Genomic DNA, 57327 nt, shown 5'->3' with positions numbered 1-57327 from the left:
CCGTGTTCGTGAATCAGCCGGCCGCGAATCCAGCCGCGGGCGGTGAGGATGTTGTCTTCGGACATGATCGGTTCTCGGTTCTTTAGCGGCGAAGCGGGTTATCGACGAAGTTCTGCGACAAAGTCGTAGTAGTCGTTGCGGCAATAGGTGTCGGTGACTTCGATCGGCGTGTTGTCTTCCAGGTAACCGACCCGGGTCATCAGCAGCATGGCGGTGCCGGGGGCGATGCCCACCAGGGCGGCGAATTCGTCCGAGGCGTTGATTGCCTGAATGTGCTGCAGGGCGCGGACGATCGGCTTGCCGATTCCGTCGAGGTATTCATACAGGGAGTCGCCCACGGCTTGCGGCTTGGGAATGATCGAGGCGGGCAGGGTGCTCATCTCGATCGCCATGACCGTGTCGTCGGCTTTACGCAAACGCTTGAGCCGCGCGACCTTGTCGTTCGGCGAGAGGCCCAGGCGGATCAGTTCTTCGTGGGTCGGCGGAGTGATTTCACGCTCCAGCCATTGCGAACCGGGGACGAAGCCTTTCAGGCGCAGCATCTCGCTGAATCCCGAGAGGCGCGACAGCGGTTGTTCCAGGCGCGGGGTGATGAAAGTGCCGGAACCCTGGTTGCGGCGGATCAGGCCCTGCTCGAACAGAACTTCCAGCGCCTTGCGGGCGGTGACACGGGAGATGCCCAGCATTTCGCTGAGGTTGCGCTCCGACGGCATGGCCTGTTCGGCTTTCCACTGGCCGGCATGGATCGCCGCTTCCAGATTGCGCGCCAGTTGCAGGTACAACGGCGTGGGCTGGGTGTCGTCAGGGCGTAGGGCCTGGAGGTCATTCATGTAGGTTTGGTCCGATGCGGATATAGGATTGTTGTCGCCCGGTGGTGGGGTGAAACCTAATACCACTTAAATACCATGTCAATGAGACCACTTTGCTTTTGGCACGGGAAATCCTGCCCTGATTGATGGGTGATAGGGTTGCTGGTTTGAAGTGGTATTAGCGGTGGGGGTTTTGAAAGCAAAGATCGCAGCCTGCGACAGCTCCTGCCGATGGGAGTGGTATCTACCCGGTAGGCGCTGCCGCAGAATGCGATCTTTTGAATTTATTTTTTGATGCGCGACCGAAGGTAGCGCTCGGAAGAGGGAGATCAGAAGCTACTCGGTGTTTTTGTGGCGAGGGAGCTTGCTCCCGCTGGGTCGCGAAGCGGCCCCAAAAAAATGATATGACACCGCATTCGCTGATTTCAGGGCTGCTTCGCAGCCCAGCGGGAGCAAGCTCCCTCGCCACAGGGTTACGGACGGATTTCGATCATCGTGCCGTCCGGCACCAAACCCCAGACCTCGCGCATGTCCATGTTGCGCATGGCAATGCAGCCGTCAGTCCAGTCCAGTGTGTGGAACAGGTCTTCGGGGTTTTCTTCAGTGTCCGGGGTGCCATGGATCATGATCATGCCACCGGGTTCGACGCCTTCACGCCGGGAGCGCGCGGAGTCACTGATGTTCGGGTAGGAGATGTGCATCGCCAGATTGAAACGGTCACTGACCTTGCGCCAGTCCAGCCAGTAAAAACCTTCAGGCGTGCGTCTGTCGCCTTCCATGAGTTTCGGGCCGATGGGTCTTTTTCCCAATGAGATGCGATAGGTCTTGATCGGCTTGCCGTCATTGATCAATTGCAATTGGTGGGCGGACTTGAGCACGAGAACTTTTTCGATGACTTTGCCGTCCAGCGTTTCCGCAACGGAAGCCTGGGAGACAGCGACGAACGACAAGCAAAACAGGGCAAGCAACCAGCGCATTGAAACGATATCCCTAAGAGGTGTCGCGACTATTTAATAGTTATAGGTGTTTTTGCAGGAGCTGCCGCAGCTTCGGGTCGCGTCAGGACGATCTTTCAGCGGCTTGCAGAGGTTCCGAATTCAAATCAAGTAATGGCAGGCTGAGCAAGCGGCGGGATCGACTCGGACCGCACGGGGTAGACCTCGGTCCGCCGGTCAGCGAAGAAGCATTCTAAAGTACGGCCCACCGTGCGGAAAGCCAGCTCGGACCAAGGGATGTCGGCTTCTTCGAAAAGCGCCACTTCCAGGCTCTCGGGACCGGCGCAAAAGTCCAGGTCCACCAGCTCGGCGCGGAAGAACACATGCACCTGGCTGATGTGCGGCACGTCGATCAACGTATAGATGCTCAGGTTGCGCACCCGCGCGCAGGCTTCTTCGGCTGTCTCGCGAATGGCCGCCTGCTCGATGGTTTCACCGTTTTCCATGAAACCGGCGGGCAGGGTCCAATAACCGAGCCGAGGCTCGATGGCGCGGCGGCACAACAAGACTTTGGAGCCCCAGGTCGCCACGCAACCGGCGACGATATTGGGGTTCTGGTAGTGAATTGCCTGACAGCTGTCACAGACAAAACGCAGGCGCGAATCGCCCTCTGGAATGCGTTGGGTCACCGGGTTGCCGCACTGACTGCAAAATTTCATGCTTGGGTTCCTGAATGCTGCGCCTATCTTGGCGTGCGGCGGTGTCTGTCGGCAAGTTGTCGTTTAGCGACATGCAGTGGTTATGGGGTTGGGCGGTCGGTTCGATTGGTGCATGATGCGAGGTAGCGAATAGATCGAGAAGTCTCATGCTGGACGAGCTACTGCATCGAGTAAGCAACCACACACCTCGCACACTGGAAACCGACAAACGTTTCCCTGAAGCCGCGGTACTGGTGCCCATCACTCGCAGTGACGAACCGGAACTGGTTCTGACCCTGCGCGCCAGCGGGCTCTCGACCCATGGCGGCGAAGTCGCCTTCCCCGGCGGGCGACGCGATCCCGAAGACCCGGACCTTATTTTCACCGCCCTGCGCGAAGCCGAAGAAGAAATCGGCCTGCCGCCGGGGCTGGTCGAAGTGATCGGCCCGCTGAGCCCGTTGATCTCCCTGCACGGCATCAAGGTCACACCCTATGTCGGTGTGATTCCGGATTTTGTCGAATACCTGGCCAACGATGCCGAGATTGCCGCGGTGTTCAGCGTACCGCTGGAATTCTTCCGCACGGATCCGCGCGAACACACCCATCGCATCGATTACCAGGGTCGCAGTTGGTACGTGCCGAGCTATCGCTATGGCGAGTACAAAATCTGGGGCCTGACGGCGATTATGATCGTCGAGTTGATCAACCTGCTCTATGACGCCAAAATCAGCCTGCACCAGCCACCCAAGTCATTTATCAATACCTGAAACCATCGCCCGTATGGCGTGAACCCCGCTTTTTGCAAGTGAGCCAGCCTGGCCTTGAGGACAATAAGATGAAATATCGCCTGGGCGACGCCCGCGTCGAAACCCATCCGCAAAGCTGGGTCGCACCCAATGCCGTGCTGGTGGGCAAGGTCAAACTGGAAGAGGGCGCCAACGTCTGGTTCAACGCTGTGCTGCGCGGCGACAACGAACTGATCCTGATCGGCAAGAACAGCAACGTCCAGGACGGCACGGTGATGCACACCGACATGGGTTACCCGCTGACCATCGGCACCGGCGTGACCATCGGCCATAACGCCATGCTTCATGGCTGCACGGTGGGCGATTACAGCTTGATCGGGATTAACGCGGTGATTCTCAATGGCGCGAAAATCGGCAAGAACTGCATCATCGGCGCCAACTCACTGATTGGTGAGGGCAAGGAGATTCCAGACGGTTCGCTGGTCATGGGCTCCCCCGGCAAAGTGGTGCGCGAGCTGACCGAGCCGCAGAAAAAAATGCTGGAGGCCAGTGCTGCTCACTATGTGCATAACTCGCAACGTTATGCCCGCGATCTGGTTGAGCAGGAAGAATGAGCGCCACTGAACGGCCGGTGCTATCGCCCTGCGTGAATATCTGTGCGCTGGACGAGGACGATATTTGCACCGGGTGTCAGCGCACAGTGGAAGAGATCACGCGCTGGAGCCGGATGGATAACGAAGAGCGCCGCAAAGTGTTGGGGTTGTGCCATGAGCGGGCCAAGTCGAGTGGCATTCTCTGGATGATCGGCAAAACGCCAGACCTGTAGGAGCTGTCGAGTGCAACGAGGCTGCGATCTTTTGATCTTGATCTTAAAAATCAAAGTCAAAAGATCGCAGCCTCGTTGCACTCGTCAGCTCCTACGGTACCCTGTGCACCAAATTGACAGGTTCCCCCTTCGCCCATGCTCTTCCTGATCGCTTACATCAGCAGCGTCGTGCTGATCAACTACGCCTTTTCCACCGCTCCGCACCTGGACATCATCTGGTCGGCCTGGGGTGGTTTGGTGTTCGTCTTGCGCGACATGGTGCAAATACGTTTTGGCCATGGTGCGATCGCGGCGATGCTGGCAGCGCTGGTGTTGTCCTACGTGACGTCCGATCCGTCCATCGCGCTGGCCAGCGCCACGGCGTTCGCGGTGTCCGAATGCATCGATTGGCTAGTGTTCAGCATCACCAAGCGCCCCTTGCACGACCGCCTGTGGATAAGTTCGGCCCTGAGCATTCCCCTCGATACCTTCATCTTTTTCGGCATGATCGACGCGTTCACTCCGGGCGTGATCCTCACCGCCATGGGCTCGAAGTTCGCGGGCGTGACCATTGTCTGGATCGCAATGGCCTGGCGTCTGCGCAAGAACGCGATTCCCGGTTAAAGCCAAACCTCTCGGTTCATGTAAAATGCCGCGCTTTCTCCCCATGGGAAGCGCGCCACGCGTTGCGACCCTCGATGATCCGCTTCTTGAGGACCTGAGATGACCCGTATCGGAACTCCATTGTCGCCAACCGCGACCCGCGTATTGCTGTGTGGCTGTGGCGAGTTGGGCAAGGAAGTGGTGATCGAGCTGCAACGCCTGGGCGTTGAAGTGATTGCCGTGGACCGCTACGCCAATGCGCCTGCCATGCAGGTTGCCCATCGCAGCCATGTGATCAACATGCTCGACGGCGCCGCCCTGCGTGCGGTGATCGAAGCCGAAAAGCCGCATTTCATCGTGCCGGAAATCGAAGCCATTGCCACCGCGACCCTCGTGGAACTGGAAGCCGAAGGCTTCACCGTGATCCCGACCGCTCGCGCCGCGCAGTTGACCATGAACCGCGAAGGCATCCGTCGCCTGGCCGCTGAAGAGCTGGACCTGCCGACCTCGCCTTACCACTTCGCCGACACCTTCGAGGATTACAGCAAGGCTGTCGAAGACCTCGGCTTCCCATGTGTGGTTAAACCGGTGATGAGCTCGTCGGGTAAAGGCCAGAGCCTGCTGCGTAGCGTCGATGACGTGCGGAAAGCCTGGGATTACGCTCAAGAAGGCGGTCGCGCCGGTAAAGGTCGCGTGATCGTCGAAGGCTTTATCGATTTCGACTACGAAATCACCCTGTTGACCGTGCGTCACGTCGGCGGCACTACGTTCTGTGCGCCAGTCGGTCACCGCCAGGAGAAGGGCGACTATCAGGAATCCTGGCAGCCACAAGCCATGAGCCCGATTGCCCTGGCCGAATCCGAGCGCGTTGCCAAAGCCGTCACTGAAGCCTTGGGTGGCCGTGGTCTGTTTGGTGTTGAGCTGTTCATCAAAGGCGATCAAGTCTGGTTCAGCGAAGTCTCGCCGCGTCCACATGACACCGGTCTGGTGACGTTGATTTCCCAGGACCTGTCGCAGTTTGCGCTGCACGCACGGGCGATACTGGGCCTGCCGATTCCGTTGATCCGTCAGTTCGGTCCATCGGCTTCGGCGGTAATTCTGGTGGAAGGGCAGTCGACTCAGACGGCTTTCGCCAATCTTGGTGCGGCGTTGAGCGAGCCGGATACGGCGTTGCGTCTGTTCGGCAAGCCTGAGGTCAATGGTCAGCGTCGGATGGGTGTTGCGTTGGCGCGCGATGAGTCGATTGACGCTGCTCGCGCTAAAGCGGCCCGCGCATCCCAGGCCGTCGTAGTAGAGCTTTAACCGAGGCGCGGCCTACGCGGGCAAGCCTCCTACAGAATCACGCGGTTCCTGTAGGAGCGAGGCTTGCCCGCGAAGCTTTTTCTTCAGGCAACCCGATTCAGATCGTTATTGCGCGTTTCCTTCAGGCACAGCACAGCAATCAAACTCAGCACCGCTGCCCCCGACACATACCCGCCGACATAACTCAAACCGCCCATCGCCACCAGCTTCTGTGCGAAGAACGGCGCCGCCGAGGCCCCGATAATGCCACCCAGGTTGTAGGCCGCCGACGCACCGGTATAACGCACGTGAGTGGGGAACAGCTCCGGCAGCAGCGCGCCCATCGGCGCAAACGTCACGCCCATCAGAAACAGCTCGATGCACAGGAACAGCGCCACGCCCCAGGTCGAACCTTGGGTCAGCAGCGGCTCCATCAGGAAACCGGACAGAATCGCCAGCACACCGCCGATGATCAGCACCGGTTTGCGCCCGTAACGATCACTGGCCCAGGCCGACAGCGGCGTAGCGGCGGCCATGAACAGCACGGCGAAGCACAGCAGCGCGAGGAAGGTTTCGCGGGTGTAGCCGAGCGTCGACACGCCATAGCTCAGCGAAAACACCGTCGAGATATAGAACAGCGCGTAGCACACCACCATCGACCCGGCACCCAGCAACATCGGCGCCCAATATTGGCCGAGCAGCTCGACCAGCGGGATTTTCACCCGCTCCTGGCGAGCCATTGCGTTGGCAAACACCGGGGTTTCGTGAAGCTTGAGGCGCACATAGAGGCCGACCATCACCAGCGCCGCACTGAGCAGGAACGGAATCCGCCAGCCCCACGAGCGGAACTGCTCGTCGTTCAGGGTCATTGCCAGTGTAAGAAACAGCCCATTGGCCGCGAGGAAACCGATCGAGGGGCCAAGCTGCGGGAACATGCCGAACCAGGCGCGTTTTCCCTTGGGTGCATTCTCGGTGGCCAGCAACGCCGCGCCACCCCATTCGCCGCCGAGTCCCAGGCCCTGGCCGAAGCGCAGCACGCAGAGCAGGATCGGCGCCCAGGCCCCGATGCTGTCGTAACCCGGAAGTACGCCGATCAGCGTGGTGCATACGCCCATCAGCAGCAGCGAGGCAACCAGTGTCGATTTGCGCCCGATGCGGTCACCGAAGTGGCCGAAAAGCGCCGATCCCAGCGGTCGAGCAAGGAAGGCGATGCCGAAGGTGAGGAACGCCGACAGCATCTGGGCCGTGCCGGAGGTCTGCGGAAAGAATACCGGACCGATCACCAGTGCAGCGGCCGTGGCATAGACGTAGAAGTCGTAGAACTCGATGGCGGTGCCGATGAAGCTTGCAGTCGCCACGCGGGTGGCTGAGTTCGTCGGTTGCGCCGGCGCGGTGTCGTTATAAGTCGTGCTGGTCGTCATGCAGTTATCCCTGACAGTCATGTGCCCCAGTGGAGCGAATTATTATGGTCGAACACCCAGGGATGTGGGAGTGAGGCGCGGCCGATGTTCAAGGTAGGAACAGTCGTCGGTGTGGTGCGGATATTGTCGATGATCTGGCCGGAACCTTCTGCGTGCGGGGTAAGCACGTGGTTCGGCGGGGCTTGGGTAAGCGGCTTGATTATAGGAAGGCTGCTAACGATCGGACAAGGCATAGATGTTGAAAAAGATCGCAGCCTCGCTTCGCTCGACAGCGGCTACAAGGGAACGCATTCCAAACGGTAGGAGCTGTCGAGCGAAGCGAGGCTGCGATCTTTTAACTATCTAACGGATAGAGGCAATCGCAGGCGTCGAACTGGTATGCCAGATCAAAACCCGGGTAACACGATTATCTTCGGTCTCCAGAATCTCCAGCCGATAACGCCCGATCTTCAGGCATACCGCACTTTCCGGAATCGTCTCCAGTGCCTCAGTCACCAACCCGTTGAGGGTTTTCGGACCGTCGCTCGGCAAGTGCCAGCCCAGGCTCTTGTTCAGTTCGCGAATCGACGCCGCACCTTCGATCACCAGGCGGCCATCGGCCTGTGGGTGGATGTGCGGGTTATCCAGGCTGTGCTGGCTTTCGAACTCGCCGACGATTTCTTCGAGAATGTCTTCCAGGGTCACGACACCGAGCACTTCGCCGTACTCGTCGACCACCATGCCCAGGCGTCGCTGTTGTTTGTGGAAATTCAACAGCTGCAGTTGCAACGGGGTGCTTTCCGGTACGAAGTAGGGGTCGTGACAGGCTGCCAGCAATGCCTCTCGGGTCAGACTGGCGTCGGGCAGCAGATGGCGGATCTGCCGGGTATTGAGTACCGCCTCGACCTGATTGATGTCGCTGTGGAAAACCGGCAAGCGCGTGCGTTTATTGGCGCGAAGCTGCTCGATGATTTCCTCGAGGGAGTCGTCCAGATTGACCCCGTCGACGTCACTGCGTGGCACCAGAATGTCGTTGACCGTGATGTTGTCCAGCGCATGGATGCCTGACAGCGGGTGAGGGCGGCAGACGGCGTGTTCGTGATCGTCGTGCCGATCGTTCGGGGCCTCGTCTTCGCTCTGCTGCACCACTTTGACTTTGCGGGCGAACGGTCGCATCAGCAGCTGGCTTATGCCATTGAGCAACCAGGCGGCGGGATAGATGATTTTCAGTGGCGCGCCCAGCAAGGTGTTGCCCAAGGCCAGGACGGCGTCCGGATAACGGACGGCGAGGGTGCGCGGCAGGTAGTCGGCGAACACCAGAAGCACGGCGCCAGCCCCCAGGCAGGCTACCCATGGACCGTTTTCCGCCCAAGTGAAAATCGCCAGCAAGGTGCTGATGACCACGACCAGTGCGCGGCACAGGGTGTTGCACAGGATCAGGCTATTGAGCGAAAAGCTCAGTTTTGCCACCGGTTTGTCGCTCGAGCGCGAAGCGGTCCGCTGGGCGAGCAAGTACTGTTGCGCAGCTTCGATGGCGGTAAACAGCCCCGACCATAAAATCAGCAGGGCCACTACCGCAAGCATCGGCCCTATGGGCAAGTCGTCCATTAATGCCGCCCGTCAGATATGCAGGATGTATTCACGAACCAGCTTACTGCCGAAATACGCCAGCATCAGCAGGCAGAAACCGGCGAGGGTCCAGCGAATGGCCTTGTGTCCGCGCCAGCCGAGTCGGTTACGGCCCCAGAGCAGCACGCTGAAAACGATCCAGGCGAGGCATGCCAGCAGGGTTTTGTGCACCAGGTGCTGGGCGAACAGGTTGTCGACGAACAGCCAGCCGGAAATCAGCGACAGCGACAGCAGGGTCCAGCCGGCCCAGAGGAAACCGAACAGCAGGCTTTCCATGGTTTGCAGCGGCGGGAAGTTCTTGATCAGGCCGGACGGGTGTTTGTGCTTGAGCTGATGGTCTTGAACCAGCAGCAGTAACGCCTGGAATACCGCGATGGTGAACATGCCATAGGCGAGGATCGACAGCAGGATGTGGGCGAGGATGCCTGGTTCTTCGTCGATGATCTGCACGGTGCCGGCGGGGGCGAACTGTGCGAGCAGCACGGTGGCGGCGCCGAGCGGGAACAGCAATATAAGCAGGTTCTCCACCGGGATCCGCGAGCAGGCCAACAGCGTCAGGGCAATCACCGCGGCGGCAATCAGGCTGGCGGCGCTGAAAAAATCCAGGCCCAGGCCAATCGGTGTCAGCAGGTGGGTGAACAGGCTGGCGCTATGAGCCAGCACGGCGAGCACGCCGAGCGTGACCAGCAGGCGTTTGTTCGCCTTGGCACCGGTGGCCAGACGAGTGCCCTGATAGAGGGTCGCAGCGGCATATAAGCAGGCGGCGGCGAGGGTAGTTAGCAAACTGGGTGACAAGGGGAGCATAAATCCTGTTAGGCAAGCCCGAAAGGCGCTGAGTTTGGCATAGAACCCCCGCAGCACGAAAGACCATGCAACCTGACGACGAGGTGTCCGCCAGACGCAGTCTTCGCTATAATCCGCGACCTGCCCACGCCGCAGGCTCGCCGAGCACACGTTTATTCCGGTCTGGGCCGCCATTATCCCGGTCTACACAGGGCCTGAAAGGATCGCGCAATGTTTGAAAACTTAACCGACCGTCTCTCGCAGACGCTGCGCCATGTCACCGGCAAGGCCAAGCTGACCGAAGACAACATCAAAGACACCCTGCGCGAAGTGCGCATGGCGTTGCTCGAAGCTGACGTCGCCTTGCCGGTCGTCAAGGACTTCGTCAATTCGGTCAAGGAACGCGCCGTCGGCACTGAGGTGTCGCGCAGCCTGACGCCGGGCCAGGCCTTCGTGAAGATCGTCCAGGCCGAACTCGAAAGCCTGATGGGCGCGGCCAACGAAGACTTGAACCTGAGCGCCGTTCCTCCGGCCGTCGTGCTGATGGCCGGTTTGCAGGGTGCGGGTAAAACCACCACCGCCGGCAAACTCGCGCGCTTCCTTAAAGAGCGCAAGAAGAAGTCGGTCATGGTCGTGTCTGCGGACGTTTACCGTCCGGCAGCGATCAAGCAGCTGGAAATGCTCGCAGGGGAAGTCGGCGTTACCTTCTTCCCGTCCGACCTGAGCCAGAAGCCGGTCGACATCGCGCAAGCGGCTATTAAAGAAGCAAAGCTTAAGTTTATTGATGTAGTCATCGTCGATACCGCCGGTCGCCTGCACATCGATGAAGAGATGATGGGCGAGATCAAGGCGCTGCATGCCGCGATCAACCCGGTCGAAACGCTGTTCGTGGTCGACGCCATGACCGGTCAGGACGCCGCCAACACGGCCAAGGCCTTCGGCGATGCTCTACCGCTGACCGGTGTGATCCTGACCAAGGTCGACGGCGATGCCCGTGGCGGTGCCGCACTGTCGGTTCGCGCCATCACCGGCAAGCCGATCAAGTTCATCGGTATGGGCGAGAAGAGCGACGCGCTCGAGCCGTTCCACCCGGAGCGTATTGCTTCGCGCATCCTCGGTATGGGCGACGTACTCAGCCTGATCGAGCAGGCCGAGCAGACCCTCGACAAGGACAAGGCCGACAAACTGGCCAAGAAGTTGAAGAAGGGCAAGGGCTTCGATCTCGAAGACTTCCGCGATCAGCTGCAACAGATGAAAAACATGGGCGGCCTCGGCGGCCTCATGGACAAACTGCCAAACATGCCCGGTATGAACCTGGCGCAGATGGGCAACGCCCAAGGCGCGGCAGAGAAGCAATTCAAGCAGATGGAAGCCATCATCAATTCCATGACCCCGGCCGAGCGCCGCGACCCTGAGATGATCAGCGGTTCGCGCAAACGCCGGATCGCCATGGGTTCCGGCACTCAGGTGCAGGACATCGGTCGCTTGATCAAGCAGCACAAGCAGATGCAGAAGATGATGAAGAAGTTCTCCGCGAAAGGCGGAATGGCCAAAATGATGCGCGGCATGGGCGGTATGTTGCCCGGCGGCGGCATGCCAAGAATGTAAAGAATTCGCGCCGACAGTCATGTCGACGCAGCCCCACATGGACGTGGGATCTCCAGCAAACCCGCACTTGGCGGGAGCTGACTGGCCGTTTTCAACGACGGCTCTATAGCAAATCTTGATGGCGACTGAAAGGCCGCCGGAAAAAGTCATTTGCAAAAGTCCGGATATTCCTTAGAATATGCGGCCTTTCGGGCACCTATGCCCGCTGTGCCTTTAGATTTGCAGCACCGACTACAGGAACGATGTTCACATGCTAACAATCCGTCTTGCCCTTGGCGGCTCCAAAAAGCGCCCGTTTTACCACTTGACCGTAACCGACAGCCGCAACCCGCGCGACGGTTCGCACAAGGAACAGGTTGGTTTCTTCAACCCTGTTGCTCGTGGTCAAGAAGTCCGTCTGTCCGTGAACCAAGAGCGCGTAGCCTACTGGCTGAGCGTTGGTGCACAACCTTCTGAGCGCGTTGCTCAGTTGTTGAAGGACGCGGCTAAGGCTGCGGCCTGAGCAATATGAACGCGACGCCAGCTGTTGCTGATGATTTGATCGTTATCGGCAAAATTTATTCGGTTCATGGCGTTCGCGGCGAAGTGAAGGTGTATTCCTTTACTGATCCGACTGAAAACCTGTTGCAGTACAAAACCTGGACGCTAAAGCGCGAAGGCAATGTGAAACAGGTCGAGCTGGTCAGCGGACGCGGGAGCGATAAGTTCCTGGTCGCAAAGCTCAAGGGTCTTGATGATCGTGAAGAAGCGCGTCTTCTGGCCGGTTATGAGATCTGCGTGCCGCGCAACCTGTTCCCTGAATTGACCGACGGCGAGTACTACTGGTACCAGCTGGAAGGTCTGAAGGTCATTGATCAACTCGGACAATTGCTCGGGAAAATCGATCATCTTCTGGAAACCGGCGCCAATGATGTAATGGTGGTCAAGCCTTGCGCTGGCAGCCTGGATGATCGCGAACGCCTGTTGCCCTATACGGAGCAATGCGTGTTGGCCGTCGACCTTGCCGCAGGCGAGATGAAGGTGGAATGGGATGCGGACTTCTAAGCGTGGCTAACTTGCGCGTAGAAGTGATCAGTTTGTTTCCCGAGATGTTCTCCGCCATCAGCGAGTACGGCATCACCAGTCGTGCGGTGAAACAGGGGCTCTTGCAGCTCACCTGTTGGAATCCGCGAGACTACACGACGGATCGACATCACACTGTGGATGATCGCCCATTTGGCGGTGGTCCAGGCATGGTGATGAAGATCAAGCCCCTGGAAGATGCGTTGGTTCAGGCCAAGGCAGCAGCCGGGGAGGCGGCGAAGGTAATTTACCTGTCCCCCCAAGGCCGTCAACTGACTCAGTCGGCGGTACGCGAGTTGGCGAATCTGGATGCATTGATCCTGATTGCCGGCCGCTATGAAGGCATTGACGAGCGTTTTATAGAGGCTCATGTCGATGAAGAGTGGTCGATTGGCGACTATGTACTGTCTGGCGGCGAGCTGCCGGCGATGGTCCTGATCGATGCGGTTACACGACTGCTGCCTGGAGCTTTAGGGCATGCGGACTCCGCCGAGGAAGATTCCTTTACGGATGGTTTGCTGGATTGCCCGCACTACACCCGACCGGAGGTGTATGCGGATCAGCGTGTTCCCGACGTGTTGCTAAGTGGCAATCACGCGCATATCCGGCGTTGGCGTTTACAGCAGTCCCTTGGTAGGACCTTTGAACGACGCGCCGATCTTCTGGAAAGCCGCTCGCTTTCTGGAGAAGAGAAGAAGCTGCTCGAGGAATACATCCGCGAGCGGGACGATAGTTAACAACGTATCGATGGTAGATCCGACGATTTACCTTAGGAGCACAGCATGACTAACAAAATCATCCTTGCACTCGAAGCAGAGCAGATGACCAAAGAGATCCCTACCTTTGCCCCGGGCGACACCATTGTCGTTCAGGTGAAAGTGAAGGAAGGCGACCGTTCGCGTCTGCAAGCGTTCGAAGGTGTTGTTATCGCCAAGCGTAACCGCGGCGTAAACAGTGCTTTCACCGTTCGTAAAATCTCCAACGGTGTTGGCGTAGAGCGTACTTTCCAGACCTACAGCCCGCAAATCGACAGCATGGCCGTTAAACGTCGCGGTGACGTACGTAAAGCCAAGCTGTACTACCTGCGTGACCTGTCCGGTAAAGCAGCTCGCATCAAGGAAAAACTGGCTTAAGTCCAGCTTCCGATGCAGAAAAAAGCAGCCTACGGGCTGCTTTTTTGTTGCCTGCGATTTATCTTCCCTGGCCGTACTGTCGGTCTTGCCTGAGCCTTTATGCCCGCCATCGATCATCCTTTGATAGACCAATTCCTCGACGCTCTGTGGCTGGAGAAAGGTCTTTCCGATAACACCCGCGATGCCTATCGCAGCGACCTGGCCCTGTTCAACGGCTGGCTGCAGGAAAAAGGGTTGGAGTTGATCAATGCCGGCCGCGAATTGATCCTCGATCACTTGGCCTGGCGTCTGGAGCAAAACTACAAACCCCGCTCGACGGCGCGATTTCTCTCTGGTGTGCGTGGCTTTTATCGCTATTTGCTGCGGGAAAAGCTGATCGCCGTCGATCCGACGTTGCGCATCGACATGCCTCAGCTCGGTAGGCCTTTGCCCAAATCCTTGTCGGAAGCGGATGTGGAAGCGCTGCTGAAGGCGCCGGATCTGAGCGAAGCCATCGGCCAGCGCGACCGCGCCATGCTCGAAGTGCTTTATGCCTGTGGCTTGCGTGTGACGGAGCTGATCAGCCTTACACTGGAGCAGGTCAATCTGCGCCAAGGCGTGCTGCGAGTGATGGGCAAGGGCAGCAAGGAGCGGCTGGTGCCAATGGGCGAGGAGGCGATTGTCTGGGTCGAGCGTTACCTGCGCGATGGCCGCCAGGAGCTGCTTGGCGGGCGTCCCAGCGATGTCATGTTCCCCAGCCAGCGCGGCGAGCAGATGACTCGGCAGACCTTCTGGCATCGCATCAAGCACCAGGCCAAGGTTGCCGGGATCGGTAAGTCGCTGTCGCCGCACACCTTGCGCCATGCCTTCGCCACGCACTTGCTCAACCACGGCGCGGACCTGCGGGTGGTGCAAATGCTACTCGGCCATAGCGATCTGTCGACCACGCAGATCTACACCCACGTCGCCCGTGCCCGCTTGCAGGACCTGCACGCCAAACATCACCCCAGAGGCTGAACAAAATCCCTGTAGGAGTGAGCCTGCTCGCGATGGCGATCTGTCAGTCACCGCTGTGTTGTCAGGACTACCGCTATCGCGAGCAGGCTCACTCCTACAGGGGGGTGCGTTGTCCCAATGTCTCGCGTCACCCGCATTCGGCCACAGGGGCCTTATGTGGTAGGCTTTGCCGGTTTGCACGATGGGCGTTTATGACCCGGTGTTTCGGCACGGGCATTCTGATCGTCCCATTTGTCCGCCTTCAGGAGTTCTCATGCGTCTGACCCAGATTTTCGCCGCCGCAGCCATTGCGTTGGTCAGCACCTTTGCCGTCGCCGATGACGCGGCCGACAAAGCCATTCGTAAAAGCCTGGAAAACCTCCAGCTCGAGGTGCCGGTAGAAAGCATCACCGCCAGCCCGCTGCCAGGTCTGTACGAAGTCAAACTCAAGGGCAGCCGCGTGCTCTATGCCAGTGCCGACGGCCAGTACGTCGTTCAGGGTTACTTGTTCCAGCTCAAGGACGGCAAACCGGTCAACCTGACCGAGAAGACCGAACGCCTGGGCGTTTCCAAACTGGTCAACGAGATTCCAGTGGCTGAAACCGTGGTCTATCCGGCAATCGGCGAAACCAAATCGCACATCACCGTATTCACCGACACCACCTGCCCGTATTGCCACAAGCTGCACGCCGAAGTGCCTGAGCTGAACAAGCGCGGCATCGAAGTGCGTTATGTCGCGTTCCCGCGCCAGGGCCTTGGCTCGCCGGGTGACGAACAACTGCAAGCGGTCTGGTGCTCGAAAGACAAGAAAGCCGCCATGGACAAGATGGTCGACGGCAAGGAAATCAAGGCCGCCAAGTGCGATAACCCGGTTTCCAAGCAGTTCGCTCTCGGTCAGTCGATTGGCGTGAACGGTACACCGGCCATCGTTTTGGCCGACGGCCAAGTCATTCCGGGCTACCAGCCTGCGCCACAAGTCGCCAAACTGGCACTGGGCGCGAAGTAAATTCGCATCGTCACGGTCAGCCATTGACGATCATGGTTCGGCGGCAGCATTCGCCGGGCCATTAATAGAGAACCGCGAGTATGCGGTTGTTTTCACGGCCGGCCTTGAGTCGGCCGTTTTATGGGGAGTTCACAGTGAAACCGGTCAAAGTAGGCATCTGTGGGTTAGGGACCGTCGGTGGCGGTACCTTCAACGTACTTCAGCGTAACGCCGAGGAAATTGCTCGTCGTGCCGGGCGTGGAATCGAAGTGGCACAAATTGCCATGCGCACGCCAAAGCCTCAGTTCCAGACGACCGGTATTGCGATTACCAACGATGTCTTCGAAGTGGCCACGAACCCTGAGATCGACATCGTCATAGAGCTGGTGGGCGGCTACACCGTTGCCCGCGAGCTGGTACTCAAAGCGATCGAGAACGGAAAACATGTTGTGACCGCGAACAAGGCGTTGATCGCCGTTCACGGTAATGAAATTTTCGCCAAGGCCCGGGAGAAGGGCGTGATTGTGGCGTTCGAAGCCGCCGTGGCCGGTGGCATTCCGGTGATCAAGGCTATCCGTGAAGGCCTGTCGGCCAACCGCATCAACTGGGTCGCCGGCATCATCAACGGCACCGGCAACTTCATCCTCACCGAAATGCGTGAGAAGGGCCGGACCTTCGAAGACGTACTCGCCGAGGCGCAAGCCCTGGGTTACGCCGAGGCCGATCCGACCTTCGACGTTGAAGGCATCGACGCGGCCCACAAGCTGACGATCCTGGCGTCCATCGCGTTCGGCATTCCGCTGCAGTTCGACAAGGCTTACACCGAAGGCATCACCAAGCTGACTACCGCTGACGTGAACTACGCCGAAGCGCTGGGCTATCGCATCAAGCACCTGGGCGTGGCGCGTAGCACGGCGGCCGGTATCGAGTTGCGCGTGCACCCGACGCTGATCCCGGCCGATCGCCTGATCGCCAACGTCAACGGCGTGATGAACGCGGTGATGGTCAACGGTGATGCCGCCGGTTCTACGCTGTTCTACGGCGCTGGCGCTGGCATGGAGCCGACTGCTTCGTCGGTGATCGCCGACCTGGTGGATGTGGTTCGCGCCATGACTTCCGACCCGGAAAACCGCGTACCGCACCTGGCATTCCAGCCGGATTCGCTGTCGGCCCACCCGATCCTGCCGATCGAAGCCTGCGAAAGCTCCTATTACCTGCGCATCCAGGCCAAGGACCATCCGGGCGTGTTGGCGCAGGTGGCGAGCATCCTGTCGGAGCGCGGCATCAACATCGAATCGATCATGCAGAAGGAAGTCGAAGAACACGACGGCCTGGTGCCGATGATCCTGCTGACTCACCGCGTGCTGGAACAGCACATGAACGACGCGATCGCCGCCCTCGAAGCCTTGGCTGGCGTGGTCGGTCCGGTCGTACGGATCCGCGTCGAGCACCTGAACTAAGCCGTTATCGTTCACCGGGCTCGCCTGCGGGCCCGGGTTTGCGAACACTGTCTATTGGAGCCAGTCATGCGTTATATCAGTACCCGCGGCCAGGCACCGGCCCTGAATTTCGAAGACGTCCTGCTGGCCGGTCTGGCCACGGACGGCGGTCTGTACGTCCCGGAAAACCTGCCACGTTTCACCCAGGAAGAAATCGCTTCCTGGGCCGGCCTGCCGTATCACGAGCTGGCTTTCCGGGTGATGCGCCCGTTCGTCACCGGTAGCATTCCTGACGCCGATTTCAAAAAGATCCTCGAAGAAACCTACGGTGTGTTTTCGCACAACGCCGTGGCCCCGTTGCGTCAGCTGAACGGCAACGAATGGGTGCTGGAGCTGTTCCACGGCCCGACTCTCGCGTTCAAAGACTTCGCCTTGCAGCTGCTGGGTCGTCTGCTCGACTACGTGTTGGAAAAACGCGGTGAGCGCGTGGTGATTGTCGGTGCCACCTCCGGCGACACCGGTTCGGCCGCCATCGAAGGCTGCAAGCACTGCGAAAACGTCGACATCTTCATCCTGCACCCGCACAACCGTGTGTCCGAAGTGCAGCGCCGCCAGATGACCACCATCTTCGGCGAGAACATCCATAACATCGCCATCGAAGGCAACTTCGATGACTGCCAGGAAATGGTCAAGGCCAGCTTCGCTGACCAGAGCTTCCTCAAGGGCACCCGCCTGGTGGCGGTGAACTCGATCAACTGGGCGCGGATCATGGCCCAGATCGTTTACTACTTCCACGCAGCCCTGCAACTGGGCGGCCCGGCGCGTTCGGTATCGTTCTCGGTGCCGACCGGCAACTTCGGCGACATTTTTGCCGGTTACCTGGCGCGCAACATGGGCCTGCCGATCAACCAGTTGATCGTCGCTACCAACCGCAACGACATCCTGCACCGCTTCATGAGCGGCAATCAGTACGTCAAGGACACCCTGCATGCCACGCTGTCGCCGTCGATGGACATCATGGTGTCGTCGAACTTCGAACGCCTGCTGTTCGACCTGCACGGTCGCAACGGCGCAGCGATTGCCGGGCTGATGGACACCTTCAAACAAGGTGGCGGCTTCAGCGTCGAACAGGAACGTTGGACCGAAGCCCGCAAGCTGTTCGATTCGCTGGCCGTGGATGACACGCAAACCTGCGAAACCATTGCCGAAGTTTATGAGCAAACCGGCGAACTGCTGGATCCGCACACCGCTATCGGCGTGAAGGCGGCGCGCGAGTGCCGTCGCAGCCTGGATATCCCGATGGTGATCCTCGGTACGGCCCATCCGGTCAAATTCCCGGACGCAGTGGAAAAAGCGGGCGTAGGAAAAGCGCTTGAACTACCTGCACATCTTTCTGATTTGTTTGAGCGAGATGAGCGCTGTACCGTGCTGCCAAATGACCTGAAAGCCGTGCAGGCCTTTGTCAGTCAGCATGGCAACCGCGGCAAGCCTTTGTAACCGATTAAAACTGTCACATTTTGAAGCCCGTCTCCTGACGGGCTTTCTCATTTCTGCATGCCACACTTGTCGGGTTTCGTAAATGAAGAGCCGCCCATGAAGGGCGGGCGAGACGATCACCAAGGAAGTGGCAATGCTGTTTTTCAGAGGGTTAAAACCAGCCGCGTGCTGGATGTTTTTTTTAGTCGGCACCCTGGGCTTTGCTCAATGGGCGAGCGCGTCGCAATTGGCGGCGACCGATTCCAAAGGATCGGTTGCTGGCCCAATGATCGAGCTGGACGCCCAGGAGTTGAAATGGGTTGCCGAGCATTCGAAAGTCACCGTCGCATCGGTGCAATATCCGCTGTACCTGTTCAAGGATGAGCACGGCCAATGGAACGGCTTGAACAATGATCTACTCAACCGCATCAGCGCGATGACGGGATTGCAGTTTGTTCACGAAGAATCGTTTTCCACCGATCAGTTGCTCGGGCGACTGGAAAGTGGCGCAGCGGACATGAGCACGACGCTGGCGATGAATGACGAACGCAAGACGTTTCTGGATTTCAGTCATGCGTTCGGTGGCGCTGGCTGGGTGTTCGTCGGGCGGGCCGGGGCGCCAGAGGTGCAATCTTTGGAGCAGCTGTCGGGAAGGGTTCTGGTGTTGCCAACCCGGCATGCGCTGGAGGCCACCATTCACCGCGACTATCCGGACATCGAGCTGCGCTCGGTTAAAACCTACGCCGAGGCCCGGGCGCTGGTCGAGAGCGGTGAGGCCTATGCCACCATCGAAAACGAAACCGGGGCACAACTCTATCCGTCCGGGCAGCTCAAGGTCGGGTATACGGTCGAGGGCAAATGGGAGGCGGACCACCTGGCCGTACGCAAAGGTCAGCCTGAGCTGTCGAGCATCCTCAACAAGGCGCTGGAGGCGCTTGATCCTGCCGAATTGCGCGCCATTCGCCTGAAATGGCTCAATGGGATTGCCCCCGTCAAGGTGCCCGGCGTCTGGCACCGACTCACCGAGTGGGGCTGTTGGGGAATGTTTATCGTCAGTCTGTTCGGCCTGTTGTCCCTGCTCTGGAACCGACGGCTCACGGTATTGATCCAGCAGCGCCTGGATGCCGAGAAGAGTCTGAGTGATCAGCTCGCCTTCCAGCATGCGTTGATGGACGCCGTGCCCGACCCGATGTTTGTTCGTGATCTTGAAGGGCGTTTGATCATGTGCAACAAAAGTTATGAGGAGGGCTTGTCGACCCGTTTCGACCAGGTTCAGGGACGACAGCTGATTGAACTGGATGTCTTGCCCAAAGAGACCGCCGAGCTGCTGCACGCAGAGTTCATGGCCCAGCTCGGTACGCGCAAGACGCGCTTCAGTGAGCGTCAATTGATGTTCAACAACGGCGTCAGGCATGTCTATCAGTGGACGGTGCCTTTTTACGGTGCCGACGGGCAATTGCGGGGCTTGCTGGGAGGATGGACCGATATCGGCAAGCGTAAGACGCAGGCGTGACTCGGCTGTTTTATATCTGTCATCTTGGCCGTGCATGCTCTATTAACCAGAGGCGCAGGTTCACCAGCAGTCGGTATCCAGAACTTTCTTCTCGAGCCAGTGGTCATTTACTGTAGGCACGCCCCAGGCACTTTGTTTTCGGACTAATGAGTGGTGATCGAGATGGAAAGTATCAGTCTATTGCTCGGTGAAGCTCTGAGCCCGTATCAGGTAACGTTGACCCCGTCGGGTACCCATGGCGAATGCCTGGTGACACTGAAAAATGCGACCGGCGCGATCGTGGTCGAGCGGGCGTTCAATCAGGCTCAGTTGACCAGCAAACGTCTACTGACGGATGTCGTCGACGGTTTGCATCGCGACGTGCTGATCGCCGAAGGTCGGCTGGAGCCCTGCGTCATCGCGGCATTACGCAATGCTGCTCAGGACAAGATCCTGGCCAACCGAAATTGAATTGTTTTTTGTGGGAACCTTCCTGCGCGTAGGTCAGTCAGACCATGTAACAGCAGGATCAAGCATTGTGCTCCGGTGCTTGTAGCTTGCTGCCACTGGTCTTTATGTAGGCCACGTTTAACCCCGAGTCGTCTCCCCACTTCTCGGGGTTTCTTTTTGCCTGCGATTTGTCATTGCTCGGCCTGCTGCAGGAAAAATTCCCGGCTGGCTTCCAGGTAGTCGCTGCGACTCTCGGGGTCCAGCCAGGCGGCGTATGCCTCGCTCAAGTCATCGTGGGGCAGGGTGCGCAGCAGTTGGTTGATCTCGATGATCGCCTGCCGGCCCTGGGGAGTGTCGGTACAGCCGATGTAACCGGACAGGTATTTGCCCGTGCCGCGAATCGGGTAGAACTGCAATTCATCTTCCGCGATCCCTTGCTGCTGGGCCTGGTAGCGGATCTCCGAGCGGTACCCCAACAGCATCCGCAAGCGCCCCACGCGTTGCATTTGCAACAGGCTGCCCAAGGCATCGTTACCGTAGTGGAGGATCAGTGAGTTGGCTGGCGCTTGTTTGAGCAGCGCGTCGAGATATTCGCCGTAGTTACGCTCGGCAATAATGCCCAGTTTCTCGCGGCCACTGGCCAGCATGGCCGCCAGGTCCACTTCGCCATCCTTGATAAAGGGCGCCAGCAACTCCTGATCAACGCGCTGCACTGCCAAGCCATTACTCATGGCCCGAAAGACCGGAGTGGAAAACGCGATCCACTCATCGCGCTCCTTACTCCAGTTCAGCGCTGCATCGCACGTGAGGGATGGCTCGTGGAGCATTTGCAAGCCGCGAGCGCGATTGACTCGCATCAGGGTGTGTTCGTATTGCGGCATGCGGGCGATCAGCAGCGGTAACAGTTGATCGATGACGCCCTGGCCCTTTTTCGATCCTTCGAAAATCATCAGCGGTGGAAGATCGCGCAATAACCAGACCAGGGTTTCCTTCGGTTGCGCCAACGCTGGCTGAGCCTGGCCGGCGAGCATCAGGAAAAACGCGAATGCGCACAATGCTCGTCCGCCACGCGTCAGGCAGTGGTTGATGGGCCGCTCGAGCAGGCGCCTCAGCTTAGATGGCCCCGTCTTCACGCAGCTTTGCGATCTGTTCCTTGTCGTAACCAAGATCGTTGAGTACCTGCGCATTGTGTTCGCCCAACTGCGGTCCGACCCATTCCGAAGTGCCGGGTGTATCAGAGAGTTTCGGCACGATTCCCGGCATCTTGAAATCTTTGCCGTCCGGCAACTTGGCCTTCAGGAACATTTCCCGGGCCAGGTACTGCGGATCACTGAACATATCTTCAGCACTGAAGATCCGGCTGGCCGGTACGTCGGCCTGATTCAACTGCTCGATGATGGTGTCCAGCGGCAGCGAGTTGACCCAGCGATCAATCACCCCATAAATCTCGTCGCGACGACTGTCGCGTCCGTCATTGCTGGCCAGCACCGGGTCGTTGGCCAGGTCCTCGCGACCAATGATCAGCATGAAACGTTTGAAGATCGCGTCGCCATTGGCGCCGATCTGCACATGTTTGCCGTCGGCACTGGTGTGGATCGAGGAGGGCGTGATGCCCGGCATGATGTTGCCGGTGCGCTCGCGGATGAAGCCGAACACGTCGAACTCGGGGACCATGCTTTCCATCATGGCGAAGATCGCTTCATACAACGCCACATCCACCACTTGGCCGAGGCCACCGTTAACCTCGCGATGACGCAGGGCCATCAGCGCACCGATCACACCCCAGAGCGCGGCAATCGAGTCACCGATGGAAATCCCGGTGCGCACCGGTGGTCGGTCTTCGAAACCCGTGATGTAGCGCAAGCCACCCATGGATTCACCGACGGCGCCAAAACCTGGTTGATCTTTCATCGGCCCGGTCTGACCGAAACCCGAGAGACGCACCATCACCAGTTTCGGGTTCAGAGCGTGCAGGACTTCCCAGCCCAGACCGAGTTTTTCCAACACGCCTGGTCGAAAATTCTCGATCAGAATGTCTGCTTCGCTGAGCAGTTTTTTCAGGATCGCCAGGCCGTCGGGGTGCTTGAGGTTCAGGGTCAGGGATTTCTTGTTGCGCGCCTGGACGAACCACCACAGCGAGGTCCCTTCATACAGTTTTCGCCATTTGCGCAACGGATCGCCGCCATTGGGGGACTCGATTTTGATCACCTCGGCACCGAACTCGCCGCAAATGCGCGAGGCAAACGGCCCGGCGATCAGCGTGCCCAATTCAATGACTTTCAGACCTGAGAGCGGTTTTCCGGTGAGCGGCATGCTGGATCCTGTAGGACAAAGGTTGAGCGAATACAGGGTTTTAACATAGCCGAACGTCAGACGACCAAGGTTGATCGCCTTCAATTCGTGGATTGCCTACCGCATCGGTTAGACTTGCCGCCTTTCCCCGTATCAAGAAGCCCGTTCATGGCCCAGCCGTCCACGACCTACAAGTTTGAACTGAACCTTACCGACCTCGATCGCAGCGTGTACGAGAGCGTGAAGCAGACCATCGCCCGCCACCCTTCGGAAACTGAAGAGCGCATGACCGTGCGGCTGCTGGCCTACGCCTTCTGGTACAACGAGCAGTTGTCGTTCGGTCGCGGTCTGTCAGACGTGGACGAACCTGCCTTGTGGGAAAAGAGCCTGGACGACCGTGTCCTGCACTGGATCGAAGTCGGCCAGCCAGACGCCGATCGCCTGACCTGGTGCTCGCGTCGCACCGAGCGCACCAGCCTGCTGGCCTACGGCAGCCTGCGCGTCTGGGAGACCAAAGTAATCCCGGCGATCAAAAACCTGAAAAACGTGCACATCGCTGCTGTTCCACAGGACGTGCTGGAAACCCTGGCCAAAGACATGCCCCGCGTTATCAAGTGGGACGTGATGATCAGCGAAGGGACGATTTTCGTCACCGACGACCGTGGTCAGCATGAAGTCCAGTTGCAGTGGCTGAGCGGCGAACGCGGCTGATTATTCGCTGCTGGTCCGCGTTACCCGTTTTTATCCTACGTATTCAAGAGAAGCACCTGTCACCCCATGCGCATCGAACCTCGCCTGTTGCCCGACACCCTGCCATTCCTCGGTGATCTGCCGCCGCTGCTGACCCGTCTGTACGCGGCGCGCGGCGTGCTGTCCGAGGCTGAACTGGACAAGAGCCTGGCGCGGCTGATTCCGTTCCAGCAACTCAAAGGCATCGATGCAGCGGTGGATTTGCTGGTGACGGCGCTGGAGCAGCGTCAGCGGATTCTGATCGTCGGTGACTTCGACGCCGATGGCGCGACGGCCAGCACGGTGGGCACGCTGGGCTTGCGCCTGCTGGGCGCGGCTCACGTCGATTACCTGGTGCCGAACCGATTTGAATACGGCTACGGCCTGACGCCGGAAATCGTCGAAGTGGCGCTGACCCGTACACCTCAATTGCTGATCACTGTGGACAACGGTATCTCCAGCGTTGAAGGCGTGGCGGCGGCGAAAAAGGCCGGGCTCCAGGTGCTGGTCACTGATCACCACTTGCCCGGTGACGAGTTGCCGCTGGCCGATGCCATCGTCAATCCGAACCAGCCAGGTTGCGAGTTCCCGAGTAAAGCGCTGGCCGGCGTCGGGGTGATTTTCTATGTGCTGATGGCTTTGCGTGCGCGTTTGCGCAGCCTAGGCTGGTACGAGAGCAAGCCGCAGCCGAACATTGGCGAGTTGCTGGACTTGGTGGCGCTGGGCAGCGTCGCCGACGTGGTACCGCTGGATGCCAACAACCGGATTCTGGTGCACCAGGGTCTGGAACGGATTCGCGCCGGGCGTGCTCGACCGGGGATCAAGGCGATCCTTGAAGTGGCCAAGCGTGACCACACGCGCATCACGTCTACCGACCTGGGTTTCATTGTCGGCCCGCGTCTGAACGCGGCGGGGCGTCTGGATGACATGAGCCTGGGCATCGAATGCCTGCTCACCGAAGACGCCGGTCTGGCGCATGAAATGGCCGCTCAACTCGACGGCATGAACCAGGACCGCAAATCCATCGAGCAGGGCATGCAGCGTGAAGCGCTGGCTCAACTGAAGGATTTGCCGGTCGAGTCGATGCCGTTCGGCTTATGCCTGTTCGATCCCGAGTGGCACCAGGGTGTCATCGGTATCCTCGCGTCGCGTATGAAAGATCGCTATTTCCGTCCGACCATTGCCTTTGCCGACGCCGGCGATGGCCTGCTCAAGGGCTCGGGGCGTTCGGTTCAGGGGTTTCATATTCGCGACGCGTTGAGCGTGGTGGCGGCGCAGCATCCGAACCTGATCAGTAAATACGGCGGCCATGCGATGGCCGCCGGCCTGACGCTGCCGGAAGCGAATTTTCCGTTGTTCGCCGAAGCCTTTGATGCGGAAGTGCGTAGGCAATTGCGCGAAGAAGACCTGACCGGGCGATTGCTGTCGGACGGCACGTTGGCGGTCGAGGAATTCCACCTGGAACTGGCCCGCGCCCTGCGCCATGCCGGACCTTGGGGGCAACATTTCCCGGAGCCGTTGTTCCACGGTGTGTTCCAGCTGGTCGAGCAGCGGGTGGTCGGCGAGCGGCACCTCAAAGTGGTGCTGAAGAGTGAATGTGGTTCGGTAAAACTGGATGGCATTGCCTTCGGAATCGACCGCGACATCTGGCCGAATCCGACCATCAAATGGGTGGAATTGGCTTACAAACTCGACCTCAACGAGTTCCGTGGCAACGAGACGGTGCAGTTGATGATTGCCCACATCGAACCGCGCTGAACCCTTCGCGAGCAGGCTCGCTCCCACATGGGTTCTGCGCTGTTCACAAAACCAATGTGGGAGCGAGCCTGCTCGCGAAGGCGATCTCCCTCACGCCAAATATCCCCGGAACCCTGCCTCATCCCCCGATGTCGACTAGTCTCTAAGCACTGCTTGATTATCCTTGTGACGTCTTGTCGAATTTTTTGCCCGCGGGGGCGGGTGCTGCACCTTTTTCCTGTCACTCGTCGACTTTCAAACAGAACCCTGGAGCCTGCCCACTGATTCGAGAGGTGCCCCATGAGTCTGCTGCTTGAACCCTATACCCTTCGTCAATTGACCCTGCTCAACCGCATTGCGGTGTCGCCGATGTGCCAGTACTCCAGCGTCGATGGACTGGCCAATGACTGGCACCTGGTCCACCTCGGCAGCCGCGCTGTCGGCGGGGCCGGCCTGGTGTTTACCGAAGCCACGGCGGTGACCGCCGACGGACGCATCACCGCCGAGGACCTCGGCCTGTGGAACGATGAACAGATCGAACCGTTGCAACGCATCACGCGCTTCATTGCAGCTCAAGGCGCTGTGGCCGGCATTCAGTTGGCTCACGCCGGGCGCAAGGCCAGCACCCATCGGCCGTGGATCGGTAAACATGGCAGCGTCAAACCCGAAGACGGTGGCTGGATCCCCGTAGGCCCTTCGCCGATTGCTTTCGACCCGCAGCACACCCACCCCAAGCAGCTCGATGATGGCGAGATCGCTGAGGTCATCCAGGCCTTTGTCGCTTCGGCCAAACGGGCGCTGACCGCCGGTTTCAAAGTGGTGGAAATACACGCCGCCCACGGTTACCTGTTGCATCAGTTTCTTTCGCCCCTGAGCAATCAGCGACGCGATCAATACGGTGGTTCGTTCGAGAATCGCATCCGGCTGGTGCTGCAAGTCACCGAAGCGGTGCGTGCGGTGTGGCCTGAAGAGCTACCGCTGTTCGTGCGGGTGTCGGCCACCGATTGGGTGGAAGACGGCTGGAACCCGGATGAAACGGTGGAGCTGGCGCGACGCCTCAAGGCGTTGGGCGTAGACCTGATTGACGTCTCGTCGGGCGGTACGGCGGCCAATGCCGAGATTCCTACAGGTCCCGGGTATCAGACCCGCTTCGCCGAACGTGTGCGCAAAGAGTCAGGTATTGCCACCGGCACGGTAGGAATGATCACCGAGCCGGCACAGGCCGAGCACATTCTGCGCACCTGCCAGGCGGACATCATCTTCCTGGCCCGTGAGCTGTTGCGTGATCCGTACTGGCCGCTGCATGCCGATGATGACCTGGGTGGACGCAAGGCCATCTGGCCGGCGCAGTATCAGCGGGCGACGCACCGGGATCAGCCGATACATGAGTCGGATTTGCGTGACTGATCGACGCTGTAAAACCAAAAAGCCCCGGTCGAGTTGACCGGGGCTTTTGCGTTTCTGTGCACTGAAGTTTGTTGTCGGTCAGGCCCTCATCGCGAGCAAGCTCGCTCCCACATTGGACCTCCATTAGACATAGATTTTGTATCCAACAAAGATCACCTGTGGGAGCGAGCTTGCTCGCGATGGGGCCAGCCCAGACACCCAATTACTCTCAGGTGTACTTGCGCTTCTCAGGTGCAGGCGGGAAATACTGGTACAACCAGGTCTCACTCAATGTCCGGTCATTGGTCCGAATGAACAACCGCAGCTCCACCGGCGCCACGCTGTCATTGGTCGGGTACCAGTCAAAGGTAATGCGGTAACCCTTGATGTCATCCAGCACCAGCACGTTGAAATCCTTCACTTGCCCATTCGAGCACGTCACCACCGGCTCGATCCCCGCGCCTTCCGGCAAGCGGTCCAGACCGCCGCCCGTGAAGTCCACGGCAAACCGTCGAGCCCAAACCTCCGGGTAATGCTCGCCGGGGGCCCAGCCTTCGATGAAGCCGCCCATGCCCGAACGCGTGGCGTTGACCCGCGCCAACGGCGTGCCGACCGGAGGCAGCGCGCTCCAGTACAGCTTGTAGCCGTAGTTCAGGGAGTCGCCGGCCGCGACCGGTTTTTTCGGGGTCCAGAACGCGACGATGTTATCCAGGGTTTCGCCGGTCGTAGGAATTTCCAACAGATCGATAGAGCCTTCGCCCCACGCGGTCGTAGGTTCTACCCACAGGCTCGGACGCTTGCTGTACCAGTCGACGGTGTCTTGATAGCTGTCGAACTCATGATCGGTCTGCACCAGGCCGAAACCTTTCGGGTCAGTGTCGGCGAAGGCATTGAATTGCAGGGTGGCCGGGTTGTTCAGTGGGCGGCAGATCCACTCGCCGTTGCCGCGCCACATGGCCAGGCGATCAGAGTCGTGGATTTGCGGGTGAATCGTGTCGCACATGCGCCGTTCATGGGTGCCGCAGCTGAACATGCTGGTCATTGGCGCAATGCCCAGTTGTTCGATGGCGGTGCGCGCATTGATGTGGGCATCGATGCCCATGACGACCTGGCTGGCCTGACAGTCGATGTCGAAACGGTAAGCGCCGGTCGCGCTCGGTGAATCCAGCAGGGCGTAGACCACGAAACGGGTACTGTCCTTGTCCGGGGTCTCGAACCAGAACTTGGTGAAGTCCGGGAATTCTTCACGCTTCTTGGCATAGGTATCGATCGCCAGGCCGCGAGCCGACAGGCCGTACTGGCCTGAGGCATCTACCGCACGGAAATAGCTGGCGCCGAGGAAGGACAGCACGTCGTGCTGGTCCAGCTCCGGGGCCTTGAACAGCTTGAACCCGGAAAACCCCAGGTCACCCGTGAGCTGTTTGGTGTCGACCGTGGTTTTTTCATAGTTGAACAGGGAAGGGCGGAAATGCACCTCTCGCGCCTGACGCGTCTTGGGATCGACGCTGTACATGCGCACCGGTTGTTTGAAACCCATGCCCACGTGGAAGAACTGCACATCCAGCTGACCGTTGAGGTCATTCCACAGCGAGTGGTTGCCGTCGTAGCGGATCGCGTTGAAGTTCTGCGGCGTCATGGTCGCCAGGGTCGGCGGCAACACCTGCTTGGTGTCCTGATAGCGATTACCGGCGAGCTGCTTGGCCTGGATCTTCAACGCTTCGAAGTCGAACGCCTGTGCCTCGCCATCCGCCGCGCCGGTACCGGCCCAGGCCCGGGCAGCCAGCAGACCGGAGGCTGATAATCCGGTGTAGGCAGCGATGGCCATGGATGCTTTGAGCAAATTCCTGCGGTGCATAAGTTCAACCTGTCGTGAACAATCCCGCGCCGTTCCTGGCACGTGCTGGATCAAAAATAAAGGTTCGGACATGCCTTCGGCCAAACGCAACGGACATTAAACAGATAACAAATAGCTTAAACCGTTCGGTTGCGTAGAAAAAATGATTGGTGGCACTTTGGCTTCGCGGCAATGAAACAAGAAATGTCGGTTAAGTTTTCTGACAGTACTTTCTGATTTATAGGGCATTTCTGCTTTTTTCGACTAATTACTCTAAAAATCGCTTTTCACCGCCGTGATAGTTCCTATTCTGTGTTCATGACCGACCTCTGCCCTTCAGGCCGGCGACTACAAAAAGGAGAGGGCGATGCGGTTTTTGAAGTTTTCTAGGGCATATAGAAGGACATCGTCCATGACGAAAGTACAAGGCATCACCCAGTTGCTGGGAATCCTTCCTTGCCTGACCACAGTGCGCCGAAGGCGTCGGGTCAGTTCGGACGAGATGAAGTTGTTGGAGCGCTATCGGGAGCTGTCGGAAAGCGACCAGATTGCGATGCGGTATCTGGTGGATGCGATGAGGAGTGTTTCGCGGTTTTGAGTAGGTAAATCGAAGGGGCGGACTGTGAAGTCTGCCCCTTTTTCATTTTTTCATCCCGCCTTCAACTGCAAGTGCCCATGATCGGAAATGGTCGCTGTGCTTGCATCAGATCAGGCATGTCCCGCCACTTGATCCAGGCCTGATGCTGCCAATGCAGCAGCGGCACCGAGATCCCGGCCCACTGCAATGAACTCAGGTTTGGAATGTTATCCACAGATGGCGCTTTCGACTCATGCAGCATAGGTATGACTTCGTTGCTCAGCCATTGGCGCAGGTTTCGGTTTTCCGGGACGAAATGGTGCACCAGAAGGGCATACATCCCTGATTCGCTGACCATCAGTGATTCGACCGTTTTGCCGTTTTTGAGCAGCCACACATATCGACGTTGATCGGGATCGAGTTTCAGGGTGAGGCGTTGGTCCATCGGGCGGCCCATCAAGCGACCGAGATCCTGGACGCAGAACCAGGCTTGGTTGTCCTGCATGAAGGCGTGGAGGAAGCGGTTGTGGCGGGTGAAGATGGTTGGGGTGAAATACGGATGGATTTCAGACGGATTTATCGTGTGTTCAAGCATTTTTTCGACTCCAAGTTGAAAAGGGAGCCGCCACTCAGAGGAGCGCGGTTGCGCCATATTGATTGTGTTCCGGCTTCGACCCCGGGTCGCTGATTTGGCAGCGACGAGGTACAGCCTATCTTTCAGTTGCTCGCGGCGCCAAGTCTATTCTGGCGCCGCGAGTTGTAGGAATTGGTGCTTTTGACGGAAAGTTCGGTCTGTAGGAATTTCCTGTTTTTGCATGAGAGTCAGCGCCACGCGGCGTTTGACTGGAATCTCTGTTTTACATTGCCTATGGTCAAAAAGCGCCAAGGAAATTTCGGTGCTTAACGGACAGGCTTAAAAATGGAGAATCCCTTGAAAGTATCCCTAAAACAGATAAATGGTCCTTGGGACCAAGGATGGGTGCTGGACAAGCACCCATCTACGTCGCGACGTTAACTTTGAAGTGAGATAGATGACAACTGTATTTATTGCGGGCTCTATTAATATCAAACACCTTGATCCGAAGGTTAAAGAGCGTATCAATAATATCGTTGATTCAGAGTTTGACGTCGTGGTTGGCGACGCAGGCGGAGCCGATACATCTATTCAAGAGTATTTATTGAGCCTGGCTCGATCTAAAACTACTATTTATTGCAGTGGCGTGATCCCTCGGAACAATCTTGGAGAATGGCCGGCTAGAACGGTAGAAACCAAACACTCCAAAGGGTCGAGAGCATTTTTCACCGCGAAAGATGTTGTTATGGCTGATGCCGCCGATTACGGCTTGATGATTTGGGATGCTAAAAGCACCGGAACACTGAGTAACGTGATTGAACTGTTGGCTCGAAAGAAGAAGTCGCTTGTTTTTGTTAATAAAGAAAAAGCCTTCAAGGTGGTTGGGAATGTGAGTCAGCTTGAGGAGCTTGTTGCGTTTATGTCGGACTACGCTAAACAAAAAGCAGATGAAAAAATCAAGCTTTTCGATCGCATAACTTTGCTGAAGCACGATCAAGCAGAACTGTTGCTTTGATGGTTTTTCTTTTCATTCAATAGCTGTCATTAATTCCCCTTTCTCTAGGACTGTGAGAAAGGGGAATATTTCAGCGCCGGCACCAGTGATGGTACCCGGTTCAAAAAACCTTACCGACTAACCTTCCAAGCATCCCCCGCAGGCGCAGTCCCATGGTCATACGGCTTGGCAAGCCACATGTAAACCAGCCCCAACCCAATCACGATCGCCGTACTCAACACCATCGCGTAATTGATGTACCACGCCGCATCCGGCGTGCGCGGCCAGGCCATGTTGATGATTGCGCCGACGCCATAGACCAGCGCGCCGATGTTCACCGCCCAGCCCCAGGCGCCGAGGGTGAATTTGCCGCTCGGTTTCCAGCCTTTCATCCGTGCATAGAGCGCCCCGAGCACGATCATCTGGAACGCCAGGTAGATACCAATCGCCGCGAAGCTGACGATGGTTGCCACCGCATCCTGCAGGAAGAAGCCCAGCACAATGATCAGCGCCGGTAGGACGCCGGACACGAACAGTGCCGCAACCGGAACCTGAGTCGTAGGGGAAATCTTCTTCAGCAGTGAGCTGCCGATGACCATTTCATCCCGAGCGTAGGAATACAGCAGACGGCTCGCCGCGGCTTGCAGGCTGATGACGCAGGAGATGAAGGAAATCATCACCACGCCCATCACCACTTTCGAACCGACCGGGCCGAAGGCGTTGTTGAGGATGGTGGTGACCGGGTCCTTGTCGGTGCCGTTGATCACCGCTTGCATGTCTGGCACGGCGAGGATCAGCGCCAGGCAGGCGAACATCGCCGCGATGCCGCCGATGTAGATGGTCATGCGCATGGCCACCGGGATCTGCTTGCTAGGGTTCGGGGTTTCTTCGGCCACATCGCCGCAGGCCTCGAAGCCGTAGTACAGGAACATCCCCGCCAGCGAGGCGGTGAGGAACGCCGGCAGATACGAGCCATCAATGCTGATATCGAAGGTGTTGAACAACACACTGATCGATTGATGACGCTCGAAGATCAGCAGGTAAACGCCGACGATTACCGCACCGACCAGTTCGCAGAGGAAGCCGAACATGGCGATCCGCGCCAGCACTTTGGTGCCGCTGAGGTTGACCAGGGTGGCGAACAACGTCAGGAACAGTGCGATGACGATGTTGGTGTTGTTGCTCGGTTCAAAGCCCATCATGGCGGCCAGGTATGGACCGGCGCCCACCGCAACAGCCGCGATGGTGACGCACAGGGCGATGGAGTAGATCCAGCCGACCATCCACGCCCAGCGCTTGCCCACCAAGCGGCGAGCCCATGGGTAAACGCCGCCGGAAATCGGGAACTGCGAGACCACTTCACCGAAGATCAGGCATACCAGCAGCTGGCCGCATCCGACCAGCAAATAAGCCCAGAACATCGGTGGCCCACCGGCGGCGAGGCACAGGCCGAACAGGGTATAAACCCCTACGACCGGAGAGAGATAAGTGAAGCCCAGGGCGAAGTTTTCCCACAGGCTCATGCTGCGATTGAAGTTCGAGGTGTAACCCAGCTTGCGTAGTTGCTCGGCGTCGCTGTCGGCAACGACTGCGGAGAGTTCGGGTGCACTCATGGTGTGTTAACTCCGGAAATTCGGCAGATTCTGGATGTCCGAAACCGTGACAGGGCCATGACGGCACTGCCCGGATCGGTGGTTATTGTTTTGGCTTCTTTGGGGTGGAACCTGGTGGTGCGTGTTGCCGGTTTCGACCTTGAAACCGAGGTGACGCCATCGCGAGCAAGCTCGCTCCCACAGGTTCGGCGCCGTCCTTGTGGGAGCGAGCCTGCTCGCGAAGCTTTTAGTGCTTGAACATCACATGCCGAACGACGGTGTAGTCCTCCAGCCCGTACATGGACATGTCCTTGCCATAACCGGACAGTTTCTGACCGCCGTGAGGCATTTCGCTGACCAGCATGAAGTGTGTATTCACCCAGGTGCAGCCGTACTGCAAGCGTGCGGACAGGCGATGCGCACGACCGACGTCCGAGGTCCAGACCGACGACGCCAGGCCGTAGTTCGAATCGTTGGCCCAGCCCAGCACCTGTGCTTCATCGGTGAATTTGGTCACCGACACCACCGGCCCGAACACTTCGCGACGGACGATTTCGTCGTCCTGTTGCGCGTCGGCCAACACCGTTGGTTCGAAGAAGAAGCCATTGCCTTCAACAGCCTTGCCGCCGGTGATCAAACGGATATGCGGCTGCGCCATGGCGCGCTCGACAAACCCAGCCACGCGGTCGCGATGTTGGGCGGTGATCAAGGGGCCCAGTTCGGTCGACGGATCATCCTGCACACCGTACTTGATGCTGCTGACCGCCTCACCGAGCTTCTCGACGAACCTGTCATAGATGCCTTCCTGCGCGTAGATGCGGCAGGCGGCGGTGCAATCCTGGCCGGCGTTGTAGAAACCGAAGGTGCGGATGCCTTCCACGGCGGCATCGATGTCGGCGTCGTCGAAGATGATCACCGGGGCCTTGCCGCCCAGTTCCATGTGCATGCGTTTGACGCTGTCGGCGGTGCTGGAAATGATGTTCGAACCGGTGGCGATCGAACCGGTCAACGAGACCATGCGCACTTTCGGGTGTGTGACCAGTGGACTGCCGACGGTAGGACCACGACCGAACACCAGGTTAAGCACGCCGGCCGGGAAAATCTCCGACGCCAGTTCCGCCAGACGCAACGCGGTCAGCGGGGTTTGTTCCGACGGCTTGAGCACCACGGTATTACCCGCCGCGAGGGCCGGGGCGATTTTCCAGGCGACCATCATCAGCGGGTAGTTCCACGGTGCGATGGAGGCGATCACGCCGACCGGGTCGCGGCGGATCATCGAGGTGTGGCCGTGCAGGTATTCACCGCCCGCCGAACCGCTCATGCAACGGCTGGCGCCGGCGAAGAATCGGAACACATCGGCAATCGCCGGGATCTCGTCGTTCAGCGCGGCGTTGTAAGGCTTGCCGCAGTTGTCCGACTCCAGTTTGGCCAGCTCTTCGCCGTGTGCTTCGATGGCGTCGGCGAGTTTGAGCAGCAGCAGCGAACGTTCTTTCGGCGTGGTTTGCGACCAGCCTTCGAAGGCGCTGTCGGCGGCACGCACGGCGGCATCGACCTGGGCTTCGCTGGCTTCATTGATTTCCACCAACACACGACCGAGAGCCGGGTTGAACACCGGTTGGGCGGGGCCTTCGCCGTCGATCAGTTGGCCATTGATCAAGAGTTTGGTTTGCATGGCTTTGTCCTCATTGACGCTTTTATTGTTCTGTCGAAACCGGATCAAACTGTGGGAGCGAGCTTGCTCGCGATAGCGGTGTATCAGCCGACATCAATGTTGAATGTGATGTCCTCATCGCGAGCAAGCTCGCTCCCACAATGGATCCGGTTCCTCCAGATATTCAGTTATTTGCCGCCACTACCGGCCACACTCTCACCACCACGGGTCAGGTAATAGGCACCAAGGATCGGCAGCATGGTCACCATCATCACCAGCATCGCGACGACGTTGGTCACCGGCACGTCCCGTGGGCGGCTGAGCTGGTTGAGCAGCCACAGCGGCAGGGTGCGTTCATGGCCGGCGGTGAAGGTGGTGACGATGATTTCGTCGAACGACAGGGCAAACGCCAACATGCCGCCGGCCAGCAATGCCGAGCCGAGGTTCGGCAGGATGATGTAGCGGAAGGTCTGCCAGCCGTCGGCGCCGAGGTCCATCGACGCCTCGATCAAACTGTGCGAAGTGCGACGCAAGCGCGCGATGACGTTGTTGTAGACGATCACCACACAGAAGGTCGCGTGGCCGACGATGATGGTGAACATTCCCGGCTCGATCCCCAGCGTCTTGAAGGTCGCCAGCAAGGCGATACCGGTGATGATCCCCGGCAAGGCAATCGGCAGGATCAGCATCAGCGAGATGCCTTGCTTGCCGAAGAAATCCCGGCGGTACAACGCCGCCGATGCCAGTGTGCCGAGGACCAGCGCAATCAACGTCGCGACGGAGGCGATTTGCAGCGACAGCTTGATCGCTTCCAGTACGTCCGGCCGGGAGAACGCCACGCCGATCCACTTCAGGGTGAAGCCCTTGGGCGGAAAACTGAACGCTGCGTCTTCGGTGTTGAAGGCGTACAGGAAGATGATCAGGATCGGAAAGTGCAGAAACACCAACCCGCCCCAGGCCGCGATGCGCAGGCCGAGCGAAGCTTTCTCCCCGTGCGTTTCCGGCGCTGGTTTTTTTGCATCAGAGCGCATCGAAGGCCCCCAGTCGTTTCACGATAGTCAGGTAGATGGCGATCAACACAATCGGCACCAACGTGAAGGCCGCGGCCATCGGCATGTTGCCGATCGCGCCTTGCTGGGCGTACACCATGCTGCCGACGAAGTAGCCCGGCGGGCCCACCAGTTGCGGCACGATGAAGTCGCCCAGGGTCAGCGAAAAGGTGAAGATCGAACCGGCCGCGATGCCCGGAATCGACAGCGGCAAAGTCACTTGCATAAAGGTCTGGCGTGGTTTGGCGCCAAGGTCGGCCGAGGCTTGCAGCAACGACGGCGGCAGACGTTCCAGCGAGGCCTGGATCGGCAGGATCATGAACGGTAGCCAGATGTAGACGAACACCATGAAACGGCCCAGGTGCGAGGTCGACAACGTGCTGCCGCCGACGCCCGGAATGCCCAGAATGAACTGCAAAACCGGCTCCAGACCCAGGTGTTGAACAAACCACTGTGCCACGCCGCCCTTGGCCAGCAGCAAGGTCCAGGCATACGCCTTGACGATGTAACTGGCCCACATCGGCATCATCACCGCGATGTAGAAAAACGCCTTGGTTTTGCCGGTGGTGTAGCGCGCCATGTAATAGGCAATCGGGAACGCGACGATGGCGCTGGCGATCGACACGACGATGGCCATGCCCAAGGTGCGCAGGATGATGTCGAAGTTCGACGGCTGGAACAGGGCAGCGAAGTTCGCCAGGGTCAGGTCGGGCGTGACCGCCATGGTGAAGTCATCGAAGGTGTAGAACCCTTGCCACAGCAGAACCAGCAGCGAGCCGAGGTAAATCGCGCCGAACCACAGCAGCGGCGGTACCAGCAGCATCGACAGGTACAGGTTCGGCCGGCGATACAGCAGGTTGGAAAACCTGCGCAACGGCGAGCCGCCGGCCGGGGTTTGAGGGAGAGCCACGCTGTTCATCTCACACCCCGCCGACAACGGTGTCGTGCAGCGGGATCATCGCTTCCCGTGCCCAGCGTGCGCTGATGCGTTGCCCGGTCTGATGTTGCGCGCTGACGTCCAGCCACTGGACGTTGGCCTGGCTGATGTTCAGGGTCTGGCCGTTTTCCAGTTTCAGTTCATAGCGCGTGGCACTGCCCTGGTACTGAATGTCATGGAGCAAACCGCTGACTTCGATTTCATGACTGGCCAGCGGTCCTTCGGCGAAACGCACGTGTTCCGGGCGAATCGAAAACGGCTGTGGATTGCCGCTTAATTGTTTCGCCAGATCGCCGCGAATCACGTTGGAGGTGCCGACGAATTCGGCCACAAAGGTTGTAGCCGGTTTCATGTAGAGGTTGCGCGGGGTATCGACCTGCTCGATGCGCCCCTTGTTGAACACCGCCACGCGATCCGACATCGACAGCGCTTCGGTCTGGTCGTGGGTGACGAAGATGAAGGTGATGCCGAGCTGGCGTTGCAGCTTCTTCAGTTCACCCTGCATTTGCTCGCGCAGCTTCAAGTCGAGCGCGCCCAACGGTTCATCGAGCAGCAGCACGCGGGGGCGATTGACCAGGGCGCGGGCCAGGGCCACACGCTGGCGCTGGCCACCGGACAGTTGCACCGGTTTGCGCTCGCCGTAACCGCCGAGGGCGACCATGTCGAGGGCTTCTTCGGCGCGTTTCTGGCGTTCGGTTTTGCCGACGCCTTTGACTTTCAAACCGTAGGCGACGTTGTCGAGTACGTTCATGTGCGGGAACAGCGCGTAATCCTGGAACACGGTGTTCACGTCACGCTGATACGGCGGCAGCCCGGCGGCTTCTTCGCCATGAATACGGATAGAGCCCGCACTCGGTTGTTCGAAACCGGCGATCAGGCGCAGACAGGTGGTTTTGCCCGAGCCCGAAGGGCCCAGCATGGAAAAGAACTCGCCGTCCTGGATATCGATGGAAACCCGGTCAACGGCCTTCACTTCGCCGAACTGACGGGAAACGTTGGTGAACTGGACTGCAAGCGTCATGGTGCGGTGCTCCAAAAATCTGAATCTTTAAAAGCTTCGCGAGCAGGCTCGCTCCCACATTTGATCGCATTCCATTGTGGGAGCGAGCTTGCTCGCGATGAGGGCTTAACGGCCGCCCATGATCGCGATGTAGTCCTGGGTCCAGCGGCTGTACGGCACGAACTTGCCGCCTTCAGCCTGCGGGGTTTTCCAGAAGGCCAGGTTGTCGAATTGGTCGTAACCGTTGGTCTTGCAACCTTCGGCGCCGAGCAACTCGCTTTCCTTGCAGCCCGCAGGAACCGCCGGTAAAGAACCGAACCACGCCGCCAGGTCACCCTGGACTTTCGGTTGCAGCGACCAGTCCATCCACTTGTAGGCGCAGTTGGGGTGCTTGGCTTCGGCGTGCAACATGGTGGTGTCGGCCCAACCCGTTGCACCTTCTTTTGGAATGACCGAGGCAACCGGCTGCTTGTCCGCCACCAGGCCGTTGACCATGTAACCCCAGGTGCTGGACGCCGCCACGCCTTCGTTTTTGACGTCACTCATCTGGACCGTTGCGTCATGCCAGTAGCGGTGGATCAAGGGCTGTTGCTTGCGCAGCAGTTCCAGCGCCGCTTTGTATTGCGCTTCGTTGAGCTGGTACGGGTCTTTGATGCCCAGTTCCGGCTGTTTCGATTTGAGATAAAGCGCCGCATCGGCGATATAGATCGGGCCGTCGTAGGCCTGGACCCGGCCCTTGTTGGACTTGCCGTCCGGCAGGGTTTGTTCTTCGAACACCACGCTCCAGCTGTCCGGCGCTGTTTTGAAGATATTGGTGTTGTACATCAACACGTTCGGGCCCCATTGGTACGGGGTGCCGTAGGTTTGCTTGTTGACGACATACCACTGGCCATCCTTGAGGCGAGGGTCAATGTTCTTCCAGTTCGGGATCAACGCTGTGTTGATCGGCTGTACACGCTTGCCGACGATCAACCGCAAGGAGGCGTCGCCGGATGCAGTCACCAGGTCATAACCACCCTTGGACATCAAGCTGACCATCTCATCGGAAGTGGCGGCGGTTTTCACATTGACCTTGCAGCCGGTTTCCTTCTCGAAACCGGTGACCCAGTCGTAGGCCTTGTCGCTTTCGCCACGTTCGATGTAGCCAGGCCAGGCCACAATATCCAGCTGACCTTCGCCGGCACCGACGGCTTTCAGCGGTTCGGCGGCCTGAATACTGGCACTGGCCAGCAGCGCGGTGGTGATAGCACTGAGCAGTGCGGTCTTGTGCACGAACATGGGGTTTCCCTCTTCTTTAATTATGGTCGGGGCAGTTTTGAACGTGGTGAAGCCAATGCCTTTACGGCTAATTGTTAGCGTAGTGCGCTTTTACAAATGCTGTCCGTGGCGGGCCATGATGTGCCGCACCACGCTGTAGTCCTGGAGCGAATCACTGGATAGGTCCTTGCCGTAGCCCGAACGCTTCAGGCCGCCGTGGGGCATTTCGCTGACCAGCATGAAATGGCTGTTGATCCAGGTGCAGCCGTATTGCAAGCGCGCCGCGACCTGCATCGCCTTGTCCAGGTTCTGGGTCCAGACCGAGGAGGCGAGGCCGTATTCCGAGTCGTTGGCCCAGTCCACGGCTTGTTCGAGCTGATCGAAACGGGTCACGGTGACCACCGGCCCGAACACTTCGCGCTGGACGATTTCATCGGTCTGCTTGCAACCGGCCAGCAAGGTTGGCTGGTAATAGAAGCCGGCACCGGAATGCACCGCCGCGCCGGTTACCCGCTCAATATGCGGCTGGCCAAGGGCACGCTCGACGAAACTGGCCACGCGGTCGCGTTGGCGGGTGCTGATCAGCGGGCCGATCTCATTGTCGGCGTCGCGTTTGCCGGCGAAGCGCAAACTGCTGACCGCCGCGCCGAGTTCGGCCACCAAGCGATCATGAATCCCGGCCTGTGCATAAATTCGGCACGCTGCGGTGCAATCCTGGCCGGCGTTGTAATAGCCGTAAGTGCGCACGCCTTCGACCACGGCTTGAATGTCCGCATCGTTGCAGACGATCACCGGGGCCTTGCCGCCGAGTTCAAGGTGAGTGCGCTTCAGGGTTTTCGCCGCGGCCTGGAGGATTTTTTGCCCGGTGACGATATCGCCGGTCAACGACACCATGCGCACTTTAGGATGACTGACCAAATGGCTGCCGACGCCTTCACCGCCACCGCAAACGATGTTGATCACACCGCGCGGCAGGATCTCGGCCAGCGCGGGCGCCAGGGCCAGAATCGACAGCGGCGTGTGTTCGGACGGTTTGAACACCAGCGTGTTGCCAGCGGCCAGGGCCGGGGCGATTTTCCACGCGGCCATCATGATCGGGTAGTTCCACGGCGCAATCGAGGCGACCACGCCAATCGGATCGCGGCGAACCATGCTGGTGTAGCCCGGCAGGTATTCGCCGCTGAGCTGGCCGGTCTGGCAACGCACGGCGCCAGCGAAGAAGCGGAACACATCGACCGTCGCGCTCAAGTCATCCTGACGGGCCAGGTGCAACGGCTTGCCACAGTTCAAGGATTCGAGACGGGCGAGGAGGTCGGCCTGTTTTTCGATGGCGTTGGCAATGTCCAACAGCAGGTTCGAGCGTTGTTGCGGCGTGGTCCGCGACCAACCGGCAAAGGCGCGGTGAGCGGCGAGAATGGCGGCTTCGACTTGTTCGGTGCTGGCTTCGGCAATGTGCGTCAGCACTTCCCCGGTGGCCGGGTTGAGGATCGGTTCGACAAAACCCTGGCCCGCGACCAATTCGCCATCGATCAACAACGCGGTGAACAACGGGGTCTGCGCGCCAGCCATTTTTCGGGTTCTCTTTTCTTGTGTGGCCATGCTGCTCCCTGTGACTGGGGCGCGGCCGTCTTATAGATGTACCAAGACTAGGCGCCGCACCCGAGGTCGACAAATACTTAATACTGAAGGTGGCGTTCGATTAAATAGATGGCTTGCGCCCGCCGTGGGGTTGTTCGCGGGCGACGGTCAGGAACGGGTCCACCAGCGCTGGACGCGCGGTGCCACGACGCCAGGCCAGGCCAACGTCGAGGGTCTGGCTCAAGTCCGCGATCGGTCGCGCTTCGATGATGTCGCCCTCCAGTGACCATGGGCGATAGGTCATGTCTGGCTGGATCGACACGCCCAAACCCGCGGCTACCAGGCTTCGCACCGCTTCCGTCGACGCCGTTCTCAAGGTGATGCGCGGTTGCAGGGAGGCCGCTGTCCACATGCGCTGGGCGTTGCGGTCCATTTCATCGACGTTCAGCTGAATCAGCGGCTCACGGGCCACGTCGGCGAGGTTGATGCTGTCGTGTTCCAGTAGCGGATGCTGGGCCGGCAGCCATAACCGATGGGGCGAGTGGGTCAGCACTTCGGTCTGCAAGGCGTGGCGGTCTTCGAGGTTGGAGAGGATCAATACGCCAACATCGATCTCGCCGCTGACCAGCAAATGCTCGATGTAAGGGCGCTCGTCCTCCATCACCCGGATCTCTACATTGGGGTAGGCGCGCTGGAAACGGGTGAGTAGATCGGCGAGGTAGTAACCGGCCACCAGGCTGGTCACGCCGATGATCAACTGGCCGGCGACTTGATCGGTGCTCTGTTGCAGGCTGCGTTTGGCGTTGTCCACGGTCGCCAGAATCAGGTGCGCCTGGCGTAGGAATTGGTGGCCCTGGTGGGTCAGCGTCATGCCCTTGGCGTGACGGTTGAACAGGCCGACGCCGATTTCCTGCTCCAGTTGCTGGATGGCCAGGGTCAAAGTGGACTGAGAAATGAACGCGGTTTGCGCGGCGGCGGAGATTGAGCCGGTCTCGGCCACGGCGATGAAGTGACGGATCTGACGCAAGGTCATCATGGAGAAGGTACCCGGTGGGCGGTTTTTATAGATTTGCTTGAGTGTATATCCATTTTTCTGAACGGCCGTGGTCAGCTGAACGGCGCTGCGCAACATCTCGAAGCACTCTCGCCCCCGAATGCCGGGCACTTTCGATCTAGGCTGGTGACCTTATTGATCCGGCTAACCCCTTTTTTGGAGGCGGCAAATGAACACGCGTGGATTGCTCGATCAGCTACTCAAGTCCGGTCAGGACATGTTGCAGAACAAGGCCGGCGGCTCACAAAACAAGACTTCTGGCGGTGGTTTGGGCGGATTGCTCGGCGGCAGCGGCGGTTCGGGCGGCCTCGGCAGTTTGCTTTCGGGCGCAGGCGGCGGGGCGTTGACGGCGGGTGCCATGGGCCTGTTGCTCGGCAGCAAAAAGGCACGCAACGTCGGCGGTAAAGTCGCTATCTACGGCGGCCTCGCGGCGCTCGGCGTCATTGCCTACAAGGCCTACGGTAATTGGCAGGCCCAGCAGGGCTCCGCGCCGAAGTCTGAACCACAAACCCTTGATCGTTTGCCGGCAGAGCAAGTCGAGCTGCACAGCCAGGCGATTCTCAAAGCGCTAGTGGCCGCCGCTAAAGCTGATGGCCATGTCGATGAACGCGAACGTGCGCTGATCGAGGGCGAATTCACCAAACTCGACAACGATCAGGAATTGCAGCACTGGCTGCACGCCGAACTCAGCAAGCCGCTCGACCCAACGGAAGTCGCCCGTGCTGCCAGCACGCCGGAAATGGCTGCCGAGATGTACATCGCCAGCGTGATGCTGGTGGATGAGGAGAGCTTCATGGAGAAGTCCTACCTCGATGAACTGGCGCGTCAGCTCAAGCTTGAGCCGGGATTGAAGGCTGAGTTGGAAAAGCAGGTTCGCCAGGCTTCTGTGTAAGTCATGAGGCCGCCTTCGCGGGCAAGAAGGATCGCGAAGGCGCTTTCAGCCGCGCTACATACCCACCACAGAGCCAATTCCGGTTGTTTTTGCCGGGGATGAGAAGTGGTATGCAACCCATTCTAGATGCAGCCTCGCCCTCGGCTATACTCCGCAGCATTTGAAATGCCCCCCCGAGGACTGACTGTGAAGAATTGGACGTTGCGCCAACGCATCTTGGCGAGCTTTGCGGTGATTATCGCCATCATGTTGCTGATGGTCGTCGTGTCGTATTCCCGGCTGTTGAAGATCGAAGCCAGCGAAGCCAGCGTCCGTGAAGACGCGCTGCCCGGGTTGTATTACAGCTCGATGGTGCGCAGTGCCTGGGTCGACACTTACCTGCGGACCCAGGAAATGCTGGGCTTTAAGGAGGGGCAGGGCTTCAGCGCTCAAGAGGCCGAAAACTTCAAAAACTTCGAGGTGCGTCTGCAAGAGCAGATGAGTAGCTACCAAGGCACGATCACCAGGGATGAAGACAAGGTCGAGTACGCCGTTTTTGAAAAGCTCCATGATGATTACAACAAGGTTCTGGCTGCCGTGGTCGATTTGCATAAGCGCAATCAGGAAGCTGAAGCCATCAAGATGTTCAACGAGCAACTGACCCCGGCCTGGACCGCAGGTCGCACGAAGCTCAATGACATCATCCGCGAAAACAAAGCGGTGGCTGACAAGGACATCGCCAACATCGATGACGCCGTGGTCACCGCTAAAACCATCATGGGCATTTCCCTGCTGGTCGCGGTGCTGGCCGCCGGCCTCTGTGGTCTGCTGTTGATGCGCGCGATCATGGCGCCGATGAACCGCATTGTGCAGATCCTCGAAATCATGCGCACCGGCGACCTCAGTGGTCGTCTGAACCTGGCGCGCAAGGACGAATTCGGCGCCGTGGAAACCGGCTTCAACGACATGATGACCGAGCTGACGTCGCTGGTGTCCCAGGCCCAGCGTTCCTCGGTGCAGGTCACCACCTCGGTGACCGAGATCGCTGCCACCTCCAAGCAACAGCAAGCGACCGCTACCGAAACCGCCGCCACCACCACCGAAATCGGCGCGACATCCCGTGAGATTGCGGCCACTTCGCGGGATCTGGTGCGCACGATGATCGAAGTCTCCACCGCCGCCGATCAGGCCTCGGTACTCGCCGGTTCCGGGCAGCAAGGCCTGGCGCGGATGGAAGAGACCATGCACTCGGTGATGGGCGCGGCTGATCTGGTCAACGCCAAACTGGCGATCCTCAATGAGAAGGCCGGCAACATCAATCAGGTGGTGGTGACCATCGTCAAGGTCGCCGACCAGACCAATCTGCTGTCGCTCAACGCGGCGATTGAGGCCGAGAAGGCCGGTGAATACGGCCGCGGGTTTGCCGTGGTCGCCACCGAAGTACGGCGTCTGGCGGACCAGACCGCCGTCGCCACGTATGACATCGAGCAGATGGTGCGCGAGATCCAGTCGGCGGTGTCGGCCGGGGTGATGGGCATGGACAAGTTCTCTGAAGAAGTGCGCCGCGGCATGTCCGAAGTGCAGCAAATCGGCGAGCAGCTGTCGCAGATCATCCATCAGGTCCAGGCGCTGGCGCCGCGGGTGTTGATGGTCAACGAAGGCATGCAGGCCCAGGCCACGGGCGCGGAGCAGATCAACCACGCGCTGGTGCAGTTGGGCGATGCCAGCAGCCAGACCGTCGAGTCCCTGCGCCAGGCCAGTTTCGCCATCGACGAACTGAGCCAGGTGGCCGTAGGGCTGCGCAGTGGCGTTTCGCGATTCAAAGTCTGATGAGCGAACCCACGGCCAAGCGCACCGCCGTGAAGCCGGCGCTGCAATCATTGTTTCTGGTATTCCGCATCGGCAGCGAGCGCTATGCCTTGCAGGCCATCGAGGTGGCGGAAGTGCTGCCGCGTCTGCCGTTGAAACCGATTCCCCACGCGCCGGAATGGGTGGCCGGGGTGTTCGCCTACCGTGGCGCGGTGGTGCCGGTGATCGACCTCAGTGCGCTGACGTTCGGCCAGCCGGCCCAGGCCCGCACCAGCACGCGCTTGGTGCTGGTCAATTACCGTCCGGATGAAACTGCTGAGGCGCAATTGCTCGGGCTGATTCTGGAACAGGCCAGCGACACCTTGCGCTGCAACCCCGCGGATTTTCAGCCCTATGGCCTGGACAATCGGCAGGCGCCGTACCTCGGGCCGGTGCGTGAAGATGCCCAGGGTTTGCTGCAATGGGTGCGGGTCGCCGACTTGCTCGACGATCAGGTTCGCGCGCTGCTGTTTCCGTCGCAGCCTCTGAACCTGGCACTGCTTGAGGAGCGGCCATGAGCAGCGATCAGCGGTTTTTCGATTTCCTCAAAGAGCGCATCGGTCTCGACGTGACGTCAGTGGGCCCGGCGATCATCGAGCGTGCGGTGCGGCAACGCAGCACGGCATCCAACGCGCTGACGGCCGATGAGTACTGGCACACCTTGCTGGGTTCGCAGGACGAGCAGCAGGCGCTGATCGAAGCGGTGATCGTCCCCGAGACCTGGTTTTTCCGTTACCCGGAGTCCTTCGCCACGTTGGCGAAACTGGCCGCCAAACGCCTGAACGACATCAACAATATGCGCGCGCTGCGGATTCTCAGCCTGCCGTGTTCCACCGGTGAAGAACCGTATTCCATCGCCATGGCGTTGCTTGATGCCGGGCTCCAGCCGCACCAGTTCAAGGTCGAAGGCATGGACGTCAGCCCGTTGTCGGTGGAAAAAGCCCGGCGCGCGCTGTACGGCAAGAATTCGTTCCGTGGCCAGGACATCGCCTTTCGCGACCGGCATTTCACCGCTGAAGGCGAGGAGGGTTACCGCCTCAGCGGGCGAGTGCTCGAACAAGTGCGTTTGCAGGTCGGCAATCTGCTGGATCCGACGTTGCTGGCCAACGAGCCGCCTTATGACTTTGTGTTTTGCCGCAACCTGCTGATCTATTTCGATCAGCCGACCCAGCAGCAAGTGTTCGAAGTGCTCAAGCGTCTGACCCATTTCGACGGTGTGTTGTTTATCGGCCCGGCCGAGGGCAGTTTGCTCGGCCGTTTTGGCATGCGTTCGATCGGCATCCCGCAGTCCTTTGCGTTCAGTCGTCAGAGCGCGCCAGAGCCTGCGCCCATTGTGACGTTTGTGCCGACGCCCCTGCCCGTGCGCCAACCGGTGCCCAGCGTGGCACCGTCGCCCGTTCGCAGCCGGCCCTTCGTAACGGTGGCGCCGCTACCTGTCGTGACGAAAGTCGCCAACCCGGACACCGCCGCGCTGCTGGCGAACATCGCCGCGCTGGCCAACGAAGGCAAAAGTGCCGAGGCTCGCGCCGCGTGCGATAGCTATTTGCGCAGTCATGAACCCGTGGCCCAAGTCTTCTACTGGCTGGGCTTGCTCAGCGATGTCGCCGGCAGAGTCCTTGAGGCTCAGGGTTTTTATCGCAAGGCGTTGTACCTTGACCCGCAACATCCCGACGCGTTGATGCACCTGGCGGCGTTGCTGCAATCCTTGGGCGACACGGCGGGAGCCAGACGATTGCAGGACCGCGCCGCCCGCAGCGAGCGCGCCGCTGACAGTGAGCGTAAACGATGAACGCCGCCGACACCTTTAGCCTCACCCATGAAGATGCCCAGGCCATCGACGACTGCTGGAACCGCATCGGTATCCACGGCGACAAGTCCTGCCCGCTGCTGAGCGATCACATTCACTGCCGCAATTGCGCGGTGTATTCGGCCGCAGCGACGCGCTTGCTCGACCGCTACGCGCTGCAGCAGGAAGACCGCGGGCAAGTCACCACGGCGGTCGAGAGCGAGGTGAAAACCCGCTCGCTGCTGATGTTCCGTCTGGGTGAAGAATGGCTGGCCCTGGCCACTCGCAGTCTGGTGGAAGTCGCGCCGCTGCAAGCGATTCATTCCCTGCCGCACCAACGCTCCCGGGCCTTGCTCGGCGTGGCGAATGTGCGCGGTGCGTTGGTGGCGTGCCTGTCGCTGGTGGAATTGCTCGGGCTCGACGGCGCCAGCAGTGTGGCGTCCGGTGCGCGGGTCATGCCGCGCATGCTGATCATCGCCGCCCACGGTGGACCGGTGGTGGTACCGGTGGATGAAGTGGACGGGATTCACGCCATCGACGAACGCGTCCTCGAGGCGGCGTCCCGCTCCGGTACGCAGGCCAGCGCCAAATACACCCGTGGCGTGTTGCAATTCAAAGGTCGCAGCCTGCGGTGGCTGGATGAAGAACAGCTGTTGTCCGCCGTGACCCGGAGCCTCACATGACCCCCGAGCAAATGCGCGACGCCTCTTTGCTGGAACTGTTCAGTCTGGAAGCCGAGGCCCAGACCTTGGTGCTAAGCGCCGGCCTGCTGGCGCTCGAGCGCGATCCGACCCAGGCCGATTACCTCGAGTCGTGCATGCGCGCGGCCCACTCGCTCAAGGGCGCGGCGCGGATTGTCGGGGTCGATGCCGGGGTCAGCGTCGCCCATGTGATGGAAGATTACCTGGTCAGCGCCCAGGAAGGGCGCCTGTACCTGCGGCCCGAATACATTGATGCACTGTTGCAAGGCACTGATCTGCTGATGCGAATTGCGACGCCGGGCAACGCTCCGGCGCCTGCGGATATCGAAGCTTACGTCGTCTTGATGGGACGGCTGCTTGATCACATGACGGCTACCCACATCGCGCCGCCGATGGCAGAACTTCAGCTGGAACCGCCGACGCCCAAGGTTGGGCCGCCCATGCCGGCCACCACCGAAGCCCCCCCGGCAGCGCCCGCCGAGCCAGCGCCCCAGACTAAACGCACCATCGAAAATGGCGAGCGCGTATTACGCGTCACGGCCGAACGCCTGAACAGCCTGCTGGATCTGTCGAGCAAATCCCTGGTGGAAACCCTGCGGCTCAAACCGCACCTGGCCACCATGCAACGCCTCAAGCGTATGCAGAACAACGGCCTGCGGGCACTGGAAAACCTCAACGTCCACCTCAAGGAACATGCCTTGAGTCTGGAAGCACAGGAAGCCCTCGAAGACGCTCGTCGGCTACTGGCTGAGTCTCAGCAATTGCTGGTGGAAAAGAACGCCGAACTGGATGAATTCGCCTGGCAGGCCAGTCAACGGGCGCAAGTCTTGTACGACACCGCGCTGGCCTGCCGCATGCGGCCGTTTGCCGATGTGTTGACCGGGCAAGTGCGCATGGTCCGCGACCTCGGTCGCAGCCTCGGCAAACAGGTGCGGCTGGAGATCGAGGGCGAGAAAACCCAGGTCGACCGCGACGTGTTGGAAAAGCTTGAAGCGCCGCTGACTCACCTGCTGCGCAATGCCGTGGATCACGGCATCGAATCCCCGGAGCAACGGCTATTGGCGGGCAAACCCGCTGAAGGCCTGATCCGTTTGCGCGTCTCTCATCAGGCCGGTCTGTTGGTGCTGGAACTGAGCGATGACGGCAATGGCGTCGATCTGGAAAAGGTCCGCCGCAGCATCATCGAGCGCCAATTGTCCCCGGCCGAAACCGCTGCGCAATTGAGTGAAGAAGAGCTGCTGACCTTCCTGTTTCTACCGGGTTTCAGCCTGCGCGACACGGTCACCGAAGTCTCCGGGCGCGGCGTCGGGCTGGATGCGGTCCAGCACATGGTCCGCCAGGTGCGCGGTGCGGTCGTGCTGGAGCAAGTGGCGGGCGAGGGCAGTCGTTTCCATCTCGAAGTGCCGCTGACCCTGTCGGTGGTGCGCAGTCTGGTGGTGGAAGTCGGTGACGAGGCGTATGCCTTCCCGCTGGCCCATATCGAACGGATGTGCGATCTGGAGCCGGCGGACATTGTCCAGGTCGAAGGCCGTCAGCATTTCTGGCACGAAGGCCGGCATGTCGGGCTGGTCGCGGCCAGTCAGCTGTTGCAGCGTCCGGCGAGCCAGAACAGTCAGCAAACCCTCAAAGTGGTGGTGATTCGCGAGCGCGAGGCGATTTACGGCGTGGCGGTCGAGCGTTTTATCGGCGAGCGGACGTTGGTCGTTTTGCCGCTGGACGAGCGTCTGGGCAAGGTGCAGGACATTTCCGCCGGGGCCTTGCTCGACGATGGTTCGGTGGTGCTGATTGTCGACGTTGAAGACATGCTGCGTTCGGTGGACAAACTGCTCAATACCGGGCGTCTTGAGCGCATTGCCCGTCAGGGCAGCCAGGCGGTTGAGGCGGCTCGGAAACGGATTCTGGTGGTCGACGATTCGCTGACCGTGCGTGAGCTGCAACGCAAGTTGCTACTCAATCGCGGCTACGACGTGGCGGTGGCGGTGGACGGTATGGACGGCTGGAACGCCCTGCGATCGGAGGATTTCGATCTGCTGATCACCGACATCGATATGCCACGCATGGATGGCATCGAACTGGTGTCTTTATTGCGTCGGGACAATCGCCTGCAATCCCTTCCGGTTATGGTGGTGTCGTACAAAGATCGTGAAGAGGACCGTCGCCGTGGACTGGACGCTGGAGCCGACTACTATCTAGCCAAAGCCAGTTTTCATGACGACGCCCTGCTTGACGCGGTGGTTGAGCTCATTGGAGGAGCACGTGGATGAAAATAGCGATCGTCAACGACATGGGGATGGCGGTGGAGGCCCTGCGCCGCGCCTTGGCATTTGATCCGGCGCACGAGGTGGTCTGGGTCGCCAGCAATGGGGCCGAAGCGGTGCGGCGTTGCGCTGAAAATACGCCGGATCTGATTCTGATGGATTTGATCATGCCTGTGATGGATGGCGTGGAGGCGACCCGGCGGATCATGGCTGAAACGCCGTGCGCGATTGTCATCGTTACGGTCGACCGCGAGCAGAACGTGCATCGGGTGTTTGAGGCCATGGGCCACGGAGCGCTGGATGTGGTCGATACGCCGTCCATCGGTGCCGGTAATGCTCAAGAGGCAGCGGCGCCGTTACTGCGCAAGATCATGAACATCGGTTGGCTGATCGGTGACCGGGGCAATCGGGAGCGAGCCGCCCCGAGCCCGCTGCGAAGTTCGGCTTCGCGCCAGCGCCTGATTGCCATTGGCTCATCCGCCGGTGGGCCGGCTGCGCTGGAAGTATTGCTCAAGGGGTTGCCGCTGGATTTTTCGCCCGCCATCGTGCTGGTGCAGCATGTTGACCAGGTGTTCGCCGCCGGCATGGCCGAATGGCTCAGCAGCGCCAGCGGCCTGAATGTGCGCCTGGCCCAGGAAGGTGAGCCTCCGCAGGCCGGCGCGGTGCTGCTGGCGGGCACCAACCACCATATTCGCTTGTTGAAAAACGGCACGCTGGCCTACACCGCCGAACCGGTCAACGAGATCTACCGGCCCTCGATCGATGTGTTCTTCGAGAGCGTGGCCAATTACTGGAATGGCGATGCCGTGGGTGTTTTGCTCACCGGTATGGGACGAGATGGTGCACAGGGGCTTAAACTCATGCGCCAACAGGGCTACCTGACCATCGCTCAGGATCAGAACAGCAGCGCGGTGTACGGCATGCCGAAGGCGGCAGCGGCCATCGACGCGGCTGTGGAGATTCGCCCACTGGAAAAGATAGCGCCACGATTGCTGGAGATTTTCCCCAAATGAAGACATTTCACAGCAATCTGGCCCAAGTAGTACTCAGGTGACTGCCCATGAATGATTTACAGCTCGACGACTTCAAAACCGACGAAAACGCCGCCATGGTGTTGTTGGTGGACGATCAGGCAATGATCGGCGAGGCGGTGCGCCGCGGGTTGTCGAACGAAGATAACATCGACTTCCACTTCTGCTCCGACCCGCACCAGGCCATCGCCCACGCGATCCGCATCAAACCGACGGTGATCCTCCAGGATCTGGTGATGCCCGGTCTTGATGGCTTGAGCCTGGTGCGCGAGTACCGCAACCATCCGGCCACCAAGGACATCCCGATTATTGTCCTGTCGACCAAGGAAGACCCGCTGATCAAGAGCGCGGCGTTTGCGGCCGGGGCCAATGATTACCTGGTGAAGTTGCCGGACAACATCGAACTGGTGGCGCGCATCCGCTATCACTCGCGCTCCTACATGACGTTGCTGCAACGCGACGCCGCTTATCGCGCATTGCGGGTCAGCCAGCAGCAGTTGCTCGACACCAACCTGGTGCTGCAGCGCCTGATGAACTCAGACGGCCTGACCGGGCTGTCGAACCGCCGGCATTTCGACGAATACCTGGAGCTTGAGTGGCGCCGTTCGCTGCGTGATCAGAGTCAACTGTCGCTGCTAATGATCGATGTCGACTACTTCAAGTCCTACAACGACAGCTTCGGCCACCTTGAAGGCGATGAAGCCCTGCGCAAAGTGGCCACGGCGATTCGTGATGCCAGCGCCCGACCTTCGGACCTGCCGGCCCGTTACGGCGGCGAAGAATTCGCCCTGGTGCTGCCCAATACATCGCCGGGCGGCGCGCGACTGGTCGCGGAAAAACTTCGCCAGACCGTGGCTGCGCTGAAGATTCCGCATGTTTCCCCGGCCGAAGGTTCGAGCCTGACCATCAGCATCGGCCTGTCGACCATGACCCCGCAGCAGGGCGGCGACTGCCGTCAATTGATCTTGGCGGCGGACAAGGGGCTGTATCTGGCGAAGAACAATGGGCGTAATCAGGTGGGGATTGAGTGAAATTCAGAATCGACCCCTCATCGGAACGCCGCCCGCCCATCCCTCTCCCCACGGGGGAGAGGGGGAAAGGGAGCCGATCGGGGGCTTTTCAGAACCTGAGTTCGACTCGGAATTTTCAGGTCGCAGTATTTCGAAAGACACTTAGGTCAGTCCCCTCGCCCCTCGGGGAGAGGGGTAGGGTGAGGGGGAGCGATTTCAAGCCTGATAAAGAACCCGCTAAAGCCGCCAGGCGGGCTGCCGTTACAGCCTGATTACGTTATACTCGCCGGCTTTCAAAAGTTCGCCAACGAGTGCTGCCCGCCATGGAAATCAACCCGATCCTTAACAGTATCAAGGACCTGTCCGAGCGCTCCGAAACTATTCGGGGGTATCTTTGACTACGATCAAAAGCATGAGCGTCTGACTGAAGTCAATCGCGAGCTTGAAGATCCGTCTGTCTGGAACAACCCGTCGTACGCTCAGGAACTGGGCCGCGAGCGATCCCTGCTGGCCCAGATCGTCGAAACCCTCGACGAAATGCACAGCGGCCTGGCCGACGCCAAAGACCTGCTGCTGATGTCCGCCGAAGAAGAAGACCAGGCCGCCGTCGATGACGTCGCTGCCGAAGTCGAGCGCCTGCGCGAGTCCCTGGAAAAACTCGAATTCCGTCGCATGTTCAGTGGTGAGATGGACGCCAACAACGCCTACCTGGACATCCAGGCCGGCTCCGGCGGCACCGAGGCCCAGGACTGGGCCAACATCCTGCTGCGCATGTACCTGCGCTGGGCTGACAAACGCGGTTTCGACGCGACCATCATGGAACTGTCGGCCGGCGAAGTCGCCGGGATCAAGGGCGCCACTGTCCACATCAAGGGCGAATATGCCTTTGGCTGGTTGCGTACCGAAATCGGCGTGCACCGTCTGGTGCGCAAGAGTCCGTTCGACTCCGGCAACCGTCGCCACACCTCGTTCTCGGCCGTGTTCGTGTCGCCGGAAATCGATGACAACATCGAAATCGACATCAACCCGTCGGACCTGCGCATCGACACCTACCGCTCCTCCGGTGCCGGTGGTCAGCACGTAAACACCACCGATTCGGCCGTACGGATTACTCACGTACCGTCCAACACCGTGGTCAGCTGCCAGAACGAACGCTCCCAGCACGCCAACAAAGACACCGCGATGAAAATGTTGCGGGCGCGCTTGTACGAGCAGGAAGTGCAGAAACGCAACGCCGCCTCCCAGGCCCTGGAAGACACCAAGTCGGACATCGGCTGGGGTCACCAGATTCGCTCTTACGTGCTCGATGCGTCGCGAATCAAGGATTTGCGCACTAACATCGAACGCAGTGACTGCGACAAGGTGCTCGACGGCGACATCGACGAATACCTGGTGGCCAGCCTGAAGCAAGGCCTGTAAACCGCCAGTCAAGACCTTAAGTCCCCTGCCACCGGTGGGGGCAACGAACCTGTGATGGAATTTTTAAAGACATGAGCGACCTAGAACTCGACCCGCAAGCCCTGCAACAGGAAGAAAACTCCCTGATCGCCCTGCGCAAGGAAAAGCTGGCTGCCGAGCGCGCCAAGGGCAATGCCTTCCCGAACGACTTCCGCCGCGACAACTACTGCGAAGACTTGCAGAAACAGTACGCGGACAAGACCAAGGAAGAGCTGGCAGAGGCTGCAATCCCGGTCAAGGTTGCCGGTCGCATCATGCTCAACCGTGGCTCGTTCATGGTGATCCAGGACATGTCCGGTCGCATTCAGGTTTACGTCAACCGTAAAACCCTGTCCGAAGAAACCCTGGCCGCGGTGAAAACCTGGGACCTGGGCGACATCATCGCCGCCGAAGGCACCCTGGCCCGTTCCGGCAAGGGCGACCTGTACGTCGAAATGACCAGCGTGCGCCTGCTGACCAAATCCCTGCGCCCGCTGCCGGACAAGCACCACGGCCTGACCGACACCGAATCCCGTTATCGTCAGCGTTACGTTGACCTGATCGTCAACGACGACGTGCGCCAGACTTTCCGCGTTCGTTCGCAAGTCATCGCGCACATCCGCAGCTTCCTGATGAAACGAGACTTCCTGGAAGTCGAAACACCGATGCTGCAAACCATTCCAGGCGGTGCAGCGGCCAAGCCGTTTGAAACACACCACAACGCCCTGGACATGGACATGTACCTGCGCATCGCGCCGGAGCTGTACCTCAAGCGTCTGGTGGTCGGTGGTTTTGAAAAGGTGTTCGAGATCAACCGCAACTTCCGTAACGAAGGCGTTTCGACTCGTCACAACCCTGAATTCACCATGTTGGAGTTCTACCAGGCTTACGCCGACTACGAAGACAACATGGACCTGACCGAAGAACTGTTCCGCGAACTGGCACAGCTGGTTCTGGGCAGCACCGACGTGCCTTACGGCGACAAAGTGTTCCACTTCGGCGAACCGTTCGTGCGTCTGTCGGTGTTCGACTCGATCCTCAAGTACAACCCTGAGCTGACCGCTGACGACCTGAACGACATCGACAAGGCTCGTGCCATCGCCAAGAAGGCCGGCGCCAAGGTGTTGGGCTTCGAAGGTCTGGGCAAATTGCAGGTGATGATTTTTGAAGAGCTGGTCGAGCACAAGCTGGAACAGCCGCACTTCATCACTCAGTACCCGTTCGAAGTGTCGCCGCTGGCCCGTCGTAACGACGACAACCCGAACGTCACCGACCGTTTCGAACTGTTCATCGGTGGCCGCGAAATCGCCAACGCCTACTCCGAGTTGAACGACGCGGAAGACCAGGCCGAGCGCTTCATGGCGCAGGTGGCCGACAAGGACGCCGGCGACGATGAAGCCATGCATTACGACGCCGACTTCGTTCGCGCGCTGGAGTACGGCATGCCGCCAACGGCCGGTGAAGGTATCGGCATCGACCGTCTGGTGATGCTGCTGACCAACTCCCCGTCGATCCGCGACGTGATCCTGTTCCCGCACATGCGGCCACAAGCGTAAGTGTTTCAATAAAAAAGCCGCCTAAAACAGGCGGCTTTTTATTGCCTGTCTGGTACAAACGTATCAAATGGTTACTTTTGAAGTAAGGGAGGAGTACCTGTCGTGAACCGTGCAATTGCTCAAGAGGGTGCAGCGGGCGTCGCCACTGCGGTCGCTGAAAGTGTTCAGTACCAGGGTCGCAAGGCCAGCCGACAGGGCAGTGAGCAGCGTCGACAGGACATTCTCGATGCGGCGATGCGCATTGTCGTGCGCGATGGCGTACGGGCCGTGCGTCACCGCGCGGTGGCCGCCGAGGCCGGTGTGCCGCTGTCGGCCACCACTTACTATTTCAAGGATATCGATGACCTGCTCACCGATACCTTTGCCCAATACGTGGAACGCAGCGCGGCGTTCATGGCCAAGTTGTGGGCCAGCAACGAAGGTCTGCTGCGCGAGATGGTTGCTTATGGCGATGGCGGCCCCGAGTCCCGTTCACAGCTGGCCGACGATATCGCACGCCTGACCGCCGATTATGTGCAGCGCCAATTGCACAACCGTCGCGAGCACTTGATGGCCGAGCAGGCGTTCCGTCAAGAGGCCCTGTTGAACCCGCGCCTGGCGATGTTGGTGCGCTCCCATCAGCAAATTCTTCTGCAAGGCACCTGCCATTTTTTCGAGGTGTTGGGTTCCCGCGAGCCACAACAGGATGCCAAAGTGTTGACGGCGATTATCGGACGGATGGAATATCAGGGCCTGCTCAACGACGCCGAGCCTGTCGCCGAAGCCGAAATGCTCGGCATCCTGACCCGCTACATGCATTTGGTATTGGCGTCGGTGTAACCCTGAAGGAACCCACAACCCCTGTGGGAGCGAGCTTGCTCGCGATGACGGTTTAACATTCGACATAGATGTCGCCTGACACTCCGCTTTCGCGAGCAAGCTCGCTCCCACAGGGTCCGGGGTCGGTTTGAGATCGCGGTGTATCGATAGGGAGTGTTGAATGAAAGCCTGGCGTGTCGTTGTGATCGCCTTGTCGTTCCTGCTGCTCAGTGGCTGTCTGGTGACCTTCAAGGAGCCGCTGCCCTCGAGCGAGCCCGCGCCTAAAGGGTTGCTCGGCAAATGGACCAGCACCAACGCCTGGGGCGAGCCGCTGAATCTGGAGCTGACGCGCCTCGGCGACAATCACTATCAGGCCGTCAGCTACTTCAAGGCTAAACCCAAGGAGCGCGAAGCCTATCCCTTCACGGTGACCCGCCATGGCAGTCGCTGGTACCTGTCGGCCAAGGTGCCGGCGCAATTCGGTGGGCATTTCACTCTATTGGGTTTTGAACTCACCGATAAGCATGAACTGGTGGTCTATAACCTCGACCTCGAGCAGATCAACCAGGCCCTGAGGCAAAAAGTCCTCAGCGGCGAAGGCTTCCAGACCGACGACGGCGACGGTGTGTTGATCAACAACAATCTGGACCAGGTCTTCGCCTACCTTGACGACCCGGCCAATTCCGATGTGTTCGTCGAGGCCGTGCGCTATCAGCGCCAGGCCAAAGCCAAATAAACCCAGCACGTAAACGGTTTTTCTACAGGAGTTTCGGGTGGACGATTACCAGCAGTCGATACGCATTTTGTCCGATCGCATTGTGCTGGCGCAGACGCCGATTCGCGTCCTCGATGCAGTCAAGTGGGACGACAGCATCCGCAAGGGTTTCCTCAAGGCCAAGGGCAAGGAAATGCCGGCGGTGGACCGCGATTACTATCTGAACCGGCCGCTGGCGTTCGACTCCAGCAAGGTGAAACTGGAATTCCAGAACATCGAGCGCGACATCACCCGTCAGCTTGGCCAGTTCAACCCGGTCGGCCAGATCATGCGCCGCATGTGCAAGGAATACCGGATGGTGGTGCGCATGCTCGAAGCGCGCGGCACCGAGGATTTCGGGCTGATTTCACAGGAGCTTTACGGTGCCGCTTCCGACGCGTTCCACGCCGGCGATCCGACCCTTTCCGACCTGGGCCTGATGCTCTCGGATTACCTGAACAATATCGATGGCCGTGGCGACCTGAAGGACGAACCGAAAATCCTCACCGCCAAGGAAGCCGTCCACCTGCTGCAAACCCGCTTGAACAAGGTATTCGGCGAGGCCGAGGAAACCATTCGCGTATTCGAGTCCGACGGGATCGTCGCCGATGCCGCGGCTGGCGCCGATTACATCAAGATCCGCGCCGACGCGATGTTCAACGACCGTGACGTGCGCGCTCTGGAAGTCCATGAAGGGCTGGTGCATGTGGGCACCACGCTCAATGGTCTGAACCAGCCGATCTGCACCTTCCTTTCCAAAGGCCCGCCGTCGTCGACAGTGACTCAGGAAGGCCTGGCGATCCTGATGGAAATCATCACGTTCGCCTCGTACCCGAGTCGCCTGCGCAAACTGACCAACCGCACCCGCGCCATTCACATGGTGGAGGAGGGCGCGGACTTCCTGCAGATCTTCGAGTTCTTCCGCGAGCAAGGTTTTGAAATGGCGGAAAGCTATGGCAACGCCAGTCGGGTTTTCCGTGGCTCGGTGCCGACAGGTCTGCCATTTACCAAAGACTTGTCCTACCTCAAGGGCTTTATCATGGTTTACAACTACATTCAGTTGGCCGTGCGTAAAGGCAAGCTTGAGCAGATACCGCTGCTGTTTTGCGGCAAGACCACGCTGGAAGACATGCGCACCTTGCGCCAGTTGGTGGACGAAGGCCTGGTGGTACCGCCCAAATATTTGCCGGAACAGTTCCGCGACATGAATGCGCTGTCGGCGTGGATGTGCTTCTCCAACTTCCTCAATCACCTGAGCCTGGACCGGATCGAAGCGGATTACTCCAATATCCTCTAACGATCACGAAATTCCCCTGTAGGAGTGAGCCGGCTCCGGGCGGCGTTCCGACGATTGCGGTTCAACATTCAACATTGATGTTGACTGACACACCGCTATCGCGAGCAGGCTCACTCCTACAGGGATTTGGATTTCAATCCATTACTGCGAGGTATCATCGGATGAGAGTCCTCGGCTTTTTCTGCCTTCTCCTGACCTTGAGCGGCTGCAGTTCGCTGCTGTTCTACCCCGAACCCGGCCAGCTGTTTACCCCGGAAAAAGCCAAACTCGAATACCGCGACGTCACCCTGACAACCGCCGACGGCCTCAAGCTGCACGGCTGGTGGTTGCCGGCCAAACAAGGTGTCGCGGTCAAAGGCACGGTGCTGCATTTGCACGGTAATGGCGGCAACCTGCCCATGCACCTTGGGGGGAGTTGGTGGTTACCGAAAGAAGGGTATCAAGTGCTGCTGCTGGACTATCGCGGCTACGGTCTGTCCGAGGGTGAACCGACGCTGCCGGATATCTACCAGGACATCGACGCCGCGTTCAAATGGCTGGATCAGGCGCCGGAGGTCAAGGGCAAGCCGCTGATCCTGCTGGGCCAAAGCCTTGGCGGTTCGATGGCGGTGCACTATCTGGTTCAGCACCCCGAACGCCAGAAGCAACTCAAGGCTTTCGTCCTCGATGGCGTGCCCGCCAGTTACCGCAGTATCGGTCAATTTGCCCTGAGCCAATCCTGGCTGACCTGGATGTTTCAGGTGCCGCTGTCCTGGCTGGTGCCGGACGGCGACAGCGCGATCCATTCCATGGCGCAGCTCAATGGCGTGCCGAAACTGATCTACCACAGCATCGACGATCCGATCGTGCCCCTTTCCAACGGCATCCGTCTGTATCAAGCTGCGCCGCCGCCGCGGGTGCTGCAACTGACCCGTGGCGGTCATGTGCAGACGTTCGCCGACCCGGTCTGGCGCAAAGTCATGCTGCGTTTTCTCGATGACCCGCAGCATTTCAACGGCCTGCGCCGCCTGGGTGAAGTCCCGAATTACCCGGCGCCGAAAAATTCTGAAGATGAACCACCAGAGAGTCCGCAATGAGTGAAGAACGTAACGCCATCCCGCTGATCATCACCGGTATCTGCAGCATCCTCGGCACTGTCGCAGCGCTGTGGTTCTACGGCTACCTGCACTTCGCCAAACCCGAAGATGCGCTGCTGCTCAGCGACTTCACCATGCTCAAGACTGTGCCGGGCGAAGACTACAAAGTCTCTCTGGAGCCGGCCCCGCAAGTCGCGCAATGCATCGATGGCGTGCTGGTGATGTTCGACACCGAGCAGAAAGGCCTGAGCGGGGTGTTGGTCAACAACAAGAAAAAAGCCGTGCGCTGCATGGGTGAGGAAACCCCGCAGAAGCTGCAACCGTAGCGCTCCCGGAAAGATCGCAGCCTCGTTT

General features: G+C 59.5%; 55 protein-coding genes (1 of these 55 only partly in view). 36 read left to right on the top strand and 19 right to left on the bottom strand.

Going from position 1 to position 57327, the window contains the following annotated elements:
* The 4 genes from nagA to VD17_RS07805 form a co-directional block, all read right to left on the bottom strand.
* On the bottom strand, positions 1-65 hold the 5' end (the start) of the coding sequence (nagA, locus tag VD17_RS07820) for an N-acetylglucosamine-6-phosphate deacetylase (protein ID WP_046053349.1). It extends 1042 nt beyond the left edge of the window; the window shows 65 of its 1107 coding nt (coding positions 1-65); it begins with the start codon at positions 63-65; its stop codon lies beyond the left edge, outside the window.
* A 33-nt stretch (positions 66-98) separates the two neighbouring features.
* Positions 99-830, bottom strand: coding sequence for a GntR family transcriptional regulator (locus tag VD17_RS07815; protein ID WP_008151596.1), 732 nt, complete (start codon positions 828-830; stop codon positions 99-101).
* A gap of 452 nt (positions 831-1282) precedes the next feature.
* On the bottom strand, positions 1283-1786 hold the full coding sequence (locus tag VD17_RS07810; RefSeq protein WP_046053348.1) for a L,D-transpeptidase family protein: 504 nt from the start codon (positions 1784-1786) through the stop codon (positions 1283-1285).
* 125 nt (positions 1787-1911) lie between these two features.
* Positions 1912-2463 (bottom strand): NUDIX hydrolase, encoded by a 552-nt coding sequence (locus VD17_RS07805; protein WP_033056401.1) that lies wholly within the window; start codon positions 2461-2463, stop codon positions 1912-1914.
* Positions 2464-2609: 146 nt separating this feature from the next.
* Here VD17_RS07805 and VD17_RS07800 point away from each other — a divergent pair, with 146 nt between their 5' ends.
* The 5 genes from VD17_RS07800 to purT all read left to right on the top strand — a co-directional run bounded on the left by VD17_RS07800 (position 2610) and on the right by purT (position 5898).
* A complete protein-coding gene (locus VD17_RS07800) occupies positions 2610-3209 on the top strand; it encodes a CoA pyrophosphatase (RefSeq protein ID WP_046053347.1) in 600 nt (199 codons plus the stop codon).
* Positions 3210-3277: 68 nt separating this feature from the next.
* Positions 3278-3802, top strand: a complete 525-nt coding sequence (locus VD17_RS07795; RefSeq protein ID WP_007954617.1) for a gamma carbonic anhydrase family protein — start codon at positions 3278-3280, stop codon at positions 3800-3802.
* Entirely contained in the window at positions 3799-4014 is a 216-nt protein-coding gene (locus tag VD17_RS07790; protein WP_046053346.1) for a DUF1289 domain-containing protein, read from the top strand. Before VD17_RS07795 ends, VD17_RS07790 begins: the two co-directional genes overlap by 4 nt.
* A gap of 135 nt (positions 4015-4149) precedes the next feature.
* Positions 4150-4617 carry a VUT family protein gene (locus VD17_RS07785; protein WP_046053345.1) on the top strand — a complete coding sequence of 156 codons (468 nt, stop codon included), beginning with the start codon at positions 4150-4152 and terminating at the stop codon, positions 4615-4617.
* A gap of 99 nt (positions 4618-4716) precedes the next feature.
* On the top strand, positions 4717-5898 hold the full coding sequence (gene purT / locus VD17_RS07780; protein ID WP_046053344.1) for a formate-dependent phosphoribosylglycinamide formyltransferase: 1182 nt from the start codon (positions 4717-4719) through the stop codon (positions 5896-5898).
* Between the two features lie 83 nt (positions 5899-5981).
* Here purT and VD17_RS07775 read toward each other — a convergent pair whose 3' ends face one another.
* The 3 genes from VD17_RS07775 to VD17_RS07765 all read right to left on the bottom strand — a co-directional run bounded on the left by VD17_RS07775 (position 5982) and on the right by VD17_RS07765 (position 9710).
* On the bottom strand, positions 5982-7298 hold the full coding sequence (locus tag VD17_RS07775; protein WP_046053343.1) for an MFS transporter: 1317 nt from the start codon (positions 7296-7298) through the stop codon (positions 5982-5984).
* A 342-nt stretch (positions 7299-7640) separates the two neighbouring features.
* Positions 7641-8885: a transporter associated domain-containing protein gene (locus tag VD17_RS07770; RefSeq protein WP_046053342.1), complete on the bottom strand. Its 1245-nt coding sequence runs from the start codon at positions 8883-8885 to the stop codon at positions 7641-7643.
* 12 nt (positions 8886-8897) lie between these two features.
* Positions 8898-9710, bottom strand: a complete 813-nt coding sequence (locus VD17_RS07765) for a cytochrome C assembly family protein (protein ID WP_046053341.1) — start codon at positions 9708-9710, stop codon at positions 8898-8900.
* A 210-nt stretch (positions 9711-9920) separates the two neighbouring features.
* Between VD17_RS07765 and ffh the strand changes: the two genes are divergently transcribed.
* From ffh to VD17_RS07710, 11 genes are all read left to right on the top strand, one after another.
* Positions 9921-11297, top strand: coding sequence for a signal recognition particle protein (gene ffh, locus VD17_RS07760; RefSeq protein WP_033056394.1), 1377 nt, complete (start codon positions 9921-9923; stop codon positions 11295-11297).
* 250 nt (positions 11298-11547) lie between these two features.
* The gene (gene rpsP / locus VD17_RS07755; protein ID WP_007944872.1) at positions 11548-11799 is read left to right on the top strand and encodes a 30S ribosomal protein S16; all 252 of its coding nucleotides are present in this window, start codon (positions 11548-11550) and stop codon (positions 11797-11799) included.
* Positions 11800-11804: 5 nt separating this feature from the next.
* Positions 11805-12341, top strand: coding sequence for a ribosome maturation factor RimM (rimM, locus tag VD17_RS07750; RefSeq protein WP_046053340.1), 537 nt, complete (start codon positions 11805-11807; stop codon positions 12339-12341).
* A complete protein-coding gene (trmD, locus tag VD17_RS07745) occupies positions 12323-13096 on the top strand; it encodes a tRNA (guanosine(37)-N1)-methyltransferase TrmD (RefSeq protein WP_154503229.1) in 774 nt (257 codons plus the stop codon). Before rimM ends, trmD begins: the two co-directional genes overlap by 19 nt.
* A gap of 45 nt (positions 13097-13141) precedes the next feature.
* The gene (gene rplS / locus VD17_RS07740; protein ID WP_003175895.1) at positions 13142-13492 is read left to right on the top strand and encodes a 50S ribosomal protein L19; all 351 of its coding nucleotides are present in this window, start codon (positions 13142-13144) and stop codon (positions 13490-13492) included.
* 99 nt (positions 13493-13591) lie between these two features.
* On the top strand, positions 13592-14488 hold the full coding sequence (gene xerD, locus VD17_RS07735) for a site-specific tyrosine recombinase XerD (protein ID WP_046053339.1): 897 nt from the start codon (positions 13592-13594) through the stop codon (positions 14486-14488).
* A 253-nt stretch (positions 14489-14741) separates the two neighbouring features.
* Positions 14742-15473, top strand: a complete 732-nt coding sequence (dsbC, locus tag VD17_RS07730) for a bifunctional protein-disulfide isomerase/oxidoreductase DsbC (RefSeq protein ID WP_046053338.1) — start codon at positions 14742-14744, stop codon at positions 15471-15473.
* A 134-nt stretch (positions 15474-15607) separates the two neighbouring features.
* Positions 15608-16912, top strand: a complete 1305-nt coding sequence (locus VD17_RS07725) for a homoserine dehydrogenase (protein WP_046053481.1) — start codon at positions 15608-15610, stop codon at positions 16910-16912.
* A 66-nt stretch (positions 16913-16978) separates the two neighbouring features.
* Positions 16979-18388, top strand: coding sequence for a threonine synthase (thrC, locus tag VD17_RS07720; protein WP_046053337.1), 1410 nt, complete (start codon positions 16979-16981; stop codon positions 18386-18388).
* A gap of 133 nt (positions 18389-18521) precedes the next feature.
* Entirely contained in the window at positions 18522-19880 is a 1359-nt protein-coding gene (locus VD17_RS07715; protein WP_046053336.1) for a transporter substrate-binding domain-containing protein, read from the top strand.
* Between the two features lie 162 nt (positions 19881-20042).
* Positions 20043-20330: a DUF3509 domain-containing protein gene (locus VD17_RS07710; protein WP_033056390.1), complete on the top strand. Its 288-nt coding sequence runs from the start codon at positions 20043-20045 to the stop codon at positions 20328-20330.
* A 170-nt stretch (positions 20331-20500) separates the two neighbouring features.
* On the opposite strand, the gene VD17_RS07705 is transcribed toward VD17_RS07710, so the two are convergent.
* Complete coding sequence (locus tag VD17_RS07705; protein WP_185753114.1) at positions 20501-21496, bottom strand: TIGR02285 family protein; 996 nt, start codon at positions 21494-21496, stop codon at positions 20501-20503.
* Positions 21423-22622: a CaiB/BaiF CoA transferase family protein gene (locus VD17_RS07700; RefSeq protein WP_046053334.1), complete on the bottom strand. Its 1200-nt coding sequence runs from the start codon at positions 22620-22622 to the stop codon at positions 21423-21425. Before VD17_RS07700 ends, VD17_RS07705 begins: the two co-directional genes overlap by 74 nt.
* 147 nt (positions 22623-22769) lie before the next feature.
* Here VD17_RS07700 and VD17_RS07695 point away from each other — a divergent pair, with 147 nt between their 5' ends.
* The 3 genes from VD17_RS07695 (at position 22770) to VD17_RS07685 (ending at position 26474) form a co-directional block, all read left to right on the top strand.
* A complete protein-coding gene (locus VD17_RS07695) occupies positions 22770-23312 on the top strand; it encodes a YaeQ family protein (protein ID WP_008151638.1) in 543 nt (180 codons plus the stop codon).
* A gap of 66 nt (positions 23313-23378) precedes the next feature.
* Entirely contained in the window at positions 23379-25088 is a 1710-nt protein-coding gene (gene recJ / locus VD17_RS07690) for a single-stranded-DNA-specific exonuclease RecJ (protein ID WP_046053333.1), read from the top strand.
* A gap of 279 nt (positions 25089-25367) precedes the next feature.
* On the top strand, positions 25368-26474 hold the full coding sequence (locus VD17_RS07685) for an NADH:flavin oxidoreductase/NADH oxidase (RefSeq protein ID WP_046053332.1): 1107 nt from the start codon (positions 25368-25370) through the stop codon (positions 26472-26474).
* A gap of 208 nt (positions 26475-26682) precedes the next feature.
* On the opposite strand, the gene VD17_RS07680 is transcribed toward VD17_RS07685, so the two are convergent.
* The gene (locus tag VD17_RS07680; RefSeq protein WP_046053331.1) at positions 26683-28308 is read right to left on the bottom strand and encodes a glucan biosynthesis protein D; all 1626 of its coding nucleotides are present in this window, start codon (positions 28306-28308) and stop codon (positions 26683-26685) included.
* Positions 28309-28699: 391 nt separating this feature from the next.
* Between VD17_RS07680 and VD17_RS07675 the strand changes: the two genes are divergently transcribed.
* Positions 28700-28885 (top strand): hypothetical protein, encoded by a 186-nt coding sequence (locus tag VD17_RS07675; protein ID WP_008151642.1) that lies wholly within the window; start codon positions 28700-28702, stop codon positions 28883-28885.
* Between the two features lie 61 nt (positions 28886-28946).
* Here VD17_RS07675 and VD17_RS07670 read toward each other — a convergent pair whose 3' ends face one another.
* The gene (locus VD17_RS07670; protein ID WP_046053330.1) at positions 28947-29459 is read right to left on the bottom strand and encodes a BRO-N domain-containing protein; all 513 of its coding nucleotides are present in this window, start codon (positions 29457-29459) and stop codon (positions 28947-28949) included.
* A 436-nt stretch (positions 29460-29895) separates the two neighbouring features.
* Between VD17_RS07670 and VD17_RS07665 the strand changes: the two genes are divergently transcribed.
* On the top strand, positions 29896-30453 hold the full coding sequence (locus VD17_RS07665; RefSeq protein WP_046053329.1) for a hypothetical protein: 558 nt from the start codon (positions 29896-29898) through the stop codon (positions 30451-30453).
* 110 nt (positions 30454-30563) lie between these two features.
* Here VD17_RS07665 and VD17_RS07660 read toward each other — a convergent pair whose 3' ends face one another.
* From VD17_RS07660 to VD17_RS07625, 8 genes are all read right to left on the bottom strand, one after another.
* On the bottom strand, positions 30564-32045 hold the full coding sequence (locus VD17_RS07660) for an APC family permease (protein WP_046053328.1): 1482 nt from the start codon (positions 32043-32045) through the stop codon (positions 30564-30566).
* A 226-nt stretch (positions 32046-32271) separates the two neighbouring features.
* Positions 32272-33696, bottom strand: a complete 1425-nt coding sequence (locus tag VD17_RS07655) for a gamma-aminobutyraldehyde dehydrogenase (RefSeq protein ID WP_046053327.1) — start codon at positions 33694-33696, stop codon at positions 32272-32274.
* A 167-nt stretch (positions 33697-33863) separates the two neighbouring features.
* A complete protein-coding gene (locus VD17_RS07650; protein ID WP_046053326.1) occupies positions 33864-34706 on the bottom strand; it encodes an ABC transporter permease in 843 nt (280 codons plus the stop codon).
* Complete coding sequence (locus VD17_RS07645) at positions 34696-35643, bottom strand: ABC transporter permease (protein WP_046053325.1); 948 nt, start codon at positions 35641-35643, stop codon at positions 34696-34698. The genes VD17_RS07650 and VD17_RS07645 overlap by 11 nt, the downstream gene beginning before the upstream one ends.
* 1 nt (position 35644) lies before the next feature.
* On the bottom strand, positions 35645-36682 hold the full coding sequence (locus tag VD17_RS07640) for an ABC transporter ATP-binding protein (RefSeq protein ID WP_046053324.1): 1038 nt from the start codon (positions 36680-36682) through the stop codon (positions 35645-35647).
* A gap of 105 nt (positions 36683-36787) precedes the next feature.
* Positions 36788-37939, bottom strand: coding sequence for a putative ABC transporter substrate-binding protein YdcS (ydcS, locus tag VD17_RS07635; RefSeq protein WP_046053323.1), 1152 nt, complete (start codon positions 37937-37939; stop codon positions 36788-36790).
* A 90-nt stretch (positions 37940-38029) separates the two neighbouring features.
* Entirely contained in the window at positions 38030-39517 is a 1488-nt protein-coding gene (locus tag VD17_RS07630) for a gamma-aminobutyraldehyde dehydrogenase (protein WP_080931981.1), read from the bottom strand.
* 100 nt (positions 39518-39617) lie between these two features.
* Positions 39618-40532, bottom strand: coding sequence for a LysR family transcriptional regulator (locus VD17_RS07625; RefSeq protein WP_008151654.1), 915 nt, complete (start codon positions 40530-40532; stop codon positions 39618-39620).
* A gap of 187 nt (positions 40533-40719) precedes the next feature.
* On the opposite strand from VD17_RS07625, the gene VD17_RS07620 reads away from it, so the two are divergent.
* The 15 genes from VD17_RS07620 (at position 40720) to VD17_RS07550 (ending at position 57299) form a co-directional block, all read left to right on the top strand.
* On the top strand, positions 40720-41442 hold the full coding sequence (locus tag VD17_RS07620; RefSeq protein ID WP_046053321.1) for a tellurite resistance TerB family protein: 723 nt from the start codon (positions 40720-40722) through the stop codon (positions 41440-41442).
* A 186-nt stretch (positions 41443-41628) separates the two neighbouring features.
* The gene (locus tag VD17_RS07615; protein ID WP_046053320.1) at positions 41629-43251 is read left to right on the top strand and encodes a methyl-accepting chemotaxis protein; all 1623 of its coding nucleotides are present in this window, start codon (positions 41629-41631) and stop codon (positions 43249-43251) included.
* Positions 43251-43787, top strand: coding sequence for a chemotaxis protein CheW (locus tag VD17_RS07610; RefSeq protein ID WP_046053319.1), 537 nt, complete (start codon positions 43251-43253; stop codon positions 43785-43787). The genes VD17_RS07615 and VD17_RS07610 overlap by 1 nt, the downstream gene beginning before the upstream one ends.
* Entirely contained in the window at positions 43784-45058 is a 1275-nt protein-coding gene (locus VD17_RS07605; protein WP_046053318.1) for a CheR family methyltransferase, read from the top strand. The genes VD17_RS07610 and VD17_RS07605 overlap by 4 nt, the downstream gene beginning before the upstream one ends.
* Complete coding sequence (locus VD17_RS07600; RefSeq protein WP_033056363.1) at positions 45055-45738, top strand: chemotaxis protein CheW; 684 nt, start codon at positions 45055-45057, stop codon at positions 45736-45738. Before VD17_RS07605 ends, VD17_RS07600 begins: the two co-directional genes overlap by 4 nt.
* The gene (locus VD17_RS07595) at positions 45735-48020 is read left to right on the top strand and encodes a hybrid sensor histidine kinase/response regulator (protein ID WP_046053317.1); all 2286 of its coding nucleotides are present in this window, start codon (positions 45735-45737) and stop codon (positions 48018-48020) included. The genes VD17_RS07600 and VD17_RS07595 overlap by 4 nt, the downstream gene beginning before the upstream one ends.
* Positions 48017-49027 (top strand): chemotaxis response regulator protein-glutamate methylesterase, encoded by a 1011-nt coding sequence (locus tag VD17_RS07590; RefSeq protein ID WP_046053316.1) that lies wholly within the window; start codon positions 48017-48019, stop codon positions 49025-49027. Before VD17_RS07595 ends, VD17_RS07590 begins: the two co-directional genes overlap by 4 nt.
* 47 nt (positions 49028-49074) lie before the next feature.
* Positions 49075-50076 carry a response regulator gene (locus VD17_RS07585; protein ID WP_046053315.1) on the top strand — a complete coding sequence of 334 codons (1002 nt, stop codon included), beginning with the start codon at positions 49075-49077 and terminating at the stop codon, positions 50074-50076.
* Positions 50077-50378: 302 nt separating this feature from the next.
* Positions 50379-51474, top strand: a protein-coding gene (gene prfB, locus VD17_RS07580) for a peptide chain release factor 2 (protein WP_150630852.1) whose coding sequence is annotated in 2 segments (ribosomal slippage) — positions 50379-50450 and positions 50452-51474 — 1095 coding nt in all. Because the reading frame shifts where the segments join, the coding sequence is not laid out codon by codon here.
* A 71-nt stretch (positions 51475-51545) separates the two neighbouring features.
* Positions 51546-53048 (top strand): lysine--tRNA ligase, encoded by a 1503-nt coding sequence (lysS, locus tag VD17_RS07575; RefSeq protein ID WP_033056355.1) that lies wholly within the window; start codon positions 51546-51548, stop codon positions 53046-53048.
* Between the two features lie 102 nt (positions 53049-53150).
* Positions 53151-53867 carry a TetR/AcrR family transcriptional regulator gene (locus VD17_RS07570; RefSeq protein WP_046053314.1) on the top strand — a complete coding sequence of 239 codons (717 nt, stop codon included), beginning with the start codon at positions 53151-53153 and terminating at the stop codon, positions 53865-53867.
* Positions 53868-54027: 160 nt separating this feature from the next.
* A complete protein-coding gene (locus tag VD17_RS07565; protein ID WP_046053313.1) occupies positions 54028-54582 on the top strand; it encodes a hypothetical protein in 555 nt (184 codons plus the stop codon).
* Between the two features lie 37 nt (positions 54583-54619).
* Positions 54620-55897 (top strand): flavohemoglobin expression-modulating QEGLA motif protein, encoded by a 1278-nt coding sequence (locus tag VD17_RS07560; protein ID WP_046053312.1) that lies wholly within the window; start codon positions 54620-54622, stop codon positions 55895-55897.
* A 161-nt stretch (positions 55898-56058) separates the two neighbouring features.
* The gene (locus VD17_RS07555) at positions 56059-56973 is read left to right on the top strand and encodes an alpha/beta hydrolase (RefSeq protein ID WP_046053311.1); all 915 of its coding nucleotides are present in this window, start codon (positions 56059-56061) and stop codon (positions 56971-56973) included.
* Positions 56970-57299: a hypothetical protein gene (locus VD17_RS07550; protein WP_046053310.1), complete on the top strand. Its 330-nt coding sequence runs from the start codon at positions 56970-56972 to the stop codon at positions 57297-57299. The genes VD17_RS07555 and VD17_RS07550 overlap by 4 nt, the downstream gene beginning before the upstream one ends.
* Positions 57300-57327: the final 28 nt, after the last annotated feature.

The organism is Pseudomonas fluorescens (assembly GCF_000968015.1).
Taxonomy (GTDB): Bacteria; Pseudomonadota; Gammaproteobacteria; order Pseudomonadales; family Pseudomonadaceae; genus Aquipseudomonas; species Aquipseudomonas fluorescens_W.
The sequence above is the reverse complement of the archived record's forward strand: the minus strand, read 5'-3'. Positions and strand labels throughout refer to the sequence as shown.

Coding starts and splice junctions, on each gene's coding strand:
- VD17_RS07715 (WP_046053336.1), top strand. CDS start 18,522: ATGCTGTTTTTCAGAGGGTTAAAACCAGCCGCGTGCTGGATGTTTTTT.
- VD17_RS07790 (WP_046053346.1), top strand. CDS start 3,799: ATGAGCGCCACTGAACGGCCGGTGCTATCGCCCTGCGTGAATATCTGT.
- VD17_RS07775 (WP_046053343.1), bottom strand. CDS start 7,298: ATGACGACCAGCACGACTTATAACGACACCGCGCCGGCGCAACCGACG.
- VD17_RS07700 (WP_046053334.1), bottom strand. CDS start 22,622: ATGCCGCTCACCGGAAAACCGCTCTCAGGTCTGAAAGTCATTGAATTG.
- VD17_RS07810 (WP_046053348.1), bottom strand. CDS start 1,786: ATGCGCTGGTTGCTTGCCCTGTTTTGCTTGTCGTTCGTCGCTGTCTCC.
- VD17_RS07670 (WP_046053330.1), bottom strand. CDS start 29,459: ATGCTTGAACACACGATAAATCCGTCTGAAATCCATCCGTATTTCACC.
- VD17_RS07675 (WP_008151642.1), top strand. CDS start 28,700: ATGACGAAAGTACAAGGCATCACCCAGTTGCTGGGAATCCTTCCTTGC.
- VD17_RS07815 (WP_008151596.1), bottom strand. CDS start 830: ATGAATGACCTCCAGGCCCTACGCCCTGACGACACCCAGCCCACGCCG.
- thrC (WP_046053337.1), top strand. CDS start 16,979: ATGCGTTATATCAGTACCCGCGGCCAGGCACCGGCCCTGAATTTCGAA.
- VD17_RS07585 (WP_046053315.1), top strand. CDS start 49,075: ATGAATGATTTACAGCTCGACGACTTCAAAACCGACGAAAACGCCGCC.
- VD17_RS07630 (WP_080931981.1), bottom strand. CDS start 39,517: ATGGCCACACAAGAAAAGAGAACCCGAAAAATGGCTGGCGCGCAGACC.
- ydcS (WP_046053323.1), bottom strand. CDS start 37,939: ATGTTCGTGCACAAGACCGCACTGCTCAGTGCTATCACCACCGCGCTG.
- VD17_RS07555 (WP_046053311.1), top strand. CDS start 56,059: ATGAGAGTCCTCGGCTTTTTCTGCCTTCTCCTGACCTTGAGCGGCTGC.
- VD17_RS07695 (WP_008151638.1), top strand. CDS start 22,770: ATGGCCCAGCCGTCCACGACCTACAAGTTTGAACTGAACCTTACCGAC.
- VD17_RS07800 (WP_046053347.1), top strand. CDS start 2,610: ATGCTGGACGAGCTACTGCATCGAGTAAGCAACCACACACCTCGCACA.
- VD17_RS07805 (WP_033056401.1), bottom strand. CDS start 2,463: ATGAAATTTTGCAGTCAGTGCGGCAACCCGGTGACCCAACGCATTCCA.
- VD17_RS07710 (WP_033056390.1), top strand. CDS start 20,043: ATGGAAAGTATCAGTCTATTGCTCGGTGAAGCTCTGAGCCCGTATCAG.
- VD17_RS07680 (WP_046053331.1), bottom strand. CDS start 28,308: ATGCACCGCAGGAATTTGCTCAAAGCATCCATGGCCATCGCTGCCTAC.
- VD17_RS07795 (WP_007954617.1), top strand. CDS start 3,278: ATGAAATATCGCCTGGGCGACGCCCGCGTCGAAACCCATCCGCAAAGC.
- purT (WP_046053344.1), top strand. CDS start 4,717: ATGACCCGTATCGGAACTCCATTGTCGCCAACCGCGACCCGCGTATTG.
- VD17_RS07600 (WP_033056363.1), top strand. CDS start 45,055: ATGAACGCCGCCGACACCTTTAGCCTCACCCATGAAGATGCCCAGGCC.
- rimM (WP_046053340.1), top strand. CDS start 11,805: ATGAACGCGACGCCAGCTGTTGCTGATGATTTGATCGTTATCGGCAAA.
- VD17_RS07785 (WP_046053345.1), top strand. CDS start 4,150: ATGCTCTTCCTGATCGCTTACATCAGCAGCGTCGTGCTGATCAACTAC.
- VD17_RS07550 (WP_046053310.1), top strand. CDS start 56,970: ATGAGTGAAGAACGTAACGCCATCCCGCTGATCATCACCGGTATCTGC.
- rpsP (WP_007944872.1), top strand. CDS start 11,548: ATGCTAACAATCCGTCTTGCCCTTGGCGGCTCCAAAAAGCGCCCGTTT.
- xerD (WP_046053339.1), top strand. CDS start 13,592: ATGCCCGCCATCGATCATCCTTTGATAGACCAATTCCTCGACGCTCTG.
- VD17_RS07685 (WP_046053332.1), top strand. CDS start 25,368: ATGAGTCTGCTGCTTGAACCCTATACCCTTCGTCAATTGACCCTGCTC.
- dsbC (WP_046053338.1), top strand. CDS start 14,742: ATGCGTCTGACCCAGATTTTCGCCGCCGCAGCCATTGCGTTGGTCAGC.
- trmD (WP_154503229.1), top strand. CDS start 12,323: ATGGGATGCGGACTTCTAAGCGTGGCTAACTTGCGCGTAGAAGTGATC.
- VD17_RS07620 (WP_046053321.1), top strand. CDS start 40,720: ATGAACACGCGTGGATTGCTCGATCAGCTACTCAAGTCCGGTCAGGAC.
- VD17_RS07565 (WP_046053313.1), top strand. CDS start 54,028: ATGAAAGCCTGGCGTGTCGTTGTGATCGCCTTGTCGTTCCTGCTGCTC.
- VD17_RS07770 (WP_046053342.1), bottom strand. CDS start 8,885: ATGGACGACTTGCCCATAGGGCCGATGCTTGCGGTAGTGGCCCTGCTG.
- VD17_RS07660 (WP_046053328.1), bottom strand. CDS start 32,045: ATGAGTGCACCCGAACTCTCCGCAGTCGTTGCCGACAGCGACGCCGAG.
- ffh (WP_033056394.1), top strand. CDS start 9,921: ATGTTTGAAAACTTAACCGACCGTCTCTCGCAGACGCTGCGCCATGTC.
- rplS (WP_003175895.1), top strand. CDS start 13,142: ATGACTAACAAAATCATCCTTGCACTCGAAGCAGAGCAGATGACCAAA.
- VD17_RS07625 (WP_008151654.1), bottom strand. CDS start 40,532: ATGATGACCTTGCGTCAGATCCGTCACTTCATCGCCGTGGCCGAGACC.
- VD17_RS07765 (WP_046053341.1), bottom strand. CDS start 9,710: ATGCTCCCCTTGTCACCCAGTTTGCTAACTACCCTCGCCGCCGCCTGC.
- VD17_RS07705 (WP_185753114.1), bottom strand. CDS start 21,496: ATGCGCAGGTACTCAACGATCTTGGTTACGACAAGGAACAGATCGCAA.
- VD17_RS07650 (WP_046053326.1), bottom strand. CDS start 34,706: ATGCGCTCTGATGCAAAAAAACCAGCGCCGGAAACGCACGGGGAGAAA.
- VD17_RS07610 (WP_046053319.1), top strand. CDS start 43,251: ATGAGCGAACCCACGGCCAAGCGCACCGCCGTGAAGCCGGCGCTGCAA.
- VD17_RS07595 (WP_046053317.1), top strand. CDS start 45,735: ATGACCCCCGAGCAAATGCGCGACGCCTCTTTGCTGGAACTGTTCAGT.
- lysS (WP_033056355.1), top strand. CDS start 51,546: ATGAGCGACCTAGAACTCGACCCGCAAGCCCTGCAACAGGAAGAAAAC.
- VD17_RS07665 (WP_046053329.1), top strand. CDS start 29,896: ATGACAACTGTATTTATTGCGGGCTCTATTAATATCAAACACCTTGAT.
- recJ (WP_046053333.1), top strand. CDS start 23,379: ATGCGCATCGAACCTCGCCTGTTGCCCGACACCCTGCCATTCCTCGGT.
- VD17_RS07655 (WP_046053327.1), bottom strand. CDS start 33,696: ATGCAAACCAAACTCTTGATCAATGGCCAACTGATCGACGGCGAAGGC.
- VD17_RS07640 (WP_046053324.1), bottom strand. CDS start 36,682: ATGACGCTTGCAGTCCAGTTCACCAACGTTTCCCGTCAGTTCGGCGAA.
- VD17_RS07605 (WP_046053318.1), top strand. CDS start 43,784: ATGAGCAGCGATCAGCGGTTTTTCGATTTCCTCAAAGAGCGCATCGGT.
- VD17_RS07590 (WP_046053316.1), top strand. CDS start 48,017: ATGAAAATAGCGATCGTCAACGACATGGGGATGGCGGTGGAGGCCCTG.
- VD17_RS07645 (WP_046053325.1), bottom strand. CDS start 35,643: ATGAACAGCGTGGCTCTCCCTCAAACCCCGGCCGGCGGCTCGCCGTTG.